The organism is Micromonospora sp. C51, from assembly GCF_018070435.1.
Classification (GTDB): Bacteria; Actinomycetota; Actinomycetes; order Mycobacteriales; family Micromonosporaceae; genus Micromonospora; species Micromonospora sediminimaris.
In genome coordinates, this window is the sequence record NZ_JAGPXQ010000006.1 from 55772 (window position 1) to 113442 (window position 57671).

Here is a 57671-nt window from a genome sequence, read left to right on the forward strand (position 1 = left end):
TCCCTGCCGGCGGGTGCCGGCTCGGCCTCGTCGGCCGGTCGCTGCCGGCGGGCCTTGCGGGCCGCCAGCCGCTCGGCCGCACTGGCCCGGGTCGGCTTCTCCTCCAGCCGGACGTCACGGCCCCGGGCACCCGGGACGAACTCCGCACCGGCATAGAGAGTCGGCTGCCAGTCGAACTCCCGCTCGCCGATCCGAACCAGGTCACCGGGCTGGGCGCCAGCCTTGGCCAACTGGTCCTCGACGCCGAGACGGGCCAGCCGGTCGGCGAGGTAGCCGACCGCCTCGTCGTTGTCGAAGTTCGTCTGACGCACCCAGCGCTCCGGGCGGACACCGCGCACCGTGTACGAGCCGTCATCCTCGGCCTCGATGGTGAAGCCGGCGTCGTCGACCGCCTTCGGCCGGATCACGATCCGCGTCGGTTCGGCCGGTGGTGCCGCCGCTCGCGACTGCTCCACCAGTTCCGCCATCGCGTACGTGAGTTCCTTGAGCCCTTCCCTGGTGGCCGCGGAGACCTCGAAGACCCGCAGACCACGCGCCTCCAGGTCGGGTCGGACGATCTCGGCGAGGTCGCGGCCGTCCGGCACGTCGACCTTGTTCAGCGCGACCAACCGGGGCCGGTCGGCCAGCCCGCCGTACTCGGCCAACTCCGCCTCGATGGTGTCGATGTCGGCCAACGGGTCGCGCCCCGGCTCCAGGGTGGCGGTGTCGATGACGTGCACCAGCACGGCACAGCGCTCGACGTGCCGAAGGAACTCCAGCCCCAACCCCTTGCCGGTGGCCGCGCCCGGGATCAGGCCGGGCACGTCGGCGACGGTGAAGGTGTGGTTGTCGAGCCGGACGACGCCGAGATTCGGCACCAATGTGGTGAACGGATAGTCGGCGATCTTGGGCTTGGCGGCGGAGATCACCGAGATCAGGGACGACTTACCGGCTGACGGGAAGCCCACCAGGCCGACGTCGGCGACGCTCTTGAGCTCCAGCACCACGTCGAGTTGCTCGCCCGGCTCACCCAGCTCGGCAAAGCCGGGTGCCTTGCGGCGCGCGTTGGCCAGCGACGCGTTACCCCGGCCACCGCGCCCGCCCCGGGCCACCTCGAAGGTGGTGCCGGCACCGACCATGTCGGCCAGCACGGTGCCGTCGCTGGTCTGCACCACCGTGCCGTCGGGCACCTTGAGCACCAGGTCGGCACCGTTGCCGCCGTCCCGGTTCGATCCCGCGCCGCCCCGCCCGTTCTCCGCCTTGACGTGCGGCCGGAAGTGAAAGTCGAGCAGCGTGTGCACCTGCGGGTCGACCACCAGGGAGACGCTGCCACCGTGCCCGCCGTTGCCCCCGTCCGGGCCGCCGAACGGCTTGAACTTCTCCCGGTGGATCGAGACACAGCCGTGCCCGCCGTCGCCGGCCTGCAGATGCAGGACGACCCGGTCAACGAACGTCGTCACGACGTAATCCTTCCAGCAGGGCCCGGCCCTGCGCGAGAAAAGGCGAAGCGGGCCGGGACATCAGGTCCACGGCCCGCTTACGCCGGACAGCTACTGCTGCGGCACGATGCTGACGGTCTTGCGACCGCGCCTGGTGCCGAACTGGACCGCACCGGCGGCCAACGCGAAGAGCGTGTCGTCTCCGCCGCGGCCGACCAGGTCACCGGGGTGGAACTTGGTGCCACGCTGACGGATGAGGATCTCACCCGCGCTGACGACCTGACCACCGAAGCGCTTCACGCCGAGTCGCTGGGCCGCGGAGTCACGACCGTTACGCGAGCTGGACGCACCCTTTTTGTGAGCCATTGGAGGACGACCTACTTCCCGCTGGAGATGCCGGTCACCTTGACCTGGGTCAACGGCTGGCGGTGACCCTGGCGCTTGTGGTAGCCGGTCTTGTTCTTGAACTTGTGGATCCGGATCTTCGGGCCCTTGGTGTGTGCGGCGATCTCGCCGGACACCTCGACCTGAGCGAGCTTCGCCGCATCGGTCACCAGGTCGTCACCGTCGACGAGGAGCACCGCGGCGAGCTTCACCGCGTCACCGGGGGCACCGGTGAGCTTCTCGACCTCGATCACGTCGCCTTCGGCGACCTTGTACTGCTTGCCGCCGGTCTTGACGATCGCGTACATCGGAGGCGGACTCCCTGTCGTTGAGGCTGCTGGCGGTCGTCCCCACGGCGGCTCGCCGGGCAGCAGAAGCACGGCGGCGCGGGCACGCGGGAACTCGGCACACCAAAGTGCGCCGCAGGCTAGCGTACGCCATGGTCGGGCCGGGGCCCAAACCGGGCCGGGCCGGTCAGCGGGCGCAGAGCTTGTCGAGGCGCTGTTGCAACCGGTCGAGCGCGGTCCCCTCAAGCGCCTCGATGTCGGTGCCGAGTTGGCCGACCTCGGTCGACAACTCCGTCAGCAGCTCCGTGAGCCGCTGGTCGTCGGCGCGTGCCGCCTGCGCCCTGAGCGCCTTCTCCCAGTCGGCCAGGGCCGCCTCGGCCCGCCGGCCGGCGGCCTGCGCGTCGGCGGTGTCACCCGCGCCGGTCGCCGTGACCATTGCGGCGAGCTGCTCGACGTACTTCTTCCCCGCGTCACCGCTGGCCTGCTGGGCGGCGGCACAGACCTCCGGGGCGTTTCCGCCTGCCGCCCCGGGGGCGGGGGTCGCGACCGGCTGTTCCGAGGTGGGCGTCGCCGGGCCGGTGGTGACGTCGACCCGCGTCGAGGCCGAGGCGGACGGTTCTCCCGGGTCGGGCCGCTCGGCCGAGCAGGCCGCGCCGACGAGTAGCGCGGCCGTGGCCACGGCGACGGCGAGCGGTCGGCGCATCGTCTCCTCCTCCGGCGGCCGCGTCTACCCCCGCATGCCCCAGGACACGGGGTGGGTCCCGGCCGGGCCGCGGCGACCGCTCATCGACCATACGGGACGGCCCCGCCCGGCGGACATCACCGCCGGACGGGACCTGTCGAACCGTCGTCTGCCCGCTAGCGGGCCGAGCTGCCCTACCGACGCCGTCAGGGCCGGGTACGGCGACGCGCGCCCCCACGGCGGGACCGGCGCCGACCGGCGCCGCCCTCCTCCTCGTCGGTTTCGCCGAGCGCGTCCGGGTCGTCCGGGGCGGCGAGGCGTGCCGCCTCGCCCTGCTGACTGTCGGCGACGTCCGGCGTGGCCGGAGTGTCCGTCTCGTAACGTGACAGGTCGTAGCCCATGGTGTCGTGGAAGTCGGCGTCGGCGGTGCTCGTGGTGTCAGTCTCGGTGACCTCCACCACGGTCCGCTCCGCCGTGGCGGCACCCTTCCGCGCACGGCGCCGGGACGAAGCGGTCGTCTGCTCAGCCGCCGGGGCGCTTGCCGAGGCAACCGCCTTGACCTTGTCTCCGCCACCCGAGCGCGGCTTTTCCGGCACCGGTTCGGTGTGGATGACCAGGCCTCGACCCTTGCAGCACTCGCACGTCTCGCTGAACGCCTCCAGCAGCCCGGCGCCGATCCGCTTCCGGGTCATCTGCACCAGGCCCAGCGAGGTGATCTCCGTGACCTGGTGCTTGGTGCGGTCCCGTCCCAGGCACTCGGTCAGCCGGCGCAGCACCAGATCGCGGTTCGACTCCAGCACCATGTCGATGAAGTCGATCACCACGATCCCGCCGATGTCCCGTAGCCGCAACTGCCGGACGATCTCCTCGGCCGCCTCCAGGTTGTTGCGGGTGACCGTCTCCTCCAGGTTGCCCCCGGCACCGGTGTACTTGCCGGTGTTCACGTCGACCACCGTCATCGCCTCGGTCCGGTCGATCACCAGGTGCCCGCCGGAGGGCAGGAAGACCTTGCGGTCGAGCCCCTTGAGGATCTGCTCGTCGATGCGGTACTCGGCGAAGACGTCCGTGGTGCCGACGTGCCGACGCAACCGGGCGACCAGGTCCGGCGACACGTGCGACAGGTACGACTCGACCATGTCGTACGCCTCGTCGCCCTCCATGACCAGCTCGCGGAAGTCTTCGTTGAACAGGTCGCGGACCACCCTGATCACGAGATCGGGCTCCTGGTAGAGGAGCACCGGCGCACCGCCCTCGGCGGCCTTGGCCTGGATGTCCTCCCACTGCGCCTGGAGCCGCTTGACGTCCCGGGCCAGTTCGTCCTCACTGGCACCTTCGGCCGCGGTCCGGACGATCACCCCGGCGCCTTCGGGCACGAGCTTCTTCAGCACGTCACGCAGCCGCTTACGCTCGGTGTCCGGCAGCTTGCGGCTGATCCCGGAGGCGTTGCCGCCGGGCACGTAGACCAGGTGCCGGCCGGAGAGCGCGATGTGGCTGGTCAAGCGGGCGCCCTTGTGCCCGATCGGATCCTTGGTGACCTGGACCAGCACCGAATCACCGGACCTGAGCGCCTGCTCGATCGAGCGGGCCCGTCCCTCCAGGCCGGTGGTGTCCCAGTTGACCTCGCCGGCATACAGGACCGCGTTGCGACCTCGGCCGATGTCGACGAACGCCGCTTCCATGCTCGGCAGGACGTTCTGCACCTTGCCGAGGTAGACGTTGCCGGCCATGGTGCCGGCGGAGCTCCGGGTCACGTAGTGCTCGACCAGGACGCCGTCCTCCAGCACGGCGATCTGCGTCCGGTCGCCACGCTGACGCACGGCCATGACCCGGTCGACCGCCTCGCGGCGGGCCAGGAATTCCGACTCACTGAGGATCGGCGGGCGGGTACGGCGCTGCTCGCGGCCGTCCCGACGGCGCTGCCGCTTGGCCTCCAGCCGGGTCGAGCCGGAGACGCCCTGCACCTCGTCGACCGTTCGGCGTGGCTCCCTGATCTTCACCACGGTGGGCACACCGTCGTCGGCGGCACCGTCGGTGTCACCGGCCCCCCGGCGACGCCGCCGACGCCGCCGACGGGTCATCCCGTCGCCCTCGGCCTCGTCACCTTCCTCCGACTCGGCTTCGGGCTCGTCCGCCTCGGCCTGAACGGCTTCCGCAGACTCGCTCTCCTCGGCCTCCTCGCCGTCGTCGGCGCCGCCCTTGCCCCGGCCCCGGCCGCGGCGACCGCGCCGGCGGCGACGCCGGCCGCCCGCGGTCTCCTCGTCGTCGTCCTCGTCCTCGGCGACCTCCTCGGTCGCTGCGGCCGGCTCCTCCTCGGTCTCGGTCGCCACCACCGGCTCGGCCTCCCGCCGGCCCCGACGACGACGCCGGGACGGCTCGGCCGGTTCCTCGGCGGGCTCCTCCTCGCTGGGCTGCGCGGCGGCAGCCCGGGCGGCGAGCACCTCTTCCGGCGCCATGAACAGCACAGTCGGTGCGGTGAGCGCGGCCTTTCGACGGCGGGAGCGGCCCTCGGGTTGGGCCGGCACGGCGTCCGGGCCCACCGGCTCGACCGAACTCTCCGGCTCAGCGCTCTCGGCCGGCTCGGCCGCCTGCTCCGGATCGGCGGCGCCCTCGGCGGGCAGCGCGGCGGAGCCGAAGTCGGTGCCGGCCGCCGGTGCGGGGCCGGCATCGGCGGCGGGCTGGGTCGGCTCGACCTGGGCGGACGGCTCCATCACGGCGTCGGCCGGCGGCTCGGCGGGCGCTGGCGTGGACTTCCGGCGACGGGTACGGGTCACCTTGACCGGCGGCACCACGTCGCTGTCGGTGATCTCCGCCTCGGCCGCGGCCAACGGCTCCTCGACTGCCTTCTGCCCGGTGGTCGCCTTGCGACGGCGTCGCGGTGTCTTCGCGGCCGGGTCGAGATCACCCGAAACCGGCGCGAACACCTCGGCCTGGGGAGACTCCCCGCTACCTACCGCCGCGGCACCGGACGCCTCCACCGGCGCCTCGGTCTGCTCCGGCCGGCTGACCGAGGTGGCCCGGCGGCGGGTCGTTCGACGGCGCGGGGCCGGCTCGCCGTCGGTCGCGCCATCCAGGTCGGCGGTGCCGCTCACGGCACCGGCAATCTCCACCGGCGGGTCAGCGACCGGACCAGCCTCGGCCACCTCCTGTGGCGGGGGCGATCCGGTCGCCTCGGCGGTGCCGCTCTCGGCCCTCTCGTCGGCCGGATTGATGCCGGCCCGTTCGCTGCCCTCGGGCTCGTTCTCGAGCATGGACGTTCTCCAGTTCTGGCTTCCCCGGGCGCGGGTGAGCGCTGCCACGCAGGGTTGCCGCAAAGGTGTTTCCCCGGGCGCACGGGGTGCGCGCCGGCGAAGTCTGCCTGCCTGGACGCCGACCGTCGGTCAGCGCCCGCCGATGGTTGCCCCGTCGCGGTCCGCGTCCAGCGGATCCACGATCGCACCCTGCGCGGTCAGCGTGCCCTGAGCCAGCCGGATCACCTTCGGGGCCACCGGCGGCTCCAGGCCGGCCACCACGCGGAAGCCGGAAAGGACGTCATCGGGCCGTACGGACGGGGTGACCTGCCGCACGACCAGTTCGAGTATCGCACACGGTACGGCCGGGTCCCCGGAAGGCGTCGCCGATGCGGCGATCACATCGATGTCGATGACTGCGGCACGGGCGTCGAAGGTGCGCCGTCCCTGCTTGGTCATCCGCTCGACCAGCACCTCGTCGGCGGCGGTGAAGACGGCCACCGCCTTGGCCAGCACGTCGGGATCCACCTGCGGCAGCTCGATCCGCCAGCGGGAGGCCTCGATCCGGTCGGGCAGGCTCGCACCGCTGGCCACCACGACGTCGAGCACGTCGAGGCCGGGCGAGAGCGCTGCGTCCAGCGCCAACCGCAACTGCTCCGGGTCGACCGGCTCACGCAGGCCGACCTCCAGGTACTCGGCCTCGCTCGCCACCCCGGTCGGCGCCGCGCTGGCGTACGAGATCTTCGGGTGCGGGGTGAAACCCTGGGAGAAGGCGACCGGCACGCCGGCCCGGCGCAGCGCGCGCTCGAAGGCCCGGGCGAAGTCCCGGTGCGAGGTGAACCGCAGCGGGCCACGCTTGGCGTACCGGATCCGGACGCGCTGGACGACCGGTGCCTGGCCCCCCTCGGGCTGTGGTTTCCTACTGATCGTCGTGCTCCTCGGTGTCGGGCCCCACCCGTGGCGCCGGGCTACTGCTGGGTGCCGGCGGACAGCTTCAGGCCGTTGACCGGGGTCAACGGGAGCAGCTTCCGGCCGGTCGGGCCGATCTGGATCTCGGTGTCCATCGCCGGGCAGACGCCGCAGTCGAAGCAGGGCGTCCACCGGCAGTCGTCCTGCTCGTACTCGCTGAGCGCGTCCTGCCAGTCCTGCCAGAGCCAGTCCTTGTCCAGGCCGGAGTCCAGGTGGTCCCAGGGCAGGACCTCCAGCTCATCGCGCTCCCGGGTGGTGTACCAGTCGAGGTCCACCCCGAAAGCGGGCAGCACCTCGGCCGCCGCGTCCACCCAGCGCTGGTACGAGAAGTGCTCGCTCCAGCCGTCGAACCGTCCGCCGTTCTCCCAGACCCGGCGGATGACCGCGCCGACCCGGCGGTCACCTCGGGACAGCAGACCCTCGATCAGCGACGGCTCGCCGTCGTGGTAGCGGTAACCGATCGCCCGGCCCAACGAGCGATCGGCGTTGATGGCCTGCTTGAGCAGCTTCAGCCGGTGATCGATGACCTCCGGCCGCTCCATGGCCGCCCACTGGAACGGGGTGTGCGGCTTGGGCACGAACCCGCCGATCGAGACGGTGCACCGGATGTCCTTGGAGCCGGTGGCGGCACGACCGGCCCGGATGACCTCGTGCGCCATGTCGGCGATCTCCAGGACGTCGTCGTCCGTCTCGGTCGGCAGACCGCACATGAAGTAGAGCTTCACCTGCCGCCAACCGTTGGTGTACGCGGTGACCACGGTACGGATCAGGTCGTCCTTCGACACCATCTTGTTGATCACCTTGCGGATCCGCTCCGACCCGCCCTCGGGGGCGAAGGTCAGACCGGTCCGCCGGCCGTTGCGGGACAGCTCCTGCGCCAGCTCGATGTTGAACGCGTCCACCCGGGTGGACGGCAACGAGAGCGAGACATTGGTGCCCTGGTACTGCTCGGCCAGGCCGGAACACATGTCACCGATCTCGGAGTGATCGGCCGACGACAGCGACAACAGGCCCACCTCGTGGAAGCCGGAGAACTCCAGCCCCTGCTGCACCATCTGCCCCACGGTGGTGATCGAGCGCTCCCGCACCGGCCGGGTGATCATGCCGGCCTGGCAGAACCGGCAACCCCGGGTGCAGCCGCGGAAGATCTCCACCGCGTACCGCTCGTGCACCGTCTCGGCCAGCGGGACAAGCGGCTTCTTCGGGTACGGCCAGGCGTCCAGGTCCATCGTCGTGCGCTTGTGCACCCGGAACGGCACATCCGCCCGGTTCGGCACGACCCGCTGGATCCGGCCGTCCGGCAGGTAGTCCACGTCGTAGAAACGCGGCACGTAGACGCTCTCGGTACGCGCCAGCCGCAGCAGCAGCTCGTCCCGGCCGCCCGGGCTGCCCTCGGCCTTCCACTCCCGGACGATCCCGGTGATCTCCAGGACCGCCTCCTCGCCGTCGCCGAGCACGGCGGCGTCGACGAAGTCGGCGATGGGCTCGGGGTTGAACGCGGCATGCCCACCCGCCACGATCACCGGGTCGCCTTCGGTGCGGTCGGCGGCGAGCAGCGGAATGCCGGCCAGGTCGATCGCGGTGAGCAGGTTGGTGTAGCCCAGCTCGGTGGCGAATGACACGCCGAACAGATCGAAGTCGCGGACCGGGCGGTGGGCGTCGACGGTGAACTGCGGCACGCCATGGGCGCGCATCAGCTTCTCCAGATCCGGCCAGACCGCGTACGTCCGTTCGGCGAGGGTGTCCGGCAGCTCGTTGAGCACCTCGTAGAGGATCTGCACGCCCTGGTTGGGCAGCCCCACCTCGTACGCGTCCGGGTACATCAGCGCCCACCGTACGGTCGCCGCGTCCCACTCCTTGACCACCGCGCCCAGCTCGCCACCGACGTACTGGATGGGCTTGGTCACCTGGGGCAGCAACGGCTCCAGCCGGGGCCACACGGAGTTGGCCGCGACGGGACGCGAAGTCGTGGACGGGACGCTCATGATGCCCAAGGGTACGCGCCCACCCATCATCGGCCGCTCATACCCGGGCACCATAGGCGGGCCGGAAAACACCCTCGGGGTCGTACCGGTGCCAGGCACGCGTCACCCGCCTACCGGTCTCGCCTGGGTAGACGCGGTCGAACGCCGCCGGCCGCGGCCGGCTCTCGAAGTTGACGTACGCCCCGTCGGCGTGCCTGGCCAGCCCACTCCACGCCGCGTCCAGCGCCGTTGACCCCTGCGGCGGGAACACCGAAGCGATCACCAGAGTGTCCTGGTGCCGGTGTGGGTAGGCGGTCTCCGTCGGCGCGACGTCGTTGACCGCGCCACCGACCGAGCGAAGCTGGATCAGGGCCTGGCCCGCCGCCCGCGTCACCGCCCGTGCCTGCTCGTCGCCCATACCGGTGAACAGGCCGTTGGTGGTCAGGTTCGGTTGCTGTCCGACGTTGGCGTGCAGATGGGACGTGGGCACCAGGGTGGGGTACGGCACCAGGTCGATCCGGTCGTCGAGCAACGTGCCGATCTCGCGTAGCGGCGCGACCAGTGGCCGCACCCGGCGCAGGCTCTCGGCGGCGACCACCGCCGTGATCGACATGACCGTGACCGGCCCATAGGGCATCAGCATGGCAGCGGTCGACAGTTCCCGGGGCGAGTGGCGCAGCACCTCTGCCCACTGCCGCACGGTGCTGCCGTCCGGCCGGACCTCCACCGCGATCTGTGCCACCCCGACCTGCCGCAGATCCACCGCCTCGATCTCGAAGGCCACCACGATGCCCACCCCGGCGCCAGCCCCGCGGGCCGCCCAGAACAGCTCGGGTTCGCGGCGCGCGTCGGCGCGCACCACCGTCCCGTCGGCCAGCACCACCTCGACGGCGCGTACGTGGTCAATGGTCAGGCCGTACGAGCGCACCAGCCAGCCCACGCCACCGCCGGTGGCCAGGCCGCCGACGCCGACGTTGCCGTGGTCGCCGGAGCTGATCGCCAGGCCGTGCGGGGCCAGGGCCCGGGCCACCTCGGCCCAGCGGGCCCCCGCCTGCACCCGGACCAGCCGGGCCGCGTGATCGAGCACCTCGATCCGGTTCAGCCCCGACAGGTCGATGACCACCCCGTCGTCGACGGACGACAAACCGGCCAGGCCGTGACCGCCGCTACGGACTGCGATCGGCCGGCTCTGCTCCCGGGCGTACCGCAGCGCGGCCACCACGTCGGCGGTGCTTCTCGGCAGCAGTACGGCCGCCGGAGTGGCCCGTCGGGTGTAGGTCGAGCGCAGAGTCGCGTACCGGCGGTCGCCGGGTGTCACGATTCGACCGGACAACTGCTCGGGTGCCGGTGTCAGTCCGGCGTTGCGCCCACTCATCGCCGTCCTCGTACCACGCGCACCCGTTCGCGTACCGCCGGCGCGACCTCGTTGGCGAAGAGTTCGACCTGCGCCGCGGCGGCCGAGATCGGCCAGAACACGAAGGTGTCGAAGCCGAGTTCGACAGCCCACTCGGTAAGCGTGTTCACCCAGAGGTTCACGTCGCCGACGAGCCCGGTGGCACCCCGGTACGGCCCGACGGCGCCGATGACGTTGTAGATCCGACGCACCCGCGCCGGGTCGCGGCCGGCCGCGCGGGACGCCTCGTCGATGATCGCCTGACGGGAGGGCACGTCGGTCGGCGGTACGTAGATGTTGAGCGGGGAGATCCACCCGTCGGCGTGCCTGCCGACGAGAGTGAGCATCCGGCGTTTCTGTGCGCCCACCCAGAGCGGCACCGGAGTGGGCGCCACCGGGCCGGCCACGTATCCCTCGACCGCGTGCTGGTCGCTGATGTGGCGGACCGGTCCGCCGGCCAACGCCCGTCGCATGATCGATAGTGATTCCTCGGTGTAGGCGACCATCTCCGGCCCGCTGCGCCGGGCACCCCCCATGGCGGCGATGGCGTCCGTGCTGGCGCCACCGCCGACCCCGAGGATCACCCGGCCCCGGGTCATCACACTCAGCGACGCGGCGGCCTTGGCCAGCATCGTTGGCGGACGTAGCTGCAGGTCGGCCACGTCAGTGAGGAAGGAGACGCGGTCCGTCTCGGCGGCCAGATGACTGATCATCGTCCAGCTGTCGAGATGGCCGGGCTGGTAGGGATGGTCCTGCACAGCGAGCAGATCGAATCCGCCGTCGACCGCGCTTTGGGCGACGCGTCTAGTCGCGGCCAGGTTCTCGGCGGACGGATCCAGGCTGACGCCGAAGGTGATCGGATGTCCGTGATCGTTCATGACATCAACGATCAGTGGTTGACCGCGGCTGGGCAAACCGCAGGTTAGTCACTAACCTTGGGTAAGTGAGCGACGTCGAGACAGATATTCAGGCGTACCGGCAGATCCCCGAGCCGGCCTGCCGCGGCTTCCAGGACGCCCTGGAACTGGTCGGCCGCCGGTGGACCGGCGCGATCCTGCTGGCGGCCGTGCGCGGCACCCGGCGGTTCGGTGAATACCGTGCCGCCGTGGCCGGCATCTCCGACCGGCTGTTGGCTGCCCGACTCAAGGAACTGGAAGCCGACGGACTGATCGAACGTTCAGTGATCCCGAGTACCCCGGTGCAGATCAGGTACACCCCCACCGACCAGGGGCGGGAGCTGATGGCGGCGCTGCAACCGCTGATCAGCTGGAGCCACCGCCGCCCGCACCGTTCGAGGTGACCGCCGAGGGCCGGCGACTCGATCCCGATGTCAGTCAGACCGGCCTCCGCCGCCTCGCCCGCCCCCGCCGGACGCCCTCGCTCGTCACCGCGTGGAAAAAGATCATGACGCCGATGCCGACCAGTCCGATGACCGGGCTGACGAACCAGCCCAGCGCCCCACCGATGAGATAGAGCGCCATGCCGACCACCGGCCGGATCCGCTGGCTGGAGACGAAGGCCCGGTCGATTCCCTCCCCGAGCAACGTCGGGTGCCGACGGAGGTAGGCGAAGAAGGCGAGCCAGGGTGCGGACATCGCGGCGGCGACGAGGGCGTAGAGCAGCACGGCGACCCGGCGGTCGCGGTCGGTGCCGGCGTGGGCGAAGGCTTCGGCGAGCACCGAGGTCGGGAACGGGATGATCACCACGCCGAGCAGTAGCCACAGATTGATCCAGTTGAGGCCGAGCGTGGTTCCGCGGATGAGGCGCAGCAGGGTGTGGTGGTTGAGCCAGAGCACGCCGACGTACCCGAAGGAGAGCAGGAAGGCCAGGTACGCCGCAGCCTGTTCGAGCAGGGCGTGGAGCAGTTCTCCCGGCGCATGGTCGGGCACCCTGGAGTTCGATCACCAGCAGAGTGATCACGATGGCGAAGACCCCGTCGCTGAATCCGGTCATCCGACCGATCTCGCTGACCCGCGGCGCACCGGACGTCGTCGCTGACTCGGGCATAGGCCGAGACTAAGGGTCCCCATTCGGCCACCATCGGTAAACGGCAGCTACCGGCGGAGCCGCTCGCACCGGCCTTTCCCTCATCCCGAGTCGGTCCCGGTGGCACACCGGTACTAACCTCGGACCGGCGCGAGAGGAGATTGCCGCGATGCCGGAGCCGCAGCCGGGAGCCGACCGGCCGGTCGACGGGAGCCGTCCTGATCAACACCGGGACGGGGAGCCGGCGGTCACCCACGAACTGCCCGCCGACCCGGCCAAGGCCGACGACCAGTCGGCCAGGCCGGACGACGCTGAGCCGGCCGGAGACGGGCCGGTCGACACCCAGCCGGCCGACGCCGAACCCACAAAGGTCGGCCCGCCGACCGACGCTGGGCCCACCGAGGCCGTCTCCGACGACGACCAGCCGCCGGCGACGCAGGTCGGTCCGCAGGGCACCCGGGTGCTGCCCGAGTCCGCACCGGAGGCGGTCGCGCCGCGCTGGAGCGGATCGGCGCCGGTACCGCCGTCAGCACCGCGCCGACGCGGCTGGGGCGAGTCGGCAGAGCCCACCCCGCCGCCGGCGACCCCGGTACCGCAGCCGGAGCATCAGACGCCTGTCGATCCGTGGGCCGGTGTCGACACCAGCGGCTGGGATCTTCCCTCGACCGACTTCCCCGCCCTGCCACCGACGCTGTCCTACCCGAGCCCGCCCCCGACCCGGCCGTACTCCGGGCCCCCGGTCTCCCCAGCACCGGTCTCGCCCCTTCCGCCGCCGGCGGTCGCGCCACAGCCACAGCCCCCGCCGGTCGCGCCACAGCAACCGCAACCACCCGGGCCCTACCCGCCCGTCCCGGCCGGCCCACCGGCGCCATCACCACCGTCGCCTGGTCGGCGAGGCAGGAAGAAGGCCAAGGCTGCACCGGTCGCGCCCCCACCGGGTTGGCAGCCGCCCGCCGGGTACGTCCCGGTGCCGGTCCGCAAACGTCGCCGCTGGCCGTGGTTGCTGCTGCTGACCCTGGCCTGCTGCTGCGGCTGCCCGGCCTACTACGGCGTGCCGATGGCCAGCCAGTACCCGGCGAAGGCCGCGTTGCCGCAACAGGTGGCCGACCTGCGGCTGCGCGAGGACCCGCGCAGCACCCGCGACGCGCGGCAACTGGAGACCCAGATGCGCGAGGCGCACTGGCTGGCCGAGGGCACCTTCGCCGGGATCTACCACACGAGCAACGGCAAGCGGGTGACCGTCTTCGGCGGCACCGGTTTCCGGTTCACCCCGTCGGCGGACGCCGACGCCGAGATCGAGCGCCTCAAAGACCAGTACGCACTCGGCGACACGCAGATCATGGATACCGGTGTCCGGGGTCGCCACGAACGCTGTGCGGTGGGCCGCACCGACGGGCTCGGTGCGGTGGTGTGCACCTCGGTCGACCACGGCAGCATCACCACCGGGGTCTTCACCGGGCTCTCCGTGGACGACAGCTCCCGCCTGCTGGGCACCCTACGGGACCAGATCGTCACCACGGACGGCTGACCGAGTCGACGACGGCACGCCGTGGCTCAGCCGGCGGAAAGGCTCAGCGGGCGGGACGGCTCAGCGGGCGTCGGCTTCCCCGGTGACCGGCGGGTGGGCCCGCGGCGGCGCGTAGCGGGGAACGTACTCCTGGCCGGTGAGCGTCTGGATCTCACCCATCATCTCGTCGGTCATCTGCCGCAGCGACAGCCGGTCGTCCGGCCGGCCGGCGAAGTCGAGCGGCTTGCCGAACTTGATGGTGATCTTGCCCGTGAAGGGGCGCGGCACCCGGGCGCCGATCGGCTGCACCTTCTCGGTGCCGATCATGCCCACCGGAATGATCGGCACACCGGCCGCGATGGCGAGCCGGACCGCACCGGTGCGCCCCCGGTACAGTCGCCCGTCCGGCGAACGGGTGCCCTCCGGGTAGACCACCACCAGGTCGCCGCCCTTGAGCGCCGGGATGGCGGCGTCGAACGCGGCGAGCGCGGCGCGCCCGCCGGCCCGCTCCACCGGGATCGCGCCGAGACCGGTGAGGACGAACTTGGAGAAGCGGCCCTTGACGCCGGTGCCGGTGAAGTACTCGGACTTGGCCCAGAACGCCAGATGCCGGGGCACCACCGTGCCGAGGAACAGTTCGTCGGCCACCGACAGGTGGTTGCCGGCGAAGATCGCGCCGCCCTTGTCCGGGATGTGCTCCAGCCCCTCCACCCTCGGACGGAACGCCAGCCGCATCGCGGGCCCCACGGTGAGCTTGCCGATGGTGTAGAGCAGCGGCACTGGTCCTCCGGCGGATCGAGTGAGGGAAGAAGCGGTGTCACCGTAGCGGACCGCCCCACGACAGCATGCGTGAGGTCGGGCTGGTCCGCTGGCTGAGTACGGGCTGCCGGAGCGGGGCCCCTCCGGTCGGAAGGGCCCCTCCGGAGCGACTCAGACGCGACGAACGACCACCGTCACGGGCACGCCCTCGCCGACCTCACCGGCGAAGCCGTCGATCCCCTCGGCGAAGTCGACGCTGTCGGCCAGCACCTCCCGGGCCACGAAGTCGCGGTACCCGGCCACCGCCGCCCGGACCTCGTCGGAGCCCGACGCGGTCACCACGATCCGATCGGACACGTCGAGGTCGGCGTCGCGGCGGGCCTGCTGCACCACCCGAACGAAGTCCCGGGCCAGCCCCTCGGCGGCCAGTTCGGCGGTGACCGTGGTGTCCAGCACCACCACCCCCTCGCCGCCGGGCAGCGGCGCGGAGTGCTCCGCGTCGGCAGCGACCAGGCGCAGCTCGTACTCGCCTTCGGCCAGCGTGACTCCGGCGGCCACCGGAGCGCCGTCGACCAGCTCCCACTCCCCCGCCTTGACCGCCTTGATCACCTGCTGAACCTGCTTGCCGACCCGGGGCCCGAGCGCCCGCGGCACCACCGTCAACACCTGCTGGCAGTACGCCGACACGGCATCGGTGAGGTCGACCTCCTTGACGTTGACCTCGTCGGCCACCAGGTCGGCGAAGGGCCCCAGCTGCCCGGCCGCCGGGCTGGCCACGGTCAGCTTCGCCAGCGGCAGCCGCACCCGCAGCCCCTTGGCCTTGCGCAGCGACAGCGTCGCCGAGGCCACCGCCCGGACCGCGTCCATCGCGGCCACCAGCTCGTGGTCGGCCGGGAACTCCTCGGCCACCGGCCAGTCGGTCAGGTGCACCGACCGCTCGCCGGTCAGCCCCCGCCAGATCTCCTCTGCGGTGAGCGGCGCCAGCGGCGCCACCACCCGGCAGAGCGTCTCCAGCACGGTCCACAGCGTGTCGAACGCGTCCGGGTCGCCCGCCCAGAAGCGGTCCCGGGAGCGACGCACATACCAGTTGGTCAGCGCGTCCAGGTAGGACCGGACGGTGGCGCAGGCGCCCGAGATGTCGTACGCGTCCATCTGCGCGCCGGCCGTCGACACCAGCTCGTTCGTCTTCGCCAGCACGTACCGGTCGAGCACGTTCGCCGAGTCGGTACGGCGACGCGCCTGATACCCGTCCGCGTTGGCGTAGAGCGAGAAGAAGTACCAGACGTTCCAGAGCGGGAGCAGCACCTGCCGGACGGCGTCACGCACGCTCGCCTCGGTGACCGGCATGTCCCCGCCGCGCAGCACCGGCGAGGACATCAGCATCCAGCGCATCGCGTCCGAGCCGTACGAGTCGAAGACGTGGTAGACGTCCGGGTAGTTGCGCAGGCTCTTGGACATCTTGCGGCCATCGGAGCCGAGCAGGATGCCGTGGCTGAGGCAGTTGCGGAACGCCGGCCGATCGAACAGCGCGGTGGCCAGCACGTGCATCGTGTAGAACCAGCCGCGGGTCTGCCCGATGTACTCGACGATGAAGTCGCCCGGGTAGTGGTGCTCGAACCACTCACGGTTCTCGAACGGATAGTGCACCTGGGCGAACGGCATCGAGCCGGATTCGAACCAGCAGTCCAGCACCTCCGGCACCCGACGCATCATCGACCTGCCGGTCGGGTCGTCCGGGTTGGGGCGGACCAGCTCGTCCACCACCGGCCGGTGCAGGTCGCTCAGGCGTACCCCGAAGTCCCGTTCGATCTCGGCCAGCGACCCGTACACGTCGACCCGTGGGTAGTTCGGATCGTCGGACTTCCACACCGGGATGGGCGAGCCCCAGAACCGGTTGCGGCTGATCGACCAGTCCCGGGCATTGGCCAGCCACTTGCCGAAGGAACCGTCCTTGATGTGCCCCGGCGTCCAGTTGATCTGCTGGTTCAGCTCGACCATCCGGTCCTTGAACCGGGTCACCGCCACGAACCACGACGACACCGCCTTGTAGACCAGCGGCGTGTCGCAGCGCCAGCAGTGCGGGTACGAGTGGGTGTAGGTGTCCTGCTTGAGCACCACCCCCCGCTCCTTGAGCTGGCGGATCACCGGCTTGTTGACGTCGAATACCTGCTCGCCCTCGAAGGGCGGCACCAGCGCGGTGAACCGGGTGTGGTCGTCGACGGTGACGATGGTCGGGATGCCGGCGGCGTTGCAGACGTTCTGGTCGTCCTCGCCGAAGGCGGGTGCCAGGTGCACGATCCCGGTGCCGTCCTCGGTGGTCACGAAGTCCGCCCCGAGCACCTGGTACGCGTTCGGCCCGGACTGCTCCACCAGGAAGTCGAACAGCGGGGTGTAACGGCGGCCGACCAGGTCCGCGCCACGCACCGTACCGACCTGCTGGTACCCGTCGAGTTCCTTGGCGTACGCGCCGAGCCGCGCCGCGCCCACCAGGTGCCGAACACCGTCGCGCTCCAGCACCGCGTACTCGATGTCCGGGCCGACGGCGAGCGCCAGGTTCGACGGCAGGGTCCACGGCGTGGTGGTCCAGACACCCAACCGCACCGGCCCGCGGAGCAGTTCCGGCGCGGCGTCGTCGGTGGTCAGCTCGAACCACACCGTCAGCGTCGGGTCGTGCCGGTCGCGGTAGACGTCGTCCATCCGGGTCTCGGTGTTCGACAGCGGCGTCTCGCACCGCCAGCAGTACGCCAGCACCCGGAAACCCTCGTAGACCAGGCCCTTGTCGTGCAGGGTCTTGAAGGCCCACATGACGCTTTCCATGTAGTCCAGGTCGAGGGTCTTGTAGTCGTTGGTGAAGTCGACCCAGCGAGCCTGGCGGGTGACGTACCGCTCCCAGTCCTGGGCGAACTCCAGCACCGAGCTGCGGCACGCGTCGTTGAACCGGGCCACACCGAGGTCGAGGATCTCCGCCTTGCTGGTGATGCCGAGCTGCTTCTCGGCGACCACCTCGGCGGGCAGGCCGTGGCAGTCCCAGCCGAAGCGCCGCTCCACCCGCCGGCCACGCATGGTCTGGTAACGCGGCACCACGTCCTTGACGTACCCGGTGAACAGGTGGCCGTAGTGGGGCAGGCCGTTGGCGAACGGCGGGCCGTCGTAGAAGACGTACTCGTTCTTCCCCTGGTCGCCGGCCGGGCGGGCATCCACGGACGCCTCGAAGGTCTTGTCGGCCGTCCAGTGCTCCAGCACCCGGCGCTCGACCGCGGGCAGGTCCGGGCTCGCCGGTACGCCGCCGGCGGTCGGGTCGTGCAACGGATAGGCCATCGGGGGTCGCTCTCCTCGCTGACGCTCACTGTCCTGTGGGTCTGCGAGGACGAGCCGCTCCGGTACGCCGTGACCGGCGCCTCCGGGGGCCCGCGGTACCACCCCGCTTGGCGGTCAGGTTCGACCGCCCGCTCGTTGGTCGGCTGTGACGGGCCGCCCCGTCCGGTTCTACTGAGCCGGTCACCCGGCCGTTCTTCCGGAAGCTCCCCGGTGATTGCCGGATCATCGCCGCCCGCCCATGATACCCACCCCGCCCCCGCCCCCTCCCCCCAATAACCGCCACCCCCACCGCCCGCCGATCATGCAGTTGTGGCACCTCACAAAAGCCACCTGTCGGCGCAAACCGACAACCACAACTCCATGATCGACGAGAATCGGCCGGAAGGGATGGCGGCGGAGCAGGTGCTGGCGGAGGTCCGGCAGCTGCGCGCGATGGATCGGCCGACGCACGGGGGGCGGCTGTTCGCGTACGTGTACGACCCGGCAGTGCCCGGGCTGGACGCGCTCGCCGCTACCGCGTACGCCGAGAGCGCCCACGTCAACGGGCTCGACCCGACGGCCTTCCCGTCCCTGCTGGCCATGGAGAACGCGCTGGTAGCGGCGGCGGCGCGACTGCTCGGCGGCGGGCCGGGCACGAGCGCTCCCGAGGTCGTCGGCAGCGTCACCAGCGGCGGCACCGAATCGCTCATCCTGGCCGTGAAAACCGCCCGGGACGCCCGGCCGGACATCGCTGCGCCCCGGATCGTGGTACCGGCCAGCGCCCATGCCGCGTTCGCCAAAGCGGCCCACTACCTGCGGGTGGAACTCGACACCGTGCCGATCGACCCGACCACGCTACGGCCGGCGGTTGCCGACGTGGCCGCCGCCGTGCGGCCGGAGACGGTGCTGGTGGCCTGTTCCGCCCCCTCGTACGCGCACGGCGTCGTGGACCCGGTCGAACAGATCGCCGAGGTGGCCGCCGCCGCGGGGGTCCGCTGCCATGTGGATGCCTGCTTCGGCGGTTGGACGCTGCCGTACCTGCGTCGCCTGGGTCTGCCGGTGCCCCCGTTCGACCTCGCCGTGCCCGGGGTCACCTCGATCTCGGTGGACCTGCACAAGTACGCGTATGCGCCGAAGGGCGTGTCGGTGCTGCTGCACCGCGACCCGCAACTGCGCGCCCCGCAGTACTTCGCGTACGCCGACTGGCCCGGGTACACCATGATCAACCCAGTGATCTCCTCGACCCGCTCGGGCGGTCCGATCGCCGCCGCGTACGCCACCCTGCGGTACCTCGGCGACGACGGCTACCTGGAGCTGACCCGCCGCACCTGGGAGGCGGTGTGCACGCTGGCCGACGCGGTACGCGCCACCGACGGGCTGCGGCTGGTCGCCGAGCCGGAGTCGACAGTGGTCTGTTTCACCGCCGACGATCCCACGCTCGACCTGTTCCTGCTGGTGGACGAGCTGACCGCGCGGGGTTGGCACACTCAACCACAGCTCCGGTACGCCGACCTGTCGGCCAGCGTGCACCTCACGGTGACCGCGGCGGTGGCGCCGCGGGTGGCCGAGTTCGGTCCGGCGCTGGCCGACGCGGTCGCCGCGGCCCGCGCCGCCGGGCCGGTCGAGCTGCCGTCCGACCTGCTGGCGATGGCCGGCAGCCTCACCCCGGAGGCGCTCACCCCGGAGCTGGTGGCGGGGCTGGCCGAAGGGCTCGGCCTGGGCGGCGGCGCTGGTGCTCCGGACCGGATGGCGGTGGTCAACACGCTGCTCGACGCCGCCCCGGCGGCGGTGCGGGAGCGGCTGCTGGTGGAGTTCGTCGGGCTGCTCCAACGCCCGGCCTGGTGATCCGAAGACGTCACGGCCCGGCCTGGTGATCCGACGAGGTCAGTGCCCGGTCTGGTGACCGACGACGTCCGGCCGGCGCCCATGGGCGCCGGCCGGACGAGGGAGCGGTCAGGCCGCGTCGGTCACCCGGACGGTGAACGAGGCGGTGTTGTCGGCCGGGTCGGCGTCGGCCACGGAGTTGCCGTACCACTGGGTGCTGAGCTGCAACGAGACAGTTCCGAGGTCGCCCGGGACGGTCTCCGGCTCGGCGCGCAGCAGCACGTCGAAGCTCCGCTGTTCGCCGGCCATGAAGCGGTCGCCGGGTACGACGAAGTTGGTGAAGGAGCTCGGGGCATCCTGCGGGTCGGTGCCCCAGATCACCACGCCCGCCGGCAGGCCGGTCGCCTCGACCCACAGGTACTCGTGCGCGGTGTCACCGGCCCACCCGACGGTCACCGGCAGCCGGCCCTGGTAGCTGCCGTCCGCCTGTCGGGTCAGCGTCACCGACCCGGCCGTGGTGAGGTTGGCGCGGGCCTGGGTGTCCTGGACGTAGGGCACCGGGTGGCGCAGCGAGCCCGAGGTGGAGCGGAAGCGGGCGGCGAAGCTGGCCCGGTCGGCGACCTCGTCCCGGCCGTCGCCGACGTTGACCGAGATGCGCCCGCCCTTCGCGATCATCGCGACGTCCCGGGTCGGGGTGAGCACGTCGAAGGCGATCGAGAACGACCGGCTCTCGCCCGGCTCGATGTCGCCACCCGGCACCGAGCAGGTGGCTGTCCGTCGGTTGTCCTTCGGCGCGCCGAAGCCGCACGCCTCCTCCGGGTCGAGCCTTCCGAGCGAACCGGCGACCGGCTCGACGACGAAGATGCTGAAGTAGGTGGCGGCCGGGCCGTTGTTGGTCACCGTGACCGGCAGGCTGCCGTGGTAGCCGCGGCTGGTCGGTTCGAGCACCAGCCGACCCACCGAGATGTCGGCGGTGGAGCTGCCGGTGGTGGGCGCGGCGGCGGCCGGTGCGGCGAGCGGCAGCAACACCGCGCTGGTGCCGAGCAGGATGCCGGCCAGCCGACGTCCAGTACGTGTCCTCATCTGGAAGGTCCTCCCGTGGTCCCCGTCACCGCGCGGCTCGTCCGCGCGGTGTCACAAGTGGCACGCGACGGGCGTCGATCCGGTTGCGGACTCTTCTGCCGGAAGCCCGACAGCGATGCAGCCGTACGCGTAGCGATCCTCGTCGTTGTCGTGGTTCGGGTCCATGAGCGGGTCGGCGTCGCTGCCGACCGGCGTCACCTCGGCGATGCCGGTGCCGCTGGCGTTGTTCGTGTTGCGAAGCCCGAACCGGAAGGTCCGTTCCACGCCGGGGCCCAGCGGGCCGAACCGGCAGATGATCGGACCCTTCGGCGGTGCCCCGTCCCGGCAGGCCGACCAGTCGCCACCGTCCGCGACCGTGCCCACCTGCATCCGCAGGTGCAGTTTGACCAGACCGGCCGGGACGGCGCTGAGGTTCCGCACCGTTACGGCGATCGTCCCGGTACGCGCGCCGTCCGCGTCCGGCGCGCTCCACGTCACGTTGCCGGCGGAAACCGTCAGATCGGCCAGGTGCGGGTTCGGGCCGAACGAGGTCGGCCCGTCCACCTGGGTGAAGCGCGTTCCGGACCACCGGTAGTCGCGCCACTGACGCTGCGACCAGTCCAGCGACCAGTCGGTAGCGGGCGCGAGGTCGGCCATCTCCACCCGGACCGTGCCTCGGTCGGTGACCTGCGCGTCGAGCAACCACTGAGGGGCCGTCTTGGCAGATCGGGCTACCTGGCCGAGGACGACGATCCGACCCTGGGCATCTCGGTCGAGTGCCACCACCTGAGACGGGCCCTGCTGGAAGAGTTGGCAGCGGAGCAGGGCGACCGTTTCGACCGCGCCGTCGCCGTCCACGTCGCCGTGGACGAGGCCGTCCAGCAGCACGTCGTCCTCGCTCAAGTGTTCGGTGGCGATCCGGGTCGGCCCCGCCGTGCAGGTCGAGCCAGGCACCCACGCCGGTAGGTCGACTTGAGCGCCCAGAAGTTCGGACCGGCTGATCCGCCCGTCCGGCCCGGCCCGGGTCGGGCTGACCGTGCTCGGCGACGCCGACGGCGTCGGTGTCCTTGACGGCGGCGAGGTGCTCTCGGACGGGCTCGGGGCGATGGTCTGTGCGGGAGCGGGAGATGGGTCGGGCCGACGGTCCAGGGCGGCGTTCGCGCCCACCGGAATCGCCACGGCGAGCACCACGGCCGCCGCACTGACCGTCGCTGTCCGCTGGCGGCGCCGGTGGACGGTCCGTCGGACCGCTGCCGTCCCGGCCGGATGCACCACCGGGGCGTACGCCGCGCGGAACTTGGCGAACTCGCCGCCGACCAGGATGTCGTCGGGCTCAGTCATGGTGGTTCACCTCATTCGTGGGGGTGAGTTGCGCCGCCAGCGCGGCCCGACCTCGGTGCAGCCAGGACTTGACGGTGCCTTCCGGCACGTTCTCCTGAACCGCGATCTGCGCGACGCTGAGATCGGCCAGGTAGTGCAGCACCACCGCGCGGCGCTGGTTGGCGGGCAGGCCGGCCAGCGCCGCGGTCAATGCGACGCGATCCGGTCCCGGCCCCGGCACGTACTCCTCACGCTGCCGGTGCAGCCACGCCCGCGCCGTCCGCGCCCGCCGCCAGCGGCTGGTGGTCAGGTTCCACGCCACCCGGCGGACCCACGCCACCGGGTCCTCGTACCGGGACACCCGGGACCAGCGCGCGAACGCCCGGCAGAAAGCCTCCTGCACCATGTCCTGTGCTTGGGCCAGATCGCCACAGTAGGCGGTGAGCTGGATGGTCAGCGATCGGAAATGTGCGTGGTACAGACCATCGAAGTCGACCGTCGTCGGTCCGTCCGGCTGCCTCGCTGTCCCCTCGGGCGGCGGATCGTCGAGCTGCGGCTCCCTGGTCACCGTCATCTGGTCCTCCCCGTGAGCATGCCGCCGGCGCGGTCACATCGATCACACGCCCAGATGTCAGCTCGGGTTGCGCGGGTTGTCGCGCCGTGGCTGACATCCGCTGTCCGGTCGGAGACAGCGGGCCGCTGGATGCTCGCCCCGAGATGCGGAGCGCGCGACCCCTGCCGGCCCGGGTCTCCGGCCTCGAACGCTGTGGTTGACTGTCCGGGACAGGAGGGGGAGCGGTCGTGCAGCTGCCTGCGGTGCTCGGTGAGCCGATCCGGTTCGTGCTGAACTGGGGCCGCCGCTACTCGCTCTGGGTGTTCAACTTCGGCCTGGCCTGCTGCGCCATCGAGTTCATCGCGACCAGCATGTCCCGCCACGATTTCATGCGACTCGGCGTGATCCCGTTCGCGCACGGCCCCCGGCAGGCCGACCTGATGGTGGTCTCCGGCACCGTCACCGACAAGATGGCCCCAGCGATCAAGCGGCTCTACGACCAGATGCCCGAGCCGAAGTACGTGATCTCGTTCGGTGCCTGCTCGAACTGCGGCGGCCCGTACTGGGACTCGTACTCGGTGACCAAGGGGGTCGACCAGCTGATTCCGGTCGACGTCTACGTGCCCGGCTGCCCGCCCCGGCCGGAGGCGCTGCTGCACGGCATCCTCCGTCTTCAGGAGAAGATCGCCGCCGAGCAGTCCGGCATCGGCGGGGTGCCCCGCACCGACCCGCTCGCCGCACCGGTCGACGCGCCGCCCAGCGACGGCACTGCGGTCCGCTCCGTCGCCTCCCTGACCTCGCCACCGGTACGCCCGCCGACCGCCTGACCGGGGCCGACGCTGCTGGGTCGGGTCGCGGCCGGTGTCCGGCCGGGTGCGGGGGGCGGTCCGGTCGGTCCGGCGAGACCGGTCGCTCGGCTGGCCGTCGGGGTGGTGAGGTTTCGCTAGCGTACGGATCATGACCGACGTCGCCGAGCAACGTTCCGCCTTCATCATCGAGGTGCTGACCGAGGAGTTCGGCACCCTGATGGCGCTCGACCCGGCCGCCTTCCGGCGCAAGTTCCGCAAGATGGCCGCCTCGCCGTTCGCCTTCTACCGGGGCAGTGCCAGCCTGTTCTACGCCGACCAGCGTGGCGACTTCGCCGACGACAGTTTCCTGGACGAGCAGACCAGCCGGGTGTGGATCCACGGCGACCTGCACGCGGAGAACTTCGGCACCTACATGAACGGCTCCGGCCAGCTCGTCTTCAACGTCAACGACTTCGACGAGGCGTACGTCGGGCCGTTCACCTGGGACCTGCGGCGGTTTGTCGCCAGCGTGGCGTTGATCGGCTACACCAAGGCGCTCTCCGACCGGATCATCAGCGACCTGGTCACCTGCTTCGCGAACGCGTACCTGGTCGAACTGCGGGCCATCGCCGCCGGCGGGGACGACGCCATCGGGTCGATCACCCTGGACAACGCCGACGGTGTGCTGCGTCGGGTGCTCCAGCAGGCGCGGCTGAACACCCGGGTCGACCTGCTGCGGGGACAGACCACCATCGACAACTACGAGCGGCGCTTCTCCGTCGGCGACGGGGTGTACGAGATCGACGGTGACGTGCGGGCGCGGGTGTGCGCGGCGTTCGAGACGTACCTGGAGACGCTGCCACCCGCCACGGCGCAGGCCCGGCCGCTGGCCGCCCAGATCAAGGACGTGGTGCTGCGTAAGGGGGTGGGCATCGGCTCGGCCGGACTGCCGTCGTACAACCTCCTGTTGGAGGGGCACACCCAGGCGCTGGAGAACGACGTCGTGATCTACATGAAGCAGGCTCAGGTGCCGGCGGTGGCCCGGTACATCGACGACGAGCGGGTCCGCGGCTACTTCCGGCACCAGGGACACCGCACCGCCGAGTCGCAGCGGGCCCTCCAGGCACACGCCGACCCGTGGGTCGGCTTCACCGAACTCGACGGCGTCGGTCAGCTCGTCGCCGAGGTGTCCCCGTACGCGGCCGACCTCGACTGGTCGGACGTCAACGAACCGGAGGAACTGGCCGGGGTGCTGGTCGACCTGGGACGGTCGGTCGCCCGGATGCACTCGGTGGCCGACGACGAGTCCAGCCACGACCTGGTCGACTACTCGACCGAGGAGGCCATCGTCGCCGCCGTCGACGCGGACACCGCCGGCTTCGTCGGGCACCTGGTCGACTTCGCCCACACGTACGGGGTACGCGCCCGACACGATCACCAGCTCTTCGTCGACCTGTTCCGCAACGGCCGGCTGCCCGGCATCTGACCCGACCCCGCTCGGGGCGTTCAGGCGGCGAAGTCGAGGACGACCTTGATGTCCTGCGATCCGGGGGAGTAGGCGGAGGCGTACTGGGCCAGCGGCACCCGGCGGGTGATCAGTGAGCCGAGCCAGGCCGGATCGGCCTTGGACAGTGCCTCGGCGGCACCCTCCCAGTGGCGCCGGTTGGCGTTCACCGAACCGAAGACGACGTTGTTCTCCAGGACGAGGGTCCGGTTCAGCGCGCCCGCGTCGAAGTCGATCGTCCGGCCACCGCTGGACACCCCGGCCAGGCAGACGATCCCGTTGGGGCCGACCTTGCACATCGCCTCCAGCACGACCACTGGTGCGCCGGTGCACTCGATGATGACGTCCGGTTCGAGGTCCAGCTGATCGAGCGGTCCGGAGTGGTACGTCGCACCGAGCGCGCCGGCAAGCGCCGGCTTGGGGCCCTCGGTGGCCAGATCGAGCACGTGCACCGAGAGACCCCGCTGGCTGGCCAGCAGCGCGGCGAGCAGGCCGATCGGCCCGGCACCGGTGATCAGTGCCGTACGGGGCTGCCACTCCGCCCGCAGGCCGATCCGGTCCACGTGGTCCCACGCCTTGACCATCACACTCGTCGGTTCGAGCAGCATGCCCACCTCGATCAGCGACGGATCGAGTCCCACCGCGAAGCGGGGCTGCAACCGCCAGCGCTCGCGGGCGAAGCCCGGCAACGCCTTGATGCCGTGCTCGGTGAACAGGCCGTTGCGGCACATGTCCCACTCGCCGACCGCGCAGTTCGGGCAGGGCATCGGATCGGGGTGCCGGACGATCCCAGCCACCAGGTCGCCGGGTTGCCGGGTACCGGTCGGGTCCTCCAGCACCCGGCCCAGCGACTCGTGACCGAGCACCAGGTGGTCGGTGTCGGGCGGGGCCTCGCCGTACTGTCCGTCGATGATTTCGATGTCGGTGCCGCAGACGCCCACCGAGAGGGCCTCCACCAGGATCGGCCCCTCCTCGGGGGCCGGCTCCGGGTAGTCGTCGAGGAGCCGCAGCGAGCCGGGTACTCCGGGGATGACGGTCACAGCGCGCACGGGTCCATCCTGGTGGCCACCGACGATCAGCATCGGCGAAGTCCGCAAGAGTCACCCGCCCGCGTACACCCGGCCGGTTGGTCGGGTGTCGGCTGGCTCCGCATCGGCTCGGCCGAGGACTCCGGCCACAGGGCCTAGGATCAGCGACATGACACCGGAAGAGGTCGGCCAACGGCTCGTCGCGCTACTTGCGCCCGTCGAGGCCACCGCGACGGTCTCCGGCGGTGAGGTCCATTCCCGGGCCACCATCGACGTACCCCCGAACGCCTGGCGGGCCGCGCTGCTGGCCGCCCGCGACGACACCGAGCTGGCCTTCGACTACTTCGACTGGCTGTCGGCCGTCGACGAGTTGGCCGACGGGTTCGACGTGGTGGCCCACCTCTGGTCCACCACGCACCGGCACGGGGTGCTGCTGCGTGCCCGGGTGTCCCGCCAGACACCGATTGTCGACTCGGTGGTGACGGTCTACCCGGGGGCCGCCTGGCACGAGCGGGAAACCCACGAGATGTTCGGCATCGACTTCGCCGGGCACGCCGATCTGCGCCCGCTGCTGCTGCCCCCGGAGTTCGAGGGGCACCCGCTGCGCAAGGAGTTCGTACTGGCCTCCCGGGTGGCGAAGCCGTGGCCGGGTGCGAAGGAGCCGGGTGAGTCGGAGGCCGGCGGTGGCCGCCGCCCGATCCGACCCCCGGGTGTGCCCGCGCCGGGCGAGTGGGGAGTCGTGCCGACCCCCGCCGGTGCCGGTGGGGTGGGGGAGGGTCCGCGTGGCGGCACCCCGGCCCGTCCCGCCCGGGAGCGCCCGGCCCGTCCGGCACCGGGCGCCCGCGGTCCGCGTACCCCTCGGGATGCCGGCTCCGCCGGGGAGCCGGCGGGCTCGCGGCCGGGCCCCGGCGGTCCGGGGCCTGCGGATGGGACAGCGTCCGAGGGTGGTCCGGCACCGGATGACGGAGGTAGCGCCTGATGCCGCTCTGGCTGGAACTGGTGGTCCGGATCGGTGGCGTGCTGGCCGCCTTCCTCGTTCTGCCGTTGTTGGTGGGACAGGCGGAACACAAGGTGATGGCGCATATGCAGGGCCGGCTCGGCCCGATGTACGCGGGCGGGTTCCACGGTTGGGCGCAGTTGATCGCCGACGGGGTGAAGTTCGTCCAGAAGGAGGACGTCACCCCGCGCGCGGCCGACCGACCGGTGTTCCGGCTGGCTCCGGCGGTGGCCCTGGTGCCGTACCTGCTGGCCCTGCTGGTGATCCCGCTCGGTCCGAACGACCTGGTCGGCCAGCCGCTCGACGTCGGGTTGTTCTTCGTACTGGCGGTGGTCGGGGTGGGCGTGCTGGCCGTGCTCATGTCGGCCTGGGCGTCGGCCAACAAGTACAGCCTGCTCGGCGGGCTGCGCGGTGCGGCACAGCTGCTCGGTTACGAGTTGCCGCTGGTGCTGGCCGCCGCGTCGGTGGCGATGGCCGCCGGGACGCTCAGCCTCTCCGGCATCGTCGAGGCATGGCAGCCGTGGTGGCTGCTCTGGCAGGCACCGGCGATGGTCATCTTCTTCGTGGCCGGGCTGGCTGAGATCCGCCGGCCGCCCTTCGACATGCCGGTCGCCGATTCGGAGCTGGTCTTCGGCTACCTGACCGAGTACACCGGCCTGCGCTTCGCCTTTTTGCTGCTGGCCGAGTACGTCGGCATCGTGGTGATCGCCGCACTCACCACCGTGCTGTTCCTCGGCGGCTGGCAGGGCCCGTTCGCCGACGCCCAGCTCGGCTGGCTCTGGACCCTGTTGAAGGTCGCCGCCGTCAGCTTCGTGATCATCTGGCTCCGGGTCTCCTACCCCCGACTCCGCGAGGACCAGCTCCAACGCCTCTGCTGGCTCGTCCTGGTCCCCGCCGCCCTGGCCCAGCTCGTCCTCACCGCCGCCGTCCGCATCGCCCTCTGACAGCCGCCACCTACCTGCCCCGCCTGCCTCCCTCCCGCCGCGTCGACCCCCGCGTTGACCATGAAGTTGTTGTCGTCCGGCCCGACGTGGCGCGACAACAACTTCATGATCAATAAGGGTGGGGGAGGGGCGGGCTCAGCCGAGGGGGGTGTGGGCGGGGTTTACGCGTTCGGCGGGGGTGGGGGGTCCGGGTGGGGTGCCGGTGCCGAAGGGGCTGCCGCCGAGGGACTCGCGGTCGTGCGGGGTGAGCCAGTTCGACAGGTCGGGGCCGAGCGGCACCACTCCGGTCGGGTTGATGTCGCGGTGCACCTCGTAGTAGTGCCGCTTGATGTGGTCGAAGTCGATCGTGTCACCGAAGCCGGGCGTGGTGAACAGGTCCCGGGCGTACGCCCACAGCACCGGCATCTCGCTGAGCTTCTGCCGGTTGCACTTGAAATGGCCGTGGTAAACCGGGTCGAAGCGGACCAGCGTGGTGAACAGTCGGACGTCGGCCTCGGTGATCGTGTCGCCGACCAGGTAGCGCTGCCCGGCGAGTCGCTCACTGAGCCAGTCGAGCCGGTCGAACAGCCGTCGGTACGCCCGCTCGTACGCCCCCTGGCTGCCGGCGAAGCCGCACCGGTAGACGCCGTTGTTGACGTCGGCGAAGACCACCGCGTTGACCTCGTCGATCTCGCCACGCAGGTGTTCCGGGTACAACTGCGGCGCACCCGAACGGTGGTACGCGGTCCACTCGGTGGACAGGTCCAGGCTCATCTGGGCGTAGTCGTTTGTCACCACCTGCCCGGTGGGCACGTCCACGATGGCCGGCACGGTGATGCCCCGGGGATAGTCCGGGTAGCGCGCGAAGTAGGCCTCCTGGATGCGCTCGATGCCGAGCACCGGGTCCCGCCCGTCCGGGTCGAGATCGAACGTCCAGCTCCGCGCGTCGTGCGTCGGACCGGCGACGCCCATCGAGATGGCGTCCTCCAGGCCGAGCAGTCGCCGCACGATGATCAGACGGTTCGCCCACGGGCAGGCGCGGCTGACCACCAATCGGTAACGCCCCGGCTCGACCGGATAGCCGTCCCGCCCGTCGGCGGTGATTTGGGTGGTGATGTAGTTCTGGTCCCGCTTGAACTCACCCGGCTCGACGTACCTGCCGCCGCCGCTCTTACCGTCCTCGCCCATGTCGCCCCCAGGGTGTGCCCGATTCGTCCTCGCCCCCATCATGGCGGATCTTCCTGCGACCGGCCCGGTGACCGGGCGGCGGGCCAGAGCCGGGCCTGCGTGGCCCGCTCAGCGTGACCGAGGGGTGATCCGGTCGAGTGGGATGTCCATCTCCCACGGGTCGGCCAGCAGGATGCCGTCGCTCATCCGGGCGTGCTCGACGTAGACGCGCTTGACCGGGTCGAGCCGGTTGGCGTGCACCACGATCCCCGCCTCGGTCTCGATCCGCCAGAAGAAGGGAATGTCCGCCTCGGCGTAGAGCGCCGGCTTGATTGGTGCAGTCGTGTGAGGGAGGGCGACACGATCAGTTGTCCGTCCAGGAGTTCACGGCGGCGTCCGTCGTCGGGCAGGCGGTCGAGGGCGTCCGTCGTCCACTCGCCCGGCGCCGGGTTGTCGTCGTGCAACGCGGCGGTCATTGACGGGTCCTTTCCGGTGTGTCGTTCTCCCCGCAGCCACCGTACTACCGGCTACCCCCGGGTGGTGGTCGCGCGCGCCGTGCCCACAGGGCAGGATGTTCGGCATGAGCGAGCGCGAGCGAAGCGAGGCGACCGGCCTGCCCGGCAGCGGCCTGGTCAAGGGGCTCGCCGTCACCTTGAAGACGATGACGAAACGCTCCACCACGGCGCAGTACCCGGACGTCGCCCCCGAGCTGCCGCCCCGCTCACGTGGGGTGATCGCGCTGCTGGAGGAGAACTGCACGGTCTGCATGCTCTGCGCCCGCGAGTGTCCGGACTGGTGCATCTACATCGACTCGCACAAGGAGGAGGTGGCGGTGCCGGGGGCCGCACGGGCCCGGCAGCGCAACGTGCTCGACCGGTTCGACATCGACTTCTCGCTCTGCATGTACTGCGGCATCTGCATCGAGGTCTGCCCCTTCGACGCGCTCTACTGGTCGCCGGAGTTCGAGTACGCCGAGTACGACATCAAGGACCTGCTGCACGACAAGGACCACCTGGGCGAGTGGATGGCCACGGTCCCGCCGCCACCGGCGCACGACCCGCACGGCGAGCCGGCCAAGGAGGAGACCGCCGCCGCGCGCAAGGCCGCCGTCCCGGGCGCGCCCGCCGCCCGTCCGACCACCCCGGCGGTACGCCCCGAGCGCCGGCCCGCGCCACCGCGCGCCGCCGACGACGAAGGTACGTCCGCGTGACCGGGGTGGACGCGCTGCTGCTCGCCCTCGGCGCGGTGGCGGTCGGCTCGGGGGTGCTTGTGGTGGCCACCCGGCACCTGGTCCGTGCGGGCCTCTACCTGGTGGTCTGCCTCGGCGCGGTGGCCGGCATGTACCTGGTGCTCGCTGCCGAACTGGTCGCCTGGGTGCAGGTGCTGATCTACGTCGGCGCGGTGGTGGTGCTGCTGCTGTTCGCCGTGATGCTGACCCGCGCGCCGATCGGCGCCTCCGACGACCTGGACCGCCCCGGCTGGCCGGCCGCGCTCATCGGCGGTGGTGCCGGGCTCGGGCTGGCGGCGTTGCTTGTCGACGCGTACCGCTGGACGACAGTGGACCTGCCCGACGCGGGCACCGCCGAGCGCCTCGGTGAGCAGGTCTTCAGCAACTGGGTGCTGCCCTTCGAGGTGCTGTCGGTGCTGCTGCTCTCGGCACTTGTGGGTGCCATCGTGCTGTCCCGCCCAGACATCGGCGCCACCGGGGACGACGCGGCGGGCGATCGGGGGCGGTCTCGGTGAGGCCGGTCATCCCGTACGTCACCGCCGCGCTCCTGTTCGGCCTCGGCGTGTACGGCGTACTGCGGCGGCGTAACGCGGTGCTGGTGCTGATGTCCGTCGAGCTGATGCTCAACGCGGTGAACCTGATCCTGGTCACCGCCGACACCACGGCGAAGGCGGTGCTGCCGCACGGTGGGCAGGTCTTCGCGTTGTTCGTGATCGTGCTGGCCGCCGCCGAAATCGGGGTGGGTCTGGCGATCGTGCTCCAGCTCTACCGGATGCGGGCAAGCGTCGCCGTCGACGAGATTCCGCTGACCGAACAGCACACCGCAGAACCGGTCCACGCCATGATGGTCGGCCAGGCGTCACCGGCCGCCGGAAGCGAACCGGAGGAACCGCGGTGAGCGTCACGACGTTGGGTGCGTTGCTGCCGGCCGTACCGCTGCTCGCCGGCCTGACCGGCCTGCTGCTGCCACCGTCGCCGCGGGGCGCGGCCATCGGCGAGGCGACGGCCCGCCGGGTGGCCGCCACCCTTGGCATCGCTGGCGCGGCCGGTGCGCTCGCCCTGGCGGTGGCCCTGCTGGTCGCCCTGGACGGCCCGGCCGAATCCTCCACCACCTGGATCGAACTGGGCGGGCTCACCGTCACCCTCGGCGTACGCCTCGACGGCGCCGCCGCCCTGGTCGCCGTCGCGGTCACCACTGTCGCCCTGGCGGTGCAGATCTACTCGACCGGCTACCTGCGGCAGGGGCCGCCCGAGGAGCCTGACCACCGTTACCCGCCGTACGCGGCGCAGGTCAGCCTCTTCACCGCCGCGATGCTGCTGGTGGTGGTATCCGGGGACCTGATCCTGCTGCTGGTCGGCTGGGAGGTGATGGGGCTCTGCTCGTACCTGCTCATCGCCCACGACCGGCGGCTGCCGGAGGCGCCGGCCGCCGCGATGAAGGCGTTCCTGGTCACCCGGGTCGGCGACGTCGGCTTCCTGCTCGGCATCGCGCTGCTCGGAGTCTCGGCGGGCAGCTTCCGGATCGCCGACGTGCTCACCCACGACCACGGCACCGCCACGCTCACCGGCGCCTGCCTGCTGCTGCTCGCCGGGGTGGCCGGCAAGAGCGCCCAGTTCCCGCTGCACACCTGGCTGCCCGACGCGATGGCCGGACCGACCCCGATCTCCGCGCTGATCCACGCCGCGACCATGGTGGCCGCCGGCGTGTACGCGGTCACCCGGCTGTGGCCGCTCTTCGAGGCCACCCCGACCGCGCTTGTCGTGCTCGGCGTGATGGCCTCGGTGACCCTGCTGCTCGGCGCGCTGGCCGCCACCGCCCAGGACGACATCAAGCGGGTGCTCGCCTGGTCGACGGTGTCGCAGATCGGCTACATGACCGGGGCGCTCGCCGTCGGATCCCCGCCGGCCGCGTTGTTCCACCTGCTCACCCACGCGGCGTTCAAGGCGCTGCTGTTCCTCGCCGCCGGTGCGGTGATCCACGCCGTCGGCACCACCCTGATGTCCCGGATGGGCGGGCTGCGGCGCAGCATGCCGGTGACCTTCTGGTGCACGCTGATCGGGCTCGGCGCGCTGGCCGGCGTACCGCCGCTCTCCGGTTTCTGGAGCAAGGAGGGGGTGCTCGCCGCCGCCGAGCAGGCCGCCCTGCACGGCGACGGCCCGGCACCGGCCTGGGTGGGCTGGCTGGTCTGGCTCGCCGGGCTGGTCGGTGTCGCCGTCACCGCCTGGTACGCCACCCGGCTGTTGCTGGGCACCTTCTTCGGTGTGCCCCGCACCCCGCTTGCCCAGCCGCCGCACGACCCGCCGGCCGTGCTGCGCTGGCCGGTGCTGGCGCTGGCCGTACCGGCGGCGCTGCTCGGCCTGGCCGGTTTTCCGGGCTGGTTCTCCCGCCAACTGCAAGCCACCCGGCCCGCCGCTCCCGACGCTGTGTCGGATCTGCTGCCGCCGGACGGGTTGATCCACCTCACCCCGACCGTGCTGCTGCCGCTGGCGCTGCTGGCGATCGGCGGCGGACTGGCGTGGGTCGGGTGGCGGCGGGGCGGCGGTGCCGACCCGGTGGCCGCGCTCGGTCCGCTGCGGCCGGTCTTCGCCCGCGCGTTCCGGCTCGACGACGTGCAGCACACCCTGGTCGTACGCCCGACCACCGCGATGGCGCGTGCGGCGCGTACCGCCGACGAGCGGGTGGTGGACGGTGCGGTCACCGGCACCGGACGCGCCGTGGGCGCCCTCGGCGGCAGGCTGGGCGTCCTGCACCGCGCGGCGCTGCCCCGGGCCGCCGCCGCGGTGCTGGCCGGCGCGCTGCTGATCGGCTTGGCCGCGGCGGCCCTGATCGGAGCGACGGCATGAGCGAACGTCAGCGAGCGCACCACCTACCCGGCGTCCCGGTGCCGCCTGCCGGCCCGCCGGCCAGCGGGGGGTCGGCATGAACGTGGGGGAGTTCCTGCTGGTCTCGGTACTCGCGGTGCCGGCGCTCGGCGCGCTGGCGGTGGCGGCGACGCCCCGCGACCGGGCGGCGCGGATCGTGGGCATGGTGGCCGCCGCACTCACCCTCGTCGCGGCGGTGTCGCTGGTCGGCGGCCGGAACGGCACATGGTCGACGTACGCGCCCCAGGACGCCGCCGGGGCGGTGCGTCCCTGGCACTCGGTCGACCTGCCCTGGGTTCCCGGGCTGGAGCTGCGCTTCCACCTGGGCGTCGACGGCATCTCCTGGCCGCTGGTGGTGCTCACCGCCCTGCTGACCCTGCTCTGCTGCGGCTACAGCCTGTGGCGGGTGCCGGGCGGAGGCGACGGCCGGGCCCTGGTGGCGCTGCTGCTGGTCGTCGAGGTCGGCATCCTCGGCACCTTCCTCGCCCTCGACCTGGTGCTGTTCTTCCTCTTCTTCGAGGTCGTCCTGCTGCCGATGTACGCGATCATCGTCGGCTGGGGCGGCGACGGCACCGACCCGGCGGCACTGGACGCGCGGCGGCGGGCGGGGCGGAAGTTCGCCCTCTACACCCTGTTCGGTTCGGTGCTGCTGCTGGTCGGCGTGTACGTCGTGGTGGCCGCCGCCGGCACCGCCGACATCGTGGCGCTGACCGGCGGCACCGAACTGTCCCGCACCACCCAGCTCGCCGCCTTCACCCTGCTCGCGCTGGCCTTCGCGGTGAAGAGCCCGCTGTGGCCGCTGCACTCGTGGCTGCCCGACGCGCACACCCAGGCACCCACCGTCGGCAGCGTGCTGCTCGCCGGGGTGCTGCTCAAGATGGGCACGTACGGTCTGATCAGGGTCGCCGTCGGGGTGGCCCCCGAGGGCGCACGGTGGGCGGCACCGGTGCTCGGTGTGCTCGCCGTCGCCGCCATCCTGATCGGCTCACTTGTCTGCCTGGCCCAGACCGAGTTGAAGCGGCTGATCGCGTACTCAAGCGTCGGACACATGGGCTTCGTCCTGCTGGGAGTCGCCACCCTGACCGCCACCGGAATCCAGGCGGCGCTGATCGGCAACGTCGCCCACGGCATCATCACCGGTCTGCTGTTCTTCCTGGCGGGCGCGATCAAGGACCGTACCCACACCGGCGCGCTCAGCGAGCTGTCCGGGCTGCGGGAGACTGCCCCGCGCCTGTCCGGGCTGCTCGCGTTCGCGGCGGTCGCCTCGCTGGGGCTGCCCGGGTTGGCCGGCTTCTGGGGCGAGGCGTTCGCCGTGGTCGCCGCCGTTGAGTCCGGTGGTGCGTTGTGGACCACGCTGGCGGTGCTGGCCGCGATCGGTGGGGCACTGACGGCGGCGTACCTGCTGCGACTGTTGCGGCGGGTGACCCACGGCGAGCCCAGTCCGGCGGTCGCCGCGCTCGGGCCCAAGCTGGCCGGGGCCGAACTGGTCGCCTGGGCGCCACTGGTCCTGCTCGCGCTGGCCGTCGGGCTGGCCCCGACGCTGGTGCTGGGCGTCGCCGAAGCTCCGGTCGAGGCCCTGGTGGGAGTGGTGGCGCGATGAGCGAGCGCAGCGAGCGAATTATTCCGCGCAGTGCGGTGGTGGCTCGTCGTGACGCCGAGCGTAGCGAGGTGGCGCGATGAGCGAGCCGAGTCTGGTGCAGGCCGTCGACCACGTGGCGCTGCTGCCGGCGTACCTGGCCGCCGGGACGGCGGTGCTGGTGCTGCTCGTGGACCTGCTGGCGGCCCGGCCACCGGCCACCGTCGCCACGGCGGTCACCGGGGCGGTCGCCACCGCGGTCGGCGCGGCGGCGGTCGGCTCGGGGGCCGAACGACGCACGTTCTGCGTCGGCGCCGACTGCTCGTACGTCTTCGGCGGCCGGGCCGCCCTGGTCGCGGCGCTGGTGGCGCTGCTCGTCCTCGGGGTGCTGGCGTTGTCCGGGCCGCTGTTGCGGGCCGGGAACACTCCGGTGGGGGAGTACTCCTTCCTGCTCGCCTGTTCGATGACCGGTGGCGTGGTGCTCGGCGCGGCCGGTGACCTGATCACCCTGATCGTGGCGGTGGAGGTGCTCACCCTGCCGCTGTACGTGCTGGTCGGCCTGCGGCGGGGCAGCCTGGCCAGTGCCGAGGCGGCGGTGACCTTCTTCGTCGTCAGCGTGGTCGCCACCACGCTGACCCTGCTCGGCGCCGCGCTGCTCTACGCGGTCACCGGCGGGCTGCACCTGGAACGGCTGGGCACCCTCCTCGCCGACGAGGCGCTGCTCGACCTGCCGTTGACCACGGTCGCGGTGACGCTTGTGGTGGCGGGACTGGCATTCAAGGTGGCGGCGGTGCCGTTCCACGCCTGGGCACCGGCCACCTACGACGGGGCGCCACTGCCGGTGGCCGCGTACCTGTCGACCGCGTCCAAGCTCGGCGGCGTGGTCGCGCTGCTGGCGGTGGTGCGGCAGGCGCTGCCGCCGGAGGTGACCGGGCCGGTGCTGGCAGTGGTCGCCGCGCTGACCATGACCGTCGGCAACCTGGTGGCCCTGCGCCAGCGGCGTACGGTCCGGCTGCTCGCCTGGTCTTCGGTGGCCCAGGCCGGCTACATCCTCGCCCCGCTCGGCGCGTTGGCCCTGACCGCCGACGCGGACGCCCGCACCGCCGCGTACGCCGCCGCCCTGGCGTACGCCGTCTTCTTCGTGCTGCTGGAACTGGCCGCCTTCGCCGGCGTGGTGGCCCTGCGTCCGGCCGGCGCCGACGGGGGCAGGCTCGACGACCTGCGCGGAGCGGCACGGCGGCACCCCTGGATCGGTGCCGGGCTGGCGTTCGCGCTGATCGGCCTCGCCGGCCTGCCACCCGGCCTGGCCGGACTGTTCGCCAAGGTGACGGTGGTCCGGTCCCTGCTCGGTGGCGACGCCGGCTGGCTCGCCCTGGTGGTGGCGGTGAACGCGGTCATCGGCCTGGCGTACTACCTGCGGGCCGCCGCGCTGCTCTACGCCCCGCCGGGAGACCTCACCGCCCCTGTCGCCCGACCCGCCCGCGCGGTGGCTGCGGCGCTGGCGGTGGCGACCGTGGTGGCCCTGGTCGTCGGCTTCGCACCGCAGGTCGTGCTCGATCTCGCCGGGAGCTGAACCCGGGCCGGCCGGCGCGCCGTCCGTCACTCAGGTAACTCTCAGTCATGAGACGGATGGTTGACGGGTACCGGTGTGTTGTACCGGTCAGCGGATCCCGGCATCCGTGCACCGAAGGAGTGATCGTGCACCACAACCGTCTGAAGACCGCCGCGCTGCTCGGCCTGCTCACCTCGCTGATTCTGGCGGTGGGCTACTGGTTCGGCGGCAGTGGCGGCCTGGTCATCGCCGTGCTCGTGTCGCTGGTGATGAACGGCGTAACGTACTTCTACTCCGACAAGCTGGCACTTCGCTCGATGCGGGCGCAACCGGTCAGTGAGGCACAGTTCCCCGAGCTGTACCACATGGTTCGCGAGCTGGCCGCCGAGGCCCGACAGCCCATGCCCCGGCTCTACGTGAGCCCGACCGCCCAGCCCAACGCGTTCGCCACCGGGCGAAACCCGCAGAACGCGGCCGTCTGCGTCACCCAGGGGATCGTCGAGCTGCTCGACTACCGCGAGCTGCGGGGCGTCATCGGCCACGAACTGTCGCACGTCTACAACCGGGACATCCTCATCTCCAGCGTGGCCGCTGGCCTCGCCGGCATCATCACCATGCTGGCGAATCTCGCCCTGTTCATCCCGCTGGGCGGCAACAGCGACGAGGACGGCCCGAACCCGCTGGTCCTGCTGCTCACCATCATCCTGGGGCCGATCGCGGCGACCGTCATCCAGCTGGCGATCAGCCGGAGCCGCGAGTTCCAGGCGGACGCCTCAGGTGCCGAACTGACCGGGGACCCGCTGGCCCTGGCCAGCGCCCTGCGCAAGATCCACATGGGTGCTCAGCGGCGGCCGTTGCCGGCCGAGGGGCAGCTCACCAGCACCGCGCACCTCATGATCGCCAATCCGTTCCGGGGCGGCGGGGTGGCCGCGCTCTTCGCCACCCACCCGCCGATGGAGCAGCGGGTCGCCCGACTTGAGCAGTTGGCGAGCCAGACGGGCCCCGTGCGCTACCAGCGCTGACCCGCCCGGACCCAGCACCGACCCCTCCCCTCGCCGTGCGCCCCGTCTGGCCCCGCCCTGGCCCGTCTGGCCCTGCCCCGGCCCGTCTGGCCCCGCCCTGGCCCGTCTGGCCCCGCCTCAGCCCGTTGCCCCGCCCGTTTGGCTCGGCGCGCGCCCGGCGTCGGACCGCTCTGATCCAGCGTCACCGCCACCACCCGATCGACACGTCCGCCGCCCGCGCCCGGTCCGCCCGGCGCGGGCGGCACCGTCTCGCCGGGGCGGAAGGGCAGCACGAGTTGCGGTATGTCGGCCGGTCGGAGGCGGCCCGAGCGAGCAGATTGCGGCATCCCGGGAACCGGATGCAGCCGTCCGGATGCAGCCGTGCGGGCATGCCGCCGGCTGCTCGCCGGCAGGGCTTGCGGCATCCGCCGCCAAGGGTTGGGTGAGCGCCGCCACAGGGTCGGACCGGGGGGCCGGCCGGACCGGGGACGTTAGGGTCTAACCGAGTCTCGCTCATTACATCTCGTGGAGGTCCGCTGTGGCTGGGCTGCGCCGGTATCTGGCTGTCTGGCAGATCCCGGGCGCACCGACCCTGCTGGTCACCGGCATCATCGGGCGACTCGGGATCGGCATGACGCCACTCGCGTTGCTGCTCGTCGTCGAAGGCGTGACCGGCCGCTACTCGTTGGCCGCCGCAGCCGGCGGCTGCTACGCCCTGTCCGGTGCCACGCTGAGCCCGGTGGCTGGCCGGATCGCCGACCGGATCGGTCCCACCCCGGTGCTGCTCGGCACCGCGATCGCCCACCCGTTGGCCCTGATCGGGCTGCTCTGGGCGGCCCGCGCCGATGCCACTCCCTTCGCGCTGGTCCTGCTGGCTTCGGCGGCGGCCGGTGGGACGTACCCGCCGATGACCGCCGCGATCCGTGGCGCCTGGAACGGCCTGACCAACGTCGACTCCGGTCGGTACCACCTGCGCAACACCGCGCTCGCCGCCGAGACCACCCTCTTCGAGATCGTTTTCGTGCTCGGCCCACTGCTGGTGGCCGGGTTCGTGCTGGTCGCCGACGCGGGGGCGGCGTTGATCGGCGCCGCGGTGGTGACCCTGGTCGGCACCCTGTCGGTCGCGCTCGGCCAGGCCATGCGCGGCTGGCGTCCGCACGCCCGGGAACATCACGCCCGTGGCCTCGGTCCGCTTCGGGTCGCCGGCTTTCCGGCGCTGCTGCTCTGCGTGGCCAGCATCGGCATCGCCTTCGGTGCGGCCGGCGTGACCGTCCCGGCGTTCGCCACCCGGTACAGCCCCGACGACCCGAACAGCCTCGCCGGCGTGCTGCTGGCCGTCTGGGGGGTCGGCAGCGCGATCGGGGGAGTCTGGTTCGGCGTCCGTCGGCCGGCCCGCAACATGACCCGCCTGTTCGCCTGGCTGCTCGCCGTGCTCGCCGGCAGCTTCGCCGTCTTCGCCGTGATGCCCACGCCAGGTGCCCTGGGTGCCGCCCTGGTGATCGGTGGAGCCGCCATCGCTCCCGCGCTGACCCTGGAGAACACCCTGGTCGGGCGGATCTCGCCGACCAGCATGCTGAACGAGGCGTACACCTGGGTGGTGACCATGTCGGTCGGTGCGAGCGCCGTCGGCGGCGCCGTCTCCGGCCTGATCGTCGACCATGCCGGTGGGGTGCCCTGGGCCTTCCTGTTCGCCGGGTCCGCACTCGCCGTCGGAGCGGCGGTCGCCGCGCTGCCGGCCGGCCCCATCGCCCGCGCGGAGGCCACCGCCGTCCGGGCCGAGCAGCCCGCCGCGGCCTGACCCGCGCCACGATGGGTACGACGGCCGGATGTTTCTCTTCTCCAACCGGATCGGCTGTGTCGGCTTGATCCTGGTCAGCGCGATCCTGACGGTCGTCCTGCTGCTGATCTTCGCCCGTTGACCCGACTCCGACGTCTGTCCTGCCCGTTCAGCTGGCTCGGACCGGGCCCGCGACGTCCGGCCGCCGGCGGGCGGTAGCCTCGCGTGCCGAGGAGGTGAGTCGTGGAGCTGACCGCGGTGGGCCCTACCCATCCGGCCGTCGTGGCGAGCTGGGCGACCTCTGCCGAGGAGAGTCGCCGCTGGTGCTCCCACGACCGAGTGACAGCGGAGCACGTCCGGCGCTGGGGAACCGAGCCCGACGTGCTCGCGTACCTCGCGCTCCTCGACGGAGAACCGGCCGGCTACGGCGAGCTGTGGCTCGACGACGACGAGGCCGAGGTGGAGGTGGCCCGCCTCATCGTGGCTCCGGCGCTGCGCGGCCGGGGCCTGGGCCGTCGGATGGTCACCCTGCTCACCAACCTGGCCCGGGACCACCATCCGACGGTGGTGATGCGATTGCACCCCGACAACGCTCCGGCGCTGCGGTGTTACACCGCCGCCGGCTTTGAACTGGTTTCCTCGGACGAGGCGGATCAGTGGAATCGGGGCCAGCCCGTGCCGTACCTCTGGCTGCGTCACCGGCGCCACGACTGAGGCCGGACCGGCTGCGGAGCGCGACAGCTACGGGTCCGCCCGGTGTTCACCGGGACCCGCGACGCAGGTCGGCGACCTCAGCTGACGGCGTGAAGCCGGCCGAGGCATAGGTAGTGACGGCACCGACGTTGGAACTCTCCACGCATACACCCGCGCTGGAAGAACCCATGTCACGAAGGGCCGCAGCGGCGGCAAGCGTGATCGCCGTGCCGTAGCCGCGGCCGCGGTGACTGCGATGGACACCCATCGGTTCCAGCAGACCTGGCCGCCCCGGGCCGGCTGCCCACACAGCCGCGACTGCCACGGCGTCGTCGTTCTGATCGAATGCGGCAAGGCAGCGTGCGTCAGCGTAGAACGGGCCGCTGGCCATGGCGAGCCAACATCCCACCGTGCGGTGCCGGTCGGCGTCGGTGAAGGGCGAGCCGCGGAACGCGGACCAGTGGACGCCGACCCACACCTCGGCGCGATCGGGCTCGATCGTCTCGATGCGCAGACCGCAGTCCGGTACCGGTTCCGAGAGACTGCGATGGAACGTTGTCCACGGCTCGTCCCGCTTCCAACCCCGCTTGAGCAGCAGCTGGGTGAGAAGCTCCGCACCTCGGGCTTCGACGGTCGCACCGTCGGAAGTCAGGACACGCCCTGGGTCGTCCAGGTCAGCCGCGAGCCGGCGAGCCAGTGCCTCGTCATCACGCCAGTCGGGAGCGACGGCCAGGCGCGCCAGTTCGGGGCCGTCCAACAGCCCGAGCGCGAGAACCTCCCCGTCGCGGCGCCATATCCGGGTGGCAGCCGCCGTCGCCTCGGCACCACGTAACGAGTGCCACCCGAGATCGCCGGAATGCAGATGCAGCGGACCCCCGTCGTACTGCCACCGCTTGAGCGCGCCCACCGCCGGTGACAACTCGTCGACGCTCGGGGTGCTCAAACTGATGCTCATGAGTGCACCCAAACCCAGCGAGCGGCCGGGCACCACCGATTTTGTGGGCGAGCCGGCGGTCTCGTCCCAGGGCTGCGTTACCGGTAGTTGGTGAACTGGAGCGCCACGCCGAAATCCTCGGCCTTGAGCAGCGCGATGACCGCCTGAAGGTCGTCCCTCTTCTTGCCGGTGACGCGCAGCTGGTCGCCCTGGATCTGGGCCTGGACGCCCTTGGGGCCCTCGTCGCGGATCTTCTTGCTGATCGCCTTCGCCTTGTCCTGGTCGATGCCCTGGATCACCTTGGCGTCGAGCTTGAAAACCTTGCCCGAAGGGCGAGGATCACCCGCGTCCAGCGACTTCAGCGAGATGTTCCGCTTGACCAGCTTCTCCTTGAACACGTCCAACGCGGCCCGGACCCGCTCCTCGGTCTCCGCCTGGAGGCTGATCGCCTCCTCACCCGACCAGGAGATCTCGGCGCCTGTACCCCGAAAGTCGAACCGCGTCCCGAGCTCCTTGTCCGCCTGCCGGAGGGCGTTGTCGACCTCCTGGCGATCGACCTTGCTCACGATGTCGAACGACGGGTTCGCTGCCATACTCATGCTCCTGCTGTCTGGCTGTTTTGTGATCCTTTAGCCCTGGTTGCCCAGGGGTACGACCCCCTGACGGTACCCGGTTGCGGCGGCAACGGGTGGAGCCGCTATCCTTGCTTCCGCCGCCGCGCCACGGTGCGGTGGTACGCCCTGGCGGGTTGCCCGAGCGGCCAATGGGAGCGGACTGTAAATCCGTCGCGAAAGCTACAGAGGTTCGAATCCTCTACCCGCCACCAGGTGCACAAAGAAGCCCCTGACCAGCAGAGATGCCGGTCAGGGGCTGTTTTGACCGATCCTCCTGTATGTCTCGCCGGTTACTGCCGGGCCGCGGTGGATCGGGCGGAGGGAGATGCCTTCGGCGTCCCCGGCCGTTGGCCCCGACGCCCGGGATCCAGGTGGCCGACCGGCCCGTCGACGCGACGTGGATCGCGCCACCCCGGACTCGGCCTGTTGCCGGTGGACCACCTAACGTGTTTGCATTGGCGTCGCGGCCCGACGACGAGCTGCGAGCCGCCCGCGCCGCCACAGTGCGGCGAGGCGCGTCGAAGGGGTGGCAGTCAAGCGGGTTGTCGGCCGCTAAGTTGACAGTTGCATCGGCCGTTGTCCGCTAGATCCGCTACTTCAGGTAAGGGAATAATGGGCGCTTGGCGTCTTCTTCGAGCCGGGTGGCTGGCTGGCCGGCCCTGGCCTGCTGGAACGTCCGCCTGTGGGCTGCCGATGCGCCCCCAGGCGCGATCTTCCGCGCCAACATCGGACGCCTGAGCTTTTCACCAACCAAGCGCCTGTGGCACCATCGGAGGGCCTCCATCACGGTTGCGACCCCCACTAGGAGCACAGATGTCTGCTCGACGCTTGGGCCGGCTGTTCGGCTCCGTCACCTTGGTTGCCAGTCTCGTCGTTGTGGCGAGTGCCGCCGCCGACACTCAGTTCGTGACGTCTGGCATCGACTGGACCTTGCCGGCGCTGGGCTCGCTGCTGCCCTGACGGGGCATCGCTCCTCTGCTCGGCCACTGCTAACCGACGAGGGGAGCCATGACGTCTCGTCCGCGTTCCGCTCCTCGGCGGACGGAACACGCCTGGCTCATCACCGGACCGTTGGCGCTCTGCGCCGTGGTGGTCTGCCTGTTGCTCGGGTTGACAGTTGACACGGTACTAGGGGAGCTTCCGGCCACCCTGCTGCTCAGCGTGGCGATGGCACTTGCCGCCATCCCGACCATCAGCGTCGTGATCCGGCGACAGGCATTCGATGTCTTCCCCACCGAAATCCCGCTTGTCGTCGCGCTGTTCGTGCTTCCGCCGTTGTCAGTGGTGCTGGCCTACACCGTGGCCTCGCTCGCGATTCAGTTGCGCCGCAAGCTCCTGCCGGTGAAGCTCTGGTTCAACGTGGCTGGCGCGGCGGCAGCGACCTCGCTGGCCGCGGTGGTCTACACGGTGCTGCCGACATCCGCGGCCGCTGAACCGGCCACCTGGGCGGCACTCCTCGCCGCCGTCGGCACCCACAGCCTGGTCCAGCTTGCAGCCCTGGCCGGCGTCTTCACCGTCGTGCAGAGCTGGCAGGCGAGTCGTGAGCTGATCCGCGCCGCCAGTCTGCCGATGCTGCTCGGGGTCACGATCAACCTCTCCATCGGACTGTTGATCATCATTGCCTGGCGGAGTAATCCGTGGTCTCTCCTGATCTTTGTCGGCCTAGCCGTGGCGTTTGCGTTGGTGTACCGCTCCTACGCACAGTTCCTCCGACAGCACCGCACCCTGTCGGAGATGTACGAGCTGACGAAGGCGATTACCGAGAGCGGGCCCGAAGGCAACCTCATCGACGTGTTGCTGGTCCGCATCCGAAGCCTCATGCAGGCGGAATCGGCTACCCTCTGGCTCCCGGCTCAGGGCCGCCACCCTGAGGTGCTGCTGACTGCCCAGGAGGGCAAGCCGGGACTTTTGGATTCCACGCCCAGCCCGGCGGCGCTGCGCGCTGCCGCCCTGGCTCGCCAGGAGACGGTGGCGGTGAGCAACCGGTTGGCTGGCGATCCGGAGCTGCGGGAGGCGTTGGAGCCGACGTCGGTCAAGGAAGTGATCGCCGTGCCGTTGCGGTCGGGCAAGGCGGTCATCGGGACGCTGGAGGTTACCAACCGGCTCGGTGACACCAACTTCTTCCGCACCGCCGATGTCACGGTGTTCGAGACGGTGGCGGCGCACGCCGCGGTGGCGCTGGAGAATTCGCGCCTGGTCGACCGGCTGCGGCATGACGCGTACCACGATGGGCTCACCAAGCTGCCCAACCGCCGCAGGATCCTCGGCGCGCTGGCGGAGGCGGTGCGGATTCGAGCCCCCGGCGAGGTGGTTGCGCTGCTGCTGTTCGACGTCGACCGCCTGCGGCAGGTCAACGAGGCACTCGGTCACGCGGCTGGTGACAGAGTGCTGGTCGAGGTGGCCGATCGGCTGCGCGGCTGCGCACCGTCGGCAGCGTTGGTCGGTCGGGTCGGTGGCGACGAGTTTCTGGTGACCCTGCGTCTGGAGAGCGTCGAGGCGGCGGTGGAGCTCGGCGGTCAGTTACGGGAGCAGATCCGCGACGAGATGGTCTTCGACGCGCTGACCTTGGACGTGGACACCGCAGTCGGGGTGGTGGTGCACCCGGATCACGGCAGCGACGCGGCCACCCTGCTGCAACGGGTGGACGTGGCGGCAACCGTGGCCAAGTGGGCCCCTGGGAGCGTGCAGCTGTACAACCCCGCGTTGGAATACCGCTCGCTGCATCGGCTCGGGCTCGCTGGTGACCTCCGCAGTGCCCTCGACAACGACGAGTTGGAGATCTACTACCAACCCAAGGTGACCTTGCGGGACCGCCGGCTGGTCGGGGTGGAATGCCTGGCGCGCTGGGAGCATCCGACCCACGGCACGGTGGCGCCGAGGGACTTCGTCGCGGTGGCCGAGCACACGGGTCAGCTCGGCCGGCTCACCGAGTTGGTGCTCCGGGAAGGGCTGCGGCGCAGCCGCGACTGGACGCCTGGGGGCCAGTCGCTCGCCGTAGCGGTCAACCTCTCCGCGCGTACGCTCATCGATCCGCACTTTCCGGAGCGGGTGCGGGAACTGTTGACGGAGTATGGCGTTCCGCCGCAGTTGTTGACACTGGAGATCGAGGAGGCCGGGGTGCTTGACGGCACCGACCGGCCGATTCAGAGCTTGCACCGGTTGCGTGATCTCGGGGTACGGCTGTCGGTGGACGACTTCGGCACCGGCCGCTCCTCACTGGCCCACCTGCGCCGGCTGCCGGTGCACGAGGTGAAGGTCGACCACTCCTTCGTGCAGGGCATGGCCACCGACCCGGGAGACCTGGCGATCGTCAACGCCGTCGTCACCCTGTCCCAGCAGTTCGGTCTCACCGTGGTGGCCGAGGGCGTGGAGAGCGAGCTGACCCTGGAGTTGCTCCAGGACATCGGCTGCGAGATCGGCCAGGGGTTCCTGTTTAGCCGTCCACTGCCGTACGAGCGGTTGGAAGCGTGGTTCGGTGCCCAGGTCGACCCGGAGTCGATCTCCAGCAGCGAGCTTCCGAGGCTGCGCGTGGTGCCCTGAGCTGGGCGTACGGCGTCCCTGGGGATCCGATTTCACCAGTACGATCGGGCCGTGTACTCTTACCTCTGCGCGGGCACCGAGTGATCGCGCAGGCCCCCTTAGCTCAGTCGGCAGAGCGTCTCCATGGTAAGGAGAAGGTCTACGGTTCGATTCCGTAAGGGGGCTCAGAGGGTCCGGCTGGGCCCACCGCGGCGGTGTAGCTCAGATGGCAGAGCAAGCGGCTCATAATCGCTGTGTCGCCGGTTCAAGTCCGGCCACCGCTACTCTCGTCCGCCCCGGAGGATCTCCAATGGTCGGTGGGACGGGCGCCACAGGCGCCCACTTTGCGTGTCCGCCCAGGTGGCGCGTACGCTTTAGCGCCGTAGTTGTATCCGTTATCGAGGAAGGCACTCCGCCGTGGCGAAGGCGACCGATGTCCGGCCGAAGATCACTTTGGCGTGTGTGGAGTGCAAGGAGCGCAACTACATCACGCGCAAGAACCGCCGTAACGACCCGGACCGCATCGAGCTGAAGAAGTTCTGCCCCCGGGACGGCCGGCACACCCTGCACCGCGAAACGCGCTGAACATGCCCGGGCCGATCGGCCCGGCTCCGCACGCATCCTGATCGCCGGTCCGTACGGACGGCGCGGCTGAGCCGACGCCGACCGCTCGGATCGGCGATCGCGCTTTGCGTGTAGGTTCGCGGCATGCCCCTGGACCAGTCCTTCGTCGGCCGGACCTATCCGCCGACCGCCCCCTATCAGGTGGGCCGTGAGAAGATCCGCGAGTTCGCGACGGCGATCGGCGCCACCGATCCCGCCCACCACGATCCGGAGGCTGCCCGCGCGCTGGGCCACCCGGACGTGGTCGCGCCGCCGACGTTTCCGGTGGTGATCACCATGGCCGCCAGCCGCCAGCTGATCGAGGACCCGGCGCTCGGCATCGACTACAGCCGGGTGGTTCACGGCGACCAGCGGTTCGCGTACACCCGGCCGGTGGTGGCCGGCGACGAGCTGGTCTGCGTCAACTCCGTCGAGGAGATCACCAGCCGGGGCGGCCACGAGTTCCTGACCACCCGGACCGACGTCAGCACGACCGCCGGCGAGTCGGTGGTCGCGGTCTGGTCCAAGCTCGTCGTACGCGGGGAGGCCTGACGTGGAACTGCCCACCCAGACGTTCCGGGTGACCCGGGCGGACCTGGTTCGTTACGCCGGTGCCTCGGGCGACTTCAACCCGATTCATTGGAGCGACCGGTTCGCCACCAAGGTGGGTCTGCCCGGTGTGATCGCCCACGGCATGTTCACCATGGCGCTCGTCGGTCGGGCGGTCACCACCTGGGCCGGCTCTCCCGACGCGGTGGTCGACTTCGGCGTGCGGTTCACCCGTCCGGTGGCCGTCCCCGACGACGACACCGGCACCGAGATCGTGGTGACCGCGGTGGTCCGTGAGGTGACCGACGCGGGTCTGACCAGGCTGGACGTTACCGCCACCTGCCTCGGTGAGAAGGTGCTCTCGCAGGCGCGGGCCACCGTGCGCACGGCCGGCTGACCGGCACCGCGCGGCGCGTCGGGTAGACCGGTTGGGAAAGTCGGGCCGGTACCCGTACACTGGTCCGCCGTGGGGCAAGTGACCCCTGCCTGGTCGTGTGAAAGTGTGACCGGGCGGGGCGAGCGTTGCCGCACAGGGGTGTAGCTCAATTGGCAGAGCAGCGGTCTCCAAAACCGCAGGCTGCAGGTTCAAGTCCTGTCACCCCTGCGCCTCAGGCCTGACCGTTCCGTGGGTCCCGCCGCCTTCTGGTGGCGCCCGGCCCGTGGTGGTGGCATCGGCGGGGAGGTTCCGAGGCATCGGGCCTTCCGGTTGATCCGCCGGCCGCGGCCCGTCCCGGGACGGTTGGTCCGGCCGGCGTGACCAAGCGCCGCGCACGCGCACTGCGTGCGACACCGACATCCCGCGACGGAGGGCGAAGTGGCCGACAACAAGCGGCGCGGCGAGGACGCCGACGACGAGCGCCTGAACGACGAGGTCGTCAACGACAGCGCCGAGGACGACGCCACCGACGCGGACGAGCCGGTTTCGCGGGGTGGCACCGCCACCCGCTCGCGGGCCAGGGCGGATTCCGCCGACGGTCGCAAGACGCGTACCGACGCCGACAAGGTGGGGCTCTTCGGCCGCATCGCGCGTTTCATCCGCGAGGTCGTGGCCGAACTGCGTAAGGTCATCTGGCCGACCCGCAAGGAACTGCTGACCTACACGGCGGTGGTGATCGCGTTCGTCACGGTGATGCTGACGATCGTGGCTGTCCTGGACTACGGCTTCGCCAAGGGCGTGTTGTGGGTCTTCGGCAACCCCAGCTGACCGGCTGAACGTGCGATAGTGACGGAAGTGAGCAAGCGTGCCTGAGTACGACGAGACCGCCGCGACCCCGGACGAGCAGTCCACGGTGGCGACGGCGGCTGGTGACGAGTCGGTCGAGGCCGCCAACGAGTCGGAGTTCGCCATGACCGAGCCCGCTCCCGAGGAGGACTTCGACCCGGTTGCGGAGCTGCGGCAGAAGCTGCGCTACGCACCGGGCGACTGGTACGTGGTGCACTCGTACGCCGGTTACGAGAACAAGGTCAAGACCAACCTCGAGACCCGGATCACGTCCCTCGACATGGAGGACTACATCTACCAGGTCGAGGTGCCGACCCGGGAAGAGGTCGAGGTCAAGAACGGCAAGCGTTCCCAGGTACAGGCCAAGGTCTTTCCCGGCTACATCCTCGTCCGGATGGAGCTGACCGCGGAGTCCTACTCCTGCGTACGCAACACCCCCGGGGTCACCGGTTTCGTCGGTGCCACGGACCGGGCCGACCGCCCGGCGCCGCTGAGTCTCGACGAGGTGCTCAAGTGGCTGGCACCTGCCGTCGAGACCGAGCAGAAGAAGGCCAAGCCGGAGGTCAAGGTCCTCGACTTCGAGGTCGGCGACTCGGTGACGGTCACCGACGGCGCATTCGCCTCCCTGCCGGCGACGATCAGCGAGATCAACGCCGACCAGCAGAAGCTCAAGGTGCTGGTGTCGATCTTCGGCCGGGAGACGCCGGTGGAGCTGAACTTCAACCAGGTCGCCAAGATCTGAGCCGTCGACTGCCGGCGGCGGGCGACCGCCGCCGGTGGTCGACGTTCGTCCGGTTCACCCGCCCGGCCCACCTCCGTGGTCGTCGGGATCCAGGTCTGCGCTACCCTAGAACGTCGCCGCCGTCGCATGCGCGCTGACCGTGCGCGCCCCGACGGCGGTGTCGTGTGAACCTTTCCCAGTTCCAAGCCCCAGGAAGAGACATGCCTCCGAAGAAGAAGCTCGTCAAGACGTTCACGCTTCAGCTGCCGGCGGGCCAGGCGACTCCGGCGCCGCCGGTCGGTCCCGCGCTCGGTCAGCACGGCGTGAACATCATGGAGTTCTGCAAGTCGTACAACGCGCAGACCGAGTCGCAGCGGGGCGACATCGTCCCCGCCGAGATCAGCGTGTACGAGGACCGGTCCTTCACCTTCGTGTTGAAGACCCCGCCCGCCGCCCGGCTGCTGATCAAGGCTGCCGGTGTGCAGAAGGGCTCGGGCGTCCCGCACACGCAGAAGGTCGGCTCGGTGACCCGCGCTCAGCTGCGGGAGATCGCCGAGAAGAAGATGGCTGACCTCAACGCCAACGACCTCGACCAGGCTGAGAAGATCATCGCCGGCACCGCCCGGTCGATGGGTCTGAACGTCACCGACTGACGTCGGCCACCACCGACCCGTACGGATCGTGGGAGGGCGCGCGAGCACCGCGGCCCGCCAGAGACCACAGGAGTAGACAGAACATGCAGCGCAGCAAGAGCTACCGCAAGGCCGCCGAGGCCATCGACAAGTCGAAGCTCTACACCCCCGTCGAGGCCGTCAAGCTGGCCAAGGAGAGCACCGCCACCAAGTTCGACGCCACGGTCGAGGTCGCGATGCGCCTCGGCGTCGACCCCCGTAAGGCGGACCAGATGGTCCGCGGCACGGTCAACCTGCCGCACGGCACCGGTAAGACCGCCCGCGTGATCGTCTTCGCCGCCGGCGCGAAGGCCGAGGAGGCCGTCGCCGCCGGTGCCGACGAGGTGGGCACCGACGAGCTGGTCGCCCGGATCCAGGGCGGCTGGCTGGACTTCGACGCGGCGATCGCCACGCCCGACCAGATGGCCAAGATCGGCCGGATCGCGCGGATCCTGGGCCCGCGCGGTCTCATGCCGAACCCGAAGACCGGCACGGTGACCATGGACGTCACCAAGGCCGTGTCGGACATCAAGGGCGGGAAGATCACCTTCCGGGTGGACAAGCACTCGAACCTGCACCTGATCATCGGTAAGGCCTCGTTCTCCGAGGCCCAGCTGGTCGACAACTACGCAGCCGTCCTCGACGAGGTGCTGCGGGCCAAGCCGTCGGCAGCCAAGGGCAAGTACCTCAAGAAGGTCACCCTCACCACCACGATGGGACCGGGCGTGCCGGTCGACCCGAACGTGGTGAAGAACCTGCAGGAGGGCTCGGCCGACAGCTGAGCACGACGCACCGACGCGGCCCCGCCACTCGTGGCGGGGCCGCGTTCGTCTGTCCGCTGTGGCAGGCTCGCGGCATGTGGCTGGAGGACGTCGGGCTGCGGTACCACCGGCGCGGTCCGTGGGTGCTGCGGCAGGTGAAGGTAGGCATAGCGCCAGGCCAGGCGGTGGTGGTGCTTGGCCGCAACGGTGCCGGCAAGTCGACACTGCTCCAACTCGCCGCCGGAGTCCTGCGGCCGTCCCGCGGGCAGGTGCTCGACCGGCCGTCGGTGGTGGGCTGGGTGCCGGAACGCTTCCCGGCCGACCAGCCGTTCACCGTCGATGGTTACCTCGCCGCGATGGCCCGGATCGCCGGGCTGTCCCCGATCACGGCGGATCGCGCGGTGCGGCGCTGGGTCGACCGGCTGGGCCTCGGCCCGTTCCGCACGGTGCGGCTGTCCCAGCTGTCGAAGGGCACGGCACAGAAGGTCGGCCTGGCCCAGGCGCTGCTGCGTCCGCCCGGCCTGCTCGTCCTCGACGAGCCCTGGGAGGGCCTGGACGCGGCGGCCCGCGAGCTGGTCCCGCAGGTGGTCGACGAGGTGCTGGCCGACGGCGGGTCGGTGCTGGTCAGCGATCATCGCGGGGAGACGGTCCGGCTGCCCGGCGCGCGGGAGTGGTTGGTGGCCGACGGGGCAGTGGTCGAGCGGGCCCCGTCGGACGCGGCGGCGGTCGCGGTGGTCGAGCTGGAGGTCCCGGTCGGGCAGTTGCCGGCCACCGTCGCCCGCCTGCGCGCCGAGGGGCACCACGTCCTGCGGGTACGCGGCCAGAGCGCACCGCCCGAGGCCACGCGGCCGGGGACGGGACCGTCGTCCGAGGTGGCCCGATGACCGCCCTGGTCCGGTTCCGGCTCGCCGGCTTCCTGCGTACCGGACGGGCGCTGGCACCGGTGCTGGCCGGCCTGCTCACCCTCGGCATCCTGTACGGCGGCGGTCGGGCCCAGCCGGCGGAGGCCTACGGCGTGTCGGCCGTGGTGCTTTTTCCCGTGCTGGCCTGGCAGACCAAGATCCTGCTGGACGTGGAGCCGGACGTGCAGCGCCGGCTGGCCCTGGTCGCGGTCGGTCCGGCGCGGGAGCAGGCGGCCGGGCTGATCGCCGCGGTGGTGGCCGGCCTCGGCATGGTGGTGATCGCCCTGGTCTTTCCCTGGCTGGTCGGCGGGGTCACCGGGCCGAGCCTGCCCGGTGACCGGTCGATTCCCGCAGGCGTCGCGCTCGGTCTCTGGGCGCACCTGCTCGCCCTGCCGGGCGCCGTGGCGCTGGGCGCGCTAGCCAGCCGGGTGATCACCCGCAGCGCTGGCTACGGTGTGGCGGTGCTCACCCTCGGTGCGGTCGGCGCACTGGTGTTCGGCTTCTCGGGGTCGGTCGCGCCGTGGCTGGCACCACCGCTGTTACCCACCGCCAGGGCGCTGGTCGGCCCGTTGCCCGGGTCGACCGCGCTGTTGCTGATGGCGTGGGCGCTGGTCTGGCCGGCGGTGGTACTGACCGGCTACGCCCGCGCCCGCACTCGGCGCGCCTAGTGCGGCCGAGGTCCCCCTTCGAGCCGAGGCGAGGGCCGGAACCGCCGTGGTCGGACGGAGACGCCGACCTGCGGGCCGCCCGGAGCCGGTGTCACGGGTGGCCACCCTGCGCGGGAGTGCGAGCCGTCGACTCGGTGGCGGCCGTTGCCCTTGCCCGGCCGCCGGGGGGCGATTTGCCGGTCACCGCGGGTGTCGCGTAGCCTGATGCGCGAAGTTCCACCCAGAGACCGCTGGTCACCGTGCCCCGGCACGGTCGAAGGTCCCGCGAAGACGGGCGACCCGCGTAGGGCGGCAAGCGACATCGGCAGCATCCTGTGGTCCGCCGACCATGTGATTCCGCCGTCCTCGCCCCGTGCGCCCTGCGCCGGGGCTTTTCTGTTGCCGCGACACCTCCGCCCCGTCACAGGCGCTCGCCTGCGACGGTGACCAGCCTCGAGCAACGAGAGAGGAGGGACATGGCGGACAAGCCGATCCGGGCCGACAAGGCCACGGCCGTCGCAGAGCTGACCGAGAGCTTCCGGAGCGCGGGTGCCACCGTGCTGACCGAGTACCGCGGTCTGACGGTCTCCCAGCTCACCCAGCTGCGGCGCTCGCTCGGCAAGGAGACCAGCTACACGGTTGCCAAGAACACGCTGGCCAAGCGTGCCGCGGCGGACGCGGGCATCTCCGGCCTCGACGAGCTGTTCACCGGTCCTACCGCGCTGACTTTCGTTTCGGGCGACGTCGTCGAGGCGGCGAAGGGCCTTCGCGACTTCGCGAAGGCCAACCCGAAGCTCGTCATCAAGGGCGGCGTCTTCGAGGGCAAGGCCATTTCTGCGGCCGAGGTCACGAAGCTCGCCGACCTGGAGTCCCGCGAGGTGCTGCTGGCCAAGCTGGCCGGCGCGATGAAGGGCAACCTGAGCAAGGCCGCGGCCCTGTTCCAGGCCCCGCTGTCGAAGACCGCCCGCCTGGCGGCCGCCCTGCAGGACAAGCGCGAGAAGGAAGGTGCCGAGGCGGCCTGAGGCCGCGCCGGCACACCACGTTCTTTAGTTTGAACCATTAGGAAAGGACGCCAGACATGGCGAAGCTCAGCACCGACGAGCTGCTCGACGCGTTCAAGGAGATGACGCTGATCGAGCTCTCCGAGTTCGTGAAGCAGTTCGAGGAGACCTTCGAGGTCACCGCCGCAGCCCCGGCCGCGATGATGATGGCGGGTCCGGCCACCGGTGGCGCTGCCGCCGAGGCCGAGCCGGAGAAGGACGAGTTCGACGTCATCCTCGACGCCGACGGTGGCAAGAAGATCCAGGTCATCAAGGTCGTGCGTGAGCTGACCGGCCTGGGCCTCAAGGAGGCCAAGGACCTGGTCGAGGCCGCCCCGAAGCCGGTCCTGGAGAAGGTCAACAAGGAGACCGCGGACAAGGCCAAGGCCAAGCTCGAGGGCGAGGGCGCCAAGGTCACCCTCAAGTGACCTGAGTCCCACCTGGCCGTCCCGGTTCGCGTGAACCGGGCACAGCACGTCGCGGCGGGCGGCGATCCGACAGTGGATCGTCGTCCGCCGTGTTCGTGTACCGGCCCGTAACCGGCATGAGCAGGGCGTCGACCCCGGTCTGCGGCGCGTGGACCGGGCTGGCGGACTCGCTCGTGGGTGGGAAAGAGCGCCCGATGCCGACAACGGCCCTTGACGCGGCCCTGGGCTGCCAGGCACGCTGACATGAGCAAGACCTTCCGCGCTTGCGACGGCCACCGCGCGGGTAATGCAGCGGCAGCACCACTCGCCACGCAGACCCGGGCGGCCCGGCAGGGACGTTGCGTTCCGAGCGGCCCGGTGCGACCCGTTCGAGGGGTCCCGAGGCACGTTCCGCGACAACCTGCGGGGTGGGCTGGACAGCGGTTAGCCTCTCGGCTACACTGCTAGTTTGCGCTGCCTTCCGACTTGACCCCTGCTCGGAAATGTCCGTTTGTGGATATTTTCTGGTGGGGTCATTGGAGTGCACGCGTACCAGCCGTTCTGCAGCACCGGTCCTCGGAAGGACGCATCTTGGCAGCTTCCCGCCCTGCGAAGACCAGTCGTACGTCGAGCGCATTCGCTCCCCGCCGAGTTTCCTTCGGTCGGATCACCGAACACCTCGAGGTCCCCAACCTCCTCGCCATTCAGAACGAGTCCTTCGACTGGCTCGTCGGCAACGAGGCTTGGCAGGGCCGGTCGGCGGACGACCCGCACGCACGCTCGGGTCTCGCGGAGATCCTCGACGAGATCAGTCCCATTGAGGACTTTTCCGGCACTATGTCGCTTTCCTTCTCGGCGCCGCGCTTCGACGAGGTCAAGGCCTCGATCGAGGAGTGCAAGGAGAAGGACCTCACCTACTGCGCGCCACTGTTCGTGACCGCGGAGTTCACCAACAACACCACCGGCGAGATCAAGAGCCAGACGGTGTTCATGGGTGACTTCCCGATGATGACGCCGAAGGGCACCTTCATCATCAACGGCACCGAGCGGGTGGTGGTCAGCCAGCTCGTCCGCTCGCCGGGCGTGTACTTCGACAAGCAGCCGGACAAGACCTCCGACCGCGACCTCTCCAGCGTCAAGGTCATCCCGAGTCGGGGTGCCTGGCTGGAGTTCGACATCGACAAGCGCGACACGGTAGGCGTTCGCATCGACCGTAAGCGTCGGCAGGCCGTCACGGTGCTGCTCAAGGCCATCGGATGGTCGGCCGAGCAGATCCGTGAGAAGTTCGGCTGGTCCGAGCTGATGATGACCACGCTCGAGAAGGACCACATCGCCGGCCAGGACGAGGCGCTACTCGACATCTACCGCAAGCTGCGCCCTGGCGAGCCGCCGACCCGCGAGAACGCCCAGACCCTGCTCGACAACCTCTTCTTCAACCCGAAGCGGTACGACGTAGCCAAGGTCGGGCGGTACAAGTTCAACAAGAAGCTCGAGCTGGACGTGCCGATCACCACCGGCACGCTGACCGAGGACGACATCGTCGCCACCGTGGAGTACCTCTGCCGGCTGCACGCCGGTGAGGAGGGCTACGAGGCCGACGACATCGACCACTTCGGCAACCGGCGGCTGCGTACCGTGGGCGAGCTGATCCAGAACCAGGTTCGGGTCGGCCTGTCCCGGATGGAGCGGGTCGTCCGGGAGCGGATGACCACCCAGGACGTCGAGGCGATCACGCCGCAGACCCTGATCAACATCCGTCCGGTCGTCGCCGCGATCCGGGAGTTCTTCGGCACCTCGCAGTTGTCCCAGTTCATGGACCAGACCAACCCGCTGGCGGGCCTGACCCACCGGCGACGGCTGAGCGCGCTCGGCCCGGGTGGTCTGTCCCGGGAGCGGGCCGGCTTCGAGGTCCGCGACGTGCACCCGTCCCACTACGGCCGGATGTGCCCGATCGAGACGCCCGAAGGCCCGAACATCGGCCTGATCGGCGCGCTGTCCACCTTCGCCCGGGTCAACCCGTTCGGCTTCATCGAGACGCCGTACCGGAAGGTCATCGACGGTCGGGTCACCGACCAGATCGACTACCTGACCGCGGACGAGGAGGACCGGTTCGTCAAGGCGCAGGCCAACGCCCCGCTGCGGGCCGACGGCTCGTTCGCCGAGGACCGCGTCCTGGTCCGGCGTAAGGGCGGCGAGACCGAGGACGTCACGCCGGCCGCCGTGGACTACATGGACGTGTCGCCGCGGCAGATGACCTCGGTCGCCACCGCGATGATCCCGTTCCTGGAGCACGACGACGCGAACCGGGCCCTGATGGGCGCGAACATGCAGCGTCAGGCGGTGCCGCTGGTCAAGGCCGAGTCCCCGCTGGTCGGCACCGGCATGGAGTACCGTGCCGCGGTCGACGCCGGTGACGTGGTCGTGGCCGAGGTCGGTGGTGTGGTCGAGGACCTCTGCGCTGACTACATCACCGTCCACCAGGACGACGGTCACCGCCGGACGTACCTGCTGCACAAGTTCCGTCGCTCCAACGCCGGCTCGTGCGTCAACCAGAAGCCGGTCGTCTTCGAGGGTGACCGGGTCGAAGCCGGCCAGGTCATCGCCGACGGTCCGTGCACCGACGAGGGTGAGATGGCGCTCGGGCGAAACCTGCTCGTGGCGTTCATGACCTGGGAGGGGCACAACTACGAGGACGCGATCATCCTGTCGCAGCGCCTCGTGCAGCAGGATGTGCTCACCTCGATCCACATCGAGGAGCACGAGGTCGACGCGCGGGACACCAAGCTCGGTCCGGAGGAGATCACCCGCGACATCCCGAACGTCAGCGAGGAGATGCTCGCCGACCTGGACGAGCGCGGGATCATCCGGATCGGCGCCGAGGTCGTCCCCGGCGACATCCTGGTCGGCAAGGTCACGCCCAAGGGCGAGACCGAGCTGACCCCGGAGGAGCGGCTGCTGCGGGCCATCTTCGGTGAGAAGGCGCGCGAGGTCCGGGACACCTCCCTGAAGGTGCCGCACGGCGAGACCGGCACGGTCATCGGTGTGCGTACCTTCTCCCGGGAGGACGGCGACGAGTTGCCGCCGGGCGTCAACGAGCTGGTCCGGGTCTACGTCGCCCAGAAGCGGAAGATCCAGGACGGTGACAAGCTCGCCGGCCGGCACGGCAACAAGGGCGTCATCTCCAAGATCCTGCCGGTCGAGGACATGCCGTTCCTGGAGGACGGCACCCCGGTCGACATCGTGCTCAACCCGCTGGGTGTGCCGAGCCGGATGAACATCGGCCAGGTGCTGGAGACGCACCTGGGCTGGGTGGCCAAGACGGGTTGGCAGGTCGAGGGCGACGACGCCGAGTGGAAGCGCCAGCTCCAGGGCATCGGCGCCGACTCCTCGGAGCCGGACACCAACGTGGCCACCCCGGTCTTCGACGGTGCCCGCGAGGAGGAGATCTCCGGTCTGCTCGCCTCGACCCTGCCCAACCGGGACGGTCGGCAGCTGATCGGATCCTCCGGCAAGGCGCAGTTGTTCGACGGTCGCTCCGGTGAGCCGCTGCCCGACCCGATCGCGGTCGGCTACATCTACATCCTGAAGCTCAACCACCTGGTCGACGACAAGATCCACGCTCGGTCGACCGGCCCGTACTCGATGATCACGCAGCAGCCGCTGGGTGGTAAGGCGCAGTTCGGTGGCCAGCGCTTCGGTGAGATGGAGTGCTGGGCGATGCAGGCCTACGGTGCCGCGTACGCCCTGCAGGAGCTGCTGACGATCAAGTCCGACGACGTTCTCGGCCGGGTGAAGGTCTACGAGGCCATCGTCAAGGGCGAGAACATCCCGGAGCCGGGCATCCCGGAGTCGTTCAAGGTGCTGCTCAAGGAGCTGCAGTCGCTGTGCCTCAACGTTGAGGTGCTTTCCAGCGACGGTGTGGCCCTGGAGATGCGCGAGACCGACGACGAGGTGTTCCGGGCCGCGGAGGAACTGGGTATCGACCTGTCCCGGCGCGAGCCGAGCTCGGTCGAGGAAGTGTGACGTTGGGGTTTCGGGGCGGGGCGACCCACTCCGGGCGGTCAGGCTTGACCCCCTTGAGGGTCACCCCGCCCCGAAACCAAAACCCGGTGAGCTGCTGACGCACCAAGCGACGTGTGAGGGATTTGAACGTGCTCGACGTCAACTTTTTCGACGAGTTGCGAATTGGGCTGGCGACCGCGGACGACATTCGTCAGTGGTCGCACGGCGAGGTCAAGAAGCCCGAGACGATCAACTACCGCACCCTCAAGCCGGAGAAGGACGGGCTCTTCTGCGAGAAGATCTTCGGTCCGCAGCGGGACTGGGAGTGCTACTGCGGTAAGTACAAGCGGGTCCGCTTCAAGGGCATCATCTGTGAGCGCTGCGGCGTCGAGGTGACCCGCTCGAAGGTCCGCCGTGAGCGGATGGGCCACATCGAGCTGGCCGCCCCGGTGACCCACATCTGGTACTTCAAGGGCGTGCCGAGCCGGCTGGGCTACCTGCTGGACCTCGCCCCGAAGGATCTCGAAAAGATCATCTACTTCGCCTCGTACGTCGTGACGAGCGTTGACGCCGAAGCGCGTCACCGTGACCTCTCGACCATCGAGAACGAGATCCTGGCCGAGAAGCGGCAGTCGGAGAACAGCCGCGACTCGGAGATCGAGAAGCGGGCGGCCAAGCTCGAGGCCGACCTGGCCGAGCTGGAGGCCGAGGGCGCGAAGGCGGACGTCCGGCGCAAGGTCAAGGAGGGCGGAGAGCGCGAGATGCGCCAGATCCGCGACCGGGCCCAGCGCGAGATCGACCGCCTGGACGAGGTGCTGGACACCTTCCGCAAGCTGGAGCCGAAGCAGCTGGTCACCGACGAGCTGCTCTACCGTGAGCTGCGCGACCGCTTCGGTGAGTACTTCACCGGCGGCATGGGTGCCGAGGCGATCAAGGCCCTGGTGCAGAACATGGACCTTGAGGCCGAGGCCGAGAACCTGCGGGAGACCATCCGCACCGGTAAGGGCCAGCGGAAGATCCGGGCGCTCAAGCGGCTCAAGGTCGTCGCGGCGTTCCAGAACACCCGCAACTCGCCGCTCGGCATGGTGCTGGACTGCGTACCGGTCATCCCGCCGGACCTGCGCCCGATGGTGCAGCTCGACGGTGGCCGCTTCGCCACCAGCGACCTGAACGACCTCTACCGTCGGGTGATCAACCGGAACAACCGGCTCAAGCGGCTGATCGACCTCGGCGCGCCCGAGATCATCGTCAACAACGAGAAGCGGATGCTGCAGGAGGCCGTCGACGCGCTGTTCGACAACGGCCGCCGCGGCCGGCCGGTCACCGGCCCGGGTAACCGTCCGCTGAAGTC

General features: G+C 70.7%; 51 protein-coding genes and 4 tRNA genes (2 of these 55 running past the window's edge). 35 read left to right on the forward strand and 20 right to left on the reverse strand.

Annotation, left to right across the window (positions count from 1 at the left end; genetic code table 11):
- The 9 genes from obgE to KBX50_RS09815 all read right to left on the reverse strand — a co-directional run.
- A protein-coding gene (gene obgE, locus KBX50_RS09775; RefSeq protein WP_210936460.1) for a GTPase ObgE crosses the window boundary here: on the reverse strand, window positions 1-1439 show its 5' portion. The gene continues 13 nt to the left of window position 1, outside the view; only the first 1439 of its 1452 coding nucleotides appear in the window; it begins with the start codon at window positions 1437-1439; the stop codon falls past the left edge of the window.
- Between the two features lie 90 nt (window positions 1440-1529).
- Entirely contained in the window at window positions 1530-1784 is a 255-nt protein-coding gene (rpmA, locus tag KBX50_RS09780) for a 50S ribosomal protein L27 (protein ID WP_091197044.1), read from the reverse strand.
- Window positions 1785-1795: 11 nt separating this feature from the next.
- On the reverse strand, window positions 1796-2110 hold the full coding sequence (gene rplU, locus KBX50_RS09785) for a 50S ribosomal protein L21 (RefSeq protein ID WP_093407572.1): 315 nt from the start codon (window positions 2108-2110) through the stop codon (window positions 1796-1798).
- A gap of 166 nt (window positions 2111-2276) precedes the next feature.
- Window positions 2277-2792, reverse strand: a complete 516-nt coding sequence (locus tag KBX50_RS09790; protein WP_210936462.1) for a hypothetical protein — start codon at window positions 2790-2792, stop codon at window positions 2277-2279.
- 185 nt (window positions 2793-2977) lie between these two features.
- Window positions 2978-6019, reverse strand: a complete 3042-nt coding sequence (locus KBX50_RS09795) for an Rne/Rng family ribonuclease (RefSeq protein ID WP_210936464.1) — start codon at window positions 6017-6019, stop codon at window positions 2978-2980.
- A gap of 129 nt (window positions 6020-6148) precedes the next feature.
- A complete protein-coding gene (locus KBX50_RS09800; RefSeq protein WP_210936649.1) occupies window positions 6149-6868 on the reverse strand; it encodes a TIGR03936 family radical SAM-associated protein in 720 nt (239 codons plus the stop codon).
- Window positions 6869-6966: 98 nt separating this feature from the next.
- Complete coding sequence (locus KBX50_RS09805) at window positions 6967-8952, reverse strand: TIGR03960 family B12-binding radical SAM protein (RefSeq protein WP_210936466.1); 1986 nt, start codon at window positions 8950-8952, stop codon at window positions 6967-6969.
- A 37-nt stretch (window positions 8953-8989) separates the two neighbouring features.
- Entirely contained in the window at window positions 8990-10306 is a 1317-nt protein-coding gene (locus KBX50_RS09810) for an FAD-binding oxidoreductase (protein WP_210936468.1), read from the reverse strand.
- A complete protein-coding gene (locus tag KBX50_RS09815; protein WP_210936470.1) occupies window positions 10303-11202 on the reverse strand; it encodes an LLM class flavin-dependent oxidoreductase in 900 nt (299 codons plus the stop codon). The genes KBX50_RS09810 and KBX50_RS09815 overlap by 4 nt, the downstream gene beginning before the upstream one ends.
- Window positions 11203-11267: 65 nt before the next feature.
- On the opposite strand from KBX50_RS09815, the gene KBX50_RS09820 reads away from it, so the two are divergent.
- Window positions 11268-11624, forward strand: coding sequence for a helix-turn-helix domain-containing protein (locus KBX50_RS09820; RefSeq protein WP_210936473.1), 357 nt, complete (start codon window positions 11268-11270; stop codon window positions 11622-11624).
- A 34-nt stretch (window positions 11625-11658) separates the two neighbouring features.
- Here the strand turns inward: KBX50_RS09820 and KBX50_RS09825 are convergent, their stop codons facing one another.
- On the reverse strand, window positions 11659-12213 hold the full coding sequence (locus KBX50_RS09825; RefSeq protein ID WP_210936475.1) for a TMEM175 family protein: 555 nt from the start codon (window positions 12211-12213) through the stop codon (window positions 11659-11661).
- A gap of 266 nt (window positions 12214-12479) precedes the next feature.
- Here KBX50_RS09825 and KBX50_RS32735 point away from each other — a divergent pair, with 266 nt between their 5' ends.
- Window positions 12480-13838 carry a hypothetical protein gene (locus KBX50_RS32735; protein ID WP_282101361.1) on the forward strand — a complete coding sequence of 453 codons (1359 nt, stop codon included), beginning with the start codon at window positions 12480-12482 and terminating at the stop codon, window positions 13836-13838.
- Window positions 13839-13898: 60 nt separating this feature from the next.
- Here the strand turns inward: KBX50_RS32735 and KBX50_RS09840 are convergent, their stop codons facing one another.
- Window positions 13899-14597, reverse strand: a complete 699-nt coding sequence (locus tag KBX50_RS09840; protein WP_210936477.1) for a 1-acyl-sn-glycerol-3-phosphate acyltransferase — start codon at window positions 14595-14597, stop codon at window positions 13899-13901.
- Between the two features lie 150 nt (window positions 14598-14747).
- Window positions 14748-17894: an isoleucine--tRNA ligase gene (ileS, locus tag KBX50_RS09845; protein ID WP_210936478.1), complete on the reverse strand. Its 3147-nt coding sequence runs from the start codon at window positions 17892-17894 to the stop codon at window positions 14748-14750.
- Between the two features lie 360 nt (window positions 17895-18254).
- Between ileS and KBX50_RS09850 the strand changes: the two genes are divergently transcribed.
- Window positions 18255-19718 (forward strand): aminotransferase class V-fold PLP-dependent enzyme, encoded by a 1464-nt coding sequence (locus KBX50_RS09850; RefSeq protein WP_210936653.1) that lies wholly within the window; start codon window positions 18255-18257, stop codon window positions 19716-19718.
- A gap of 108 nt (window positions 19719-19826) precedes the next feature.
- On the opposite strand, the gene KBX50_RS09855 is transcribed toward KBX50_RS09850, so the two are convergent.
- From KBX50_RS09855 to KBX50_RS09865, 3 genes are read right to left on the reverse strand one after another with little or no spacing between them, the layout of a single operon-like run.
- Window positions 19827-20780 carry a hypothetical protein gene (locus tag KBX50_RS09855; RefSeq protein WP_210936479.1) on the reverse strand — a complete coding sequence of 318 codons (954 nt, stop codon included), beginning with the start codon at window positions 20778-20780 and terminating at the stop codon, window positions 19827-19829.
- Window positions 20781-20831: 51 nt separating this feature from the next.
- A complete protein-coding gene (locus tag KBX50_RS09860) occupies window positions 20832-22100 on the reverse strand; it encodes a hypothetical protein (protein WP_210936480.1) in 1269 nt (422 codons plus the stop codon).
- Window positions 22093-22653 carry a SigE family RNA polymerase sigma factor gene (locus KBX50_RS09865; protein WP_210936481.1) on the reverse strand — a complete coding sequence of 187 codons (561 nt, stop codon included), beginning with the start codon at window positions 22651-22653 and terminating at the stop codon, window positions 22093-22095. The genes KBX50_RS09860 and KBX50_RS09865 overlap by 8 nt, the downstream gene beginning before the upstream one ends.
- A gap of 227 nt (window positions 22654-22880) precedes the next feature.
- On the opposite strand from KBX50_RS09865, the gene KBX50_RS09870 reads away from it, so the two are divergent.
- Together KBX50_RS09870 and KBX50_RS09875 are read left to right on the forward strand one after the other, a co-directional pair.
- Window positions 22881-23459, forward strand: a complete 579-nt coding sequence (locus KBX50_RS09870) for an NADH-quinone oxidoreductase subunit B (protein WP_210936482.1) — start codon at window positions 22881-22883, stop codon at window positions 23457-23459.
- Window positions 23460-23589: 130 nt separating this feature from the next.
- Window positions 23590-24906: a DUF2252 domain-containing protein gene (locus KBX50_RS09875; protein ID WP_210936484.1), complete on the forward strand. Its 1317-nt coding sequence runs from the start codon at window positions 23590-23592 to the stop codon at window positions 24904-24906.
- Between the two features lie 20 nt (window positions 24907-24926).
- Here KBX50_RS09875 and KBX50_RS09880 read toward each other — a convergent pair whose 3' ends face one another.
- Window positions 24927-25973, reverse strand: coding sequence for a glucose 1-dehydrogenase (locus tag KBX50_RS09880; RefSeq protein ID WP_210936486.1), 1047 nt, complete (start codon window positions 25971-25973; stop codon window positions 24927-24929).
- Window positions 25974-26121: 148 nt separating this feature from the next.
- Here KBX50_RS09880 and KBX50_RS09885 point away from each other — a divergent pair, with 148 nt between their 5' ends.
- Entirely contained in the window at window positions 26122-26931 is an 810-nt protein-coding gene (locus KBX50_RS09885; protein WP_210936488.1) for an NADH-quinone oxidoreductase subunit C, read from the forward strand.
- Window positions 26931-27893, forward strand: a complete 963-nt coding sequence (locus KBX50_RS09890; RefSeq protein WP_210936489.1) for a complex I subunit 1 family protein — start codon at window positions 26931-26933, stop codon at window positions 27891-27893. Before KBX50_RS09885 ends, KBX50_RS09890 begins: the two co-directional genes overlap by 1 nt.
- 135 nt (window positions 27894-28028) lie before the next feature.
- On the opposite strand, the gene KBX50_RS09895 is transcribed toward KBX50_RS09890, so the two are convergent.
- Both KBX50_RS09895 and KBX50_RS33285 read right to left on the reverse strand, forming a co-directional pair.
- Window positions 28029-29060: a glutathione S-transferase family protein gene (locus KBX50_RS09895; protein WP_210936490.1), complete on the reverse strand. Its 1032-nt coding sequence runs from the start codon at window positions 29058-29060 to the stop codon at window positions 28029-28031.
- A 108-nt stretch (window positions 29061-29168) separates the two neighbouring features.
- Complete coding sequence (locus tag KBX50_RS33285) at window positions 29169-29303, reverse strand: hypothetical protein (protein ID WP_282101362.1); 135 nt, start codon at window positions 29301-29303, stop codon at window positions 29169-29171.
- 307 nt (window positions 29304-29610) lie between these two features.
- Between KBX50_RS33285 and KBX50_RS09905 the strand changes: the two genes are divergently transcribed.
- The 9 genes from KBX50_RS09905 (at window position 29611) to KBX50_RS09945 (ending at window position 39749) form a co-directional block, all read left to right on the forward strand.
- Window positions 29611-30249 (forward strand): NADH-quinone oxidoreductase subunit I, encoded by a 639-nt coding sequence (locus KBX50_RS09905; protein WP_210936491.1) that lies wholly within the window; start codon window positions 29611-29613, stop codon window positions 30247-30249.
- Window positions 30246-30782 (forward strand): NADH-quinone oxidoreductase subunit J, encoded by a 537-nt coding sequence (locus KBX50_RS09910; RefSeq protein ID WP_210936492.1) that lies wholly within the window; start codon window positions 30246-30248, stop codon window positions 30780-30782. The genes KBX50_RS09905 and KBX50_RS09910 overlap by 4 nt, the downstream gene beginning before the upstream one ends.
- On the forward strand, window positions 30779-31165 hold the full coding sequence (gene nuoK, locus KBX50_RS09915) for an NADH-quinone oxidoreductase subunit NuoK (protein WP_210936493.1): 387 nt from the start codon (window positions 30779-30781) through the stop codon (window positions 31163-31165). Before KBX50_RS09910 ends, nuoK begins: the two co-directional genes overlap by 4 nt.
- Window positions 31162-33111: an NADH-quinone oxidoreductase subunit L gene (locus KBX50_RS09920; protein ID WP_210936494.1), complete on the forward strand. Its 1950-nt coding sequence runs from the start codon at window positions 31162-31164 to the stop codon at window positions 33109-33111. Before nuoK ends, KBX50_RS09920 begins: the two co-directional genes overlap by 4 nt.
- Window positions 33112-33187: 76 nt before the next feature.
- Complete coding sequence (locus KBX50_RS09925) at window positions 33188-34729, forward strand: NuoM family protein (RefSeq protein WP_210936496.1); 1542 nt, start codon at window positions 33188-33190, stop codon at window positions 34727-34729.
- A gap of 76 nt (window positions 34730-34805) precedes the next feature.
- Window positions 34806-36278 carry an NADH-quinone oxidoreductase subunit N gene (locus KBX50_RS09930; protein ID WP_210936498.1) on the forward strand — a complete coding sequence of 491 codons (1473 nt, stop codon included), beginning with the start codon at window positions 34806-34808 and terminating at the stop codon, window positions 36276-36278.
- A gap of 125 nt (window positions 36279-36403) precedes the next feature.
- Entirely contained in the window at window positions 36404-37279 is an 876-nt protein-coding gene (htpX, locus tag KBX50_RS09935; protein WP_093403731.1) for a zinc metalloprotease HtpX, read from the forward strand.
- 517 nt (window positions 37280-37796) lie between these two features.
- Entirely contained in the window at window positions 37797-39056 is a 1260-nt protein-coding gene (locus KBX50_RS09940) for an MFS transporter (protein ID WP_210936500.1), read from the forward strand.
- Between the two features lie 222 nt (window positions 39057-39278).
- Complete coding sequence (locus tag KBX50_RS09945; RefSeq protein ID WP_210936502.1) at window positions 39279-39749, forward strand: GNAT family N-acetyltransferase; 471 nt, start codon at window positions 39279-39281, stop codon at window positions 39747-39749.
- A 46-nt stretch (window positions 39750-39795) separates the two neighbouring features.
- On the opposite strand, the gene KBX50_RS09950 is transcribed toward KBX50_RS09945, so the two are convergent.
- On the reverse strand, window positions 39796-40683 hold the full coding sequence (locus tag KBX50_RS09950) for a GNAT family N-acetyltransferase (protein ID WP_210936655.1): 888 nt from the start codon (window positions 40681-40683) through the stop codon (window positions 39796-39798).
- Window positions 40684-40760: 77 nt separating this feature from the next.
- Complete coding sequence (locus tag KBX50_RS09955) at window positions 40761-41255, reverse strand: YajQ family cyclic di-GMP-binding protein (protein ID WP_210936658.1); 495 nt, start codon at window positions 41253-41255, stop codon at window positions 40761-40763.
- A gap of 149 nt (window positions 41256-41404) precedes the next feature.
- Between KBX50_RS09955 and KBX50_RS09960 the strand changes: the two genes are divergently transcribed.
- The 19 genes from KBX50_RS09960 to KBX50_RS10050 all read left to right on the forward strand — a co-directional run.
- A tRNA-Tyr gene (locus tag KBX50_RS09960) sits at window positions 41405-41488 on the forward strand.
- A 601-nt stretch (window positions 41489-42089) separates the two neighbouring features.
- Window positions 42090-42236 carry a hypothetical protein gene (locus tag KBX50_RS09965; protein ID WP_210936504.1) on the forward strand — a complete coding sequence of 49 codons (147 nt, stop codon included), beginning with the start codon at window positions 42090-42092 and terminating at the stop codon, window positions 42234-42236.
- Between the two features lie 48 nt (window positions 42237-42284).
- Window positions 42285-44816, forward strand: a complete 2532-nt coding sequence (locus KBX50_RS09970; protein ID WP_210936506.1) for a bifunctional diguanylate cyclase/phosphodiesterase — start codon at window positions 42285-42287, stop codon at window positions 44814-44816.
- 92 nt (window positions 44817-44908) lie between these two features.
- Window positions 44909-44981: transfer RNA gene (locus tag KBX50_RS09975), tRNA-Thr, on the forward strand.
- Window positions 44982-45006: 25 nt separating this feature from the next.
- A tRNA-Met gene (locus KBX50_RS09980) sits at window positions 45007-45079 on the forward strand.
- A gap of 133 nt (window positions 45080-45212) precedes the next feature.
- Complete coding sequence (gene rpmG, locus KBX50_RS09985; protein ID WP_093403583.1) at window positions 45213-45380, forward strand: 50S ribosomal protein L33; 168 nt, start codon at window positions 45213-45215, stop codon at window positions 45378-45380.
- A 123-nt stretch (window positions 45381-45503) separates the two neighbouring features.
- A complete protein-coding gene (locus KBX50_RS09990; protein WP_093403585.1) occupies window positions 45504-45950 on the forward strand; it encodes a MaoC family dehydratase N-terminal domain-containing protein in 447 nt (148 codons plus the stop codon).
- Between the two features lies 1 nt (window position 45951).
- On the forward strand, window positions 45952-46344 hold the full coding sequence (locus KBX50_RS09995) for a MaoC family dehydratase (RefSeq protein ID WP_093403586.1): 393 nt from the start codon (window positions 45952-45954) through the stop codon (window positions 46342-46344).
- 134 nt (window positions 46345-46478) lie between these two features.
- Window positions 46479-46551 (forward strand) — tRNA-Trp (locus KBX50_RS10000).
- 210 nt (window positions 46552-46761) lie between these two features.
- Window positions 46762-47151 carry a preprotein translocase subunit SecE gene (gene secE / locus KBX50_RS10005; RefSeq protein ID WP_164448405.1) on the forward strand — a complete coding sequence of 130 codons (390 nt, stop codon included), beginning with the start codon at window positions 46762-46764 and terminating at the stop codon, window positions 47149-47151.
- 37 nt (window positions 47152-47188) lie between these two features.
- Complete coding sequence (nusG, locus tag KBX50_RS10010) at window positions 47189-47911, forward strand: transcription termination/antitermination protein NusG (protein WP_093403589.1); 723 nt, start codon at window positions 47189-47191, stop codon at window positions 47909-47911.
- Window positions 47912-48111: 200 nt separating this feature from the next.
- Window positions 48112-48543 carry a 50S ribosomal protein L11 gene (gene rplK / locus KBX50_RS10015; RefSeq protein ID WP_093403591.1) on the forward strand — a complete coding sequence of 144 codons (432 nt, stop codon included), beginning with the start codon at window positions 48112-48114 and terminating at the stop codon, window positions 48541-48543.
- Between the two features lie 83 nt (window positions 48544-48626).
- Window positions 48627-49343 carry a 50S ribosomal protein L1 gene (gene rplA, locus KBX50_RS10020; RefSeq protein ID WP_093403592.1) on the forward strand — a complete coding sequence of 239 codons (717 nt, stop codon included), beginning with the start codon at window positions 48627-48629 and terminating at the stop codon, window positions 49341-49343.
- Between the two features lie 74 nt (window positions 49344-49417).
- Window positions 49418-50206 (forward strand): ATP-binding cassette domain-containing protein, encoded by a 789-nt coding sequence (locus KBX50_RS10025; protein WP_210936508.1) that lies wholly within the window; start codon window positions 49418-49420, stop codon window positions 50204-50206.
- Window positions 50203-50892, forward strand: coding sequence for a hypothetical protein (locus KBX50_RS10030; RefSeq protein WP_210936510.1), 690 nt, complete (start codon window positions 50203-50205; stop codon window positions 50890-50892). Before KBX50_RS10025 ends, KBX50_RS10030 begins: the two co-directional genes overlap by 4 nt.
- A gap of 455 nt (window positions 50893-51347) precedes the next feature.
- Window positions 51348-51893: a 50S ribosomal protein L10 gene (gene rplJ / locus KBX50_RS10035; RefSeq protein WP_013735964.1), complete on the forward strand. Its 546-nt coding sequence runs from the start codon at window positions 51348-51350 to the stop codon at window positions 51891-51893.
- Window positions 51894-51949: 56 nt separating this feature from the next.
- Window positions 51950-52339, forward strand: a complete 390-nt coding sequence (rplL, locus tag KBX50_RS10040) for a 50S ribosomal protein L7/L12 (RefSeq protein WP_210829560.1) — start codon at window positions 51950-51952, stop codon at window positions 52337-52339.
- Between the two features lie 570 nt (window positions 52340-52909).
- Window positions 52910-56341: a DNA-directed RNA polymerase subunit beta gene (locus KBX50_RS10045; RefSeq protein ID WP_210936512.1), complete on the forward strand. Its 3432-nt coding sequence runs from the start codon at window positions 52910-52912 to the stop codon at window positions 56339-56341.
- A gap of 128 nt (window positions 56342-56469) precedes the next feature.
- A protein-coding gene (locus KBX50_RS10050) for a DNA-directed RNA polymerase subunit beta' (RefSeq protein WP_210936660.1) crosses the window boundary here: on the forward strand, window positions 56470-57671 show its 5' portion. The gene runs 2686 nt beyond the window's last position; the window shows 1202 of its 3888 coding nt (coding positions 1-1202); the start codon lies at window positions 56470-56472; its stop codon lies off the right edge, out of view.

Excerpts from the sequence above, each read along its gene's own strand:
- KBX50_RS09970 (WP_210936506.1), top strand. The coding sequence starts at position 42,285 with ATGACGTCTCGTCCGCGTTCCGCTCCTCGGCGGACGGAACACGCCTGG.
- KBX50_RS09965 (WP_210936504.1), top strand. The coding sequence starts at position 42,090 with ATGTCTGCTCGACGCTTGGGCCGGCTGTTCGGCTCCGTCACCTTGGTT.
- rplJ (WP_013735964.1), top strand. The coding sequence starts at position 51,348 with ATGGCGGACAAGCCGATCCGGGCCGACAAGGCCACGGCCGTCGCAGAG.
- rplL (WP_210829560.1), top strand. The coding sequence starts at position 51,950 with ATGGCGAAGCTCAGCACCGACGAGCTGCTCGACGCGTTCAAGGAGATG.
- KBX50_RS09990 (WP_093403585.1), top strand. The coding sequence starts at position 45,504 with ATGCCCCTGGACCAGTCCTTCGTCGGCCGGACCTATCCGCCGACCGCC.
- ileS (WP_210936478.1), bottom strand. The coding sequence starts at position 17,894 with ATGGCCTATCCGTTGCACGACCCGACCGCCGGCGGCGTACCGGCGAGC.
- rpmA (WP_091197044.1), bottom strand. The coding sequence starts at position 1,784 with ATGGCTCACAAAAAGGGTGCGTCCAGCTCGCGTAACGGTCGTGACTCC.
- KBX50_RS09950 (WP_210936655.1), bottom strand. The coding sequence starts at position 40,683 with ATGAGCATCAGTTTGAGCACCCCGAGCGTCGACGAGTTGTCACCGGCG.
- rplK (WP_093403591.1), top strand. The coding sequence starts at position 48,112 with ATGCCTCCGAAGAAGAAGCTCGTCAAGACGTTCACGCTTCAGCTGCCG.
- KBX50_RS09905 (WP_210936491.1), top strand. The coding sequence starts at position 29,611 with ATGTTCGGCATGAGCGAGCGCGAGCGAAGCGAGGCGACCGGCCTGCCC.
- KBX50_RS09855 (WP_210936479.1), bottom strand. The coding sequence starts at position 20,780 with ATGAGGACACGTACTGGACGTCGGCTGGCCGGCATCCTGCTCGGCACC.
- KBX50_RS09895 (WP_210936490.1), bottom strand. The coding sequence starts at position 29,060 with ATGGGCGAGGACGGTAAGAGCGGCGGCGGCAGGTACGTCGAGCCGGGT.
- KBX50_RS32735 (WP_282101361.1), top strand. The coding sequence starts at position 12,480 with ATGCCGGAGCCGCAGCCGGGAGCCGACCGGCCGGTCGACGGGAGCCGT.
- KBX50_RS09955 (WP_210936658.1), bottom strand. The coding sequence starts at position 41,255 with ATGGCAGCGAACCCGTCGTTCGACATCGTGAGCAAGGTCGATCGCCAG.
- KBX50_RS09850 (WP_210936653.1), top strand. The coding sequence starts at position 18,255 with ATGATCGACGAGAATCGGCCGGAAGGGATGGCGGCGGAGCAGGTGCTG.
- KBX50_RS09930 (WP_210936498.1), top strand. The coding sequence starts at position 34,806 with ATGAGCGAGCCGAGTCTGGTGCAGGCCGTCGACCACGTGGCGCTGCTG.
- KBX50_RS09890 (WP_210936489.1), top strand. The coding sequence starts at position 26,931 with ATGCCGCTCTGGCTGGAACTGGTGGTCCGGATCGGTGGCGTGCTGGCC.
- KBX50_RS09865 (WP_210936481.1), bottom strand. The coding sequence starts at position 22,653 with ATGACGGTGACCAGGGAGCCGCAGCTCGACGATCCGCCGCCCGAGGGG.
- rplA (WP_093403592.1), top strand. The coding sequence starts at position 48,627 with ATGCAGCGCAGCAAGAGCTACCGCAAGGCCGCCGAGGCCATCGACAAG.
- KBX50_RS09795 (WP_210936464.1), bottom strand. The coding sequence starts at position 6,019 with ATGCTCGAGAACGAGCCCGAGGGCAGCGAACGGGCCGGCATCAATCCG.
- KBX50_RS09815 (WP_210936470.1), bottom strand. The coding sequence starts at position 11,202 with ATGAACGATCACGGACATCCGATCACCTTCGGCGTCAGCCTGGATCCG.
- KBX50_RS09885 (WP_210936488.1), top strand. The coding sequence starts at position 26,122 with ATGACACCGGAAGAGGTCGGCCAACGGCTCGTCGCGCTACTTGCGCCC.
- KBX50_RS09925 (WP_210936496.1), top strand. The coding sequence starts at position 33,188 with ATGAACGTGGGGGAGTTCCTGCTGGTCTCGGTACTCGCGGTGCCGGCG.
- KBX50_RS09790 (WP_210936462.1), bottom strand. The coding sequence starts at position 2,792 with ATGCGCCGACCGCTCGCCGTCGCCGTGGCCACGGCCGCGCTACTCGTC.
- KBX50_RS09875 (WP_210936484.1), top strand. The coding sequence starts at position 23,590 with ATGACCGACGTCGCCGAGCAACGTTCCGCCTTCATCATCGAGGTGCTG.
- KBX50_RS10025 (WP_210936508.1), top strand. The coding sequence starts at position 49,418 with ATGTGGCTGGAGGACGTCGGGCTGCGGTACCACCGGCGCGGTCCGTGG.
- KBX50_RS09810 (WP_210936468.1), bottom strand. The coding sequence starts at position 10,306 with ATGAGTGGGCGCAACGCCGGACTGACACCGGCACCCGAGCAGTTGTCC.
- rplU (WP_093407572.1), bottom strand. The coding sequence starts at position 2,110 with ATGTACGCGATCGTCAAGACCGGCGGCAAGCAGTACAAGGTCGCCGAA.
- KBX50_RS09860 (WP_210936480.1), bottom strand. The coding sequence starts at position 22,100 with ATGACTGAGCCCGACGACATCCTGGTCGGCGGCGAGTTCGCCAAGTTC.
- KBX50_RS10030 (WP_210936510.1), top strand. The coding sequence starts at position 50,203 with ATGACCGCCCTGGTCCGGTTCCGGCTCGCCGGCTTCCTGCGTACCGGA.
- KBX50_RS09805 (WP_210936466.1), bottom strand. The coding sequence starts at position 8,952 with ATGAGCGTCCCGTCCACGACTTCGCGTCCCGTCGCGGCCAACTCCGTG.